This window comes from Nocardia brasiliensis IFM 10847, assembly GCF_000710915.1.
GTDB classification, from domain to species: Bacteria; Actinomycetota; Actinomycetes; order Mycobacteriales; family Mycobacteriaceae; genus Nocardia; species Nocardia brasiliensis_A.
Genome location: NZ_BAUA01000005.1, coordinates 1 through 57,671 on the forward strand (window position 1 = coordinate 1; position 57,671 = coordinate 57,671).

Below are 57,671 nucleotides of genomic sequence, written 5' to 3' on the forward strand. Positions count from 1 at the left end.
GCACCGCGGCCACCGCGTCGGCGAACTCGCCGCCGCTGGCGTAGCGCAGGTTCGGGTCCTTGCCCATGGTGATCTCGATCAGCTCGCGCACGTTGCCGGGCAGATCGCCGGGCATCGGCGGCGGCGCCTCGCGGACATGCTTCATCGCGACCGTGATCGCGCCGTCCCCGCTGAACGGCCGGGTCCCGGCCAGCGCCTCGTAGCCGACGACGCCGAGCGAATACACGTCGCTGGCGGCGGTGGCGTCCTCGCCGACCGCCTGCTCCGGCGCGATGTACTGGGCGGTGCCCATCACCATGCCGGTCTTGGTCACCGGCGAGGCGTCCACGGCCTTGGCGATGCCGAAGTCGGTGATCTTCACCTGACCGGTCGGCGTCACCAGGATGTTGCCCGGCTTCACGTCCCGGTGCACGACTCCGGCCCGGTGCGCCACGTCGAGCGCGCGCCCGGTCTGCTCGAGCATGTCGAGCCCCTGGCCGACGGAGAGCCGGCCGAGCCGGTTCAGCACCGTGTTCAACGGCTCGCCCTGCACCAGTTCCATGACCAGGTAGGCGGTTTCACTGCCCTGCGGGTCGGTGGTCTCGCCGTAGTCGTAGATGCCCGCGATCCCGGGGTGGTTCAGTTGGGCGGTGGTCTTGGCCTCGGTGCGGAACCGATGCCGGAACGTCGGGTCGGCGGAGAACTCCGACTTGAGCACCTTGACCGCCACCCGGCGATCCAGCCGGGTGTCCAGCGCCTCCCAGACCTGGCCCATGCCGCCGGTCGCGATCAGCCGTTGCAGCCGATAGCGGTTGGCGATCATCGCACCGTTGTTCAGCATCCCCGTACCTTCACTCGCACATCCATCTCGTTCAGCCCCCTCGCAGACCGGCGTCCAGCACCGCACGCGCGACCGGCGCGGCCACCGAACCGCCGGTCGCGGCCAGCGCCCGATCGCCGCCGTTCTCCACGACCACCGCGATGGCGATCTTCGGATTCTGGGCGGGCGCGAAGGCGATGTACCAGGCGTGCGGTGGGGTTTTGCGGGGATCGCTGCCGTGCTCGGCGGTGCCGGTCTTGGAAGCGATCTGATAGCGGGACTTGTTACCTCCGGCGGTGTTGCTTTCCGAGGCGATCATCAGATTCGTCAGCGAAGACGCTACCTGTGCGCTGACCGCTTGGCCGACCGAGACCGGCTTGGTTTTCGACAACTCACTGAGGTCGGGTCCCTGCAGTTGGTCGACCAGGTACGGCTGCATCCGGACCCCGCCGTTGGCCACGGTCGCGGCGATCACCGCGTTGTCCAGCGGCGTCAGTGCCACGTCGCGCTGTCCGATGCTGCTCTGGGCCAGCGCGGCGTTGTCCGAGATGGGGCCGACGGTGCCCTCGGCGACCGGGATCGGGATATCGCGGTGTGTACCGATACCGAAGGCGGCTGCCTCGTCCTTGAGGTTCGCGGCGCCCACCTTGACACCGAGTTCGGCGAACGCGGTGTTGCACGAGAGCCGGAACGCGTCGTACAGCGAGGCGGTCGGGCCGGGGCCGCAGTTGCTGCCGTTGTAGTTCTCCAGCGTGGTGCTGGTGCCCGGCAGCGTGATGTTCGGCGCCGCGGTGAACTGGTCCTCCGGCGTCGCGACGTTGTTCGCCAGCGCCGCGGCGGTGACCACCACCTTGAACGTGGAACCCGGCGGGTAGGTCTGCGAGACAGCGCGATTCAGCATCGGCTGGCGCTCGTCGGCGCTGAGCTCCTCCCACGCCTTGGTGCCGCTCGCGCCGTCGTGCCCGGACAACAGGTTGGGGTCGTAGCTCGGCGTGGACACCATGGTGAGGATCTTGCCGGTGCTCGGCTCGATCGCCACCACCGAACCGGTGTAACCCTTGCTGGTCAACTGGTCGTAGGCGACCTGCTGCATGGCCGGGTCGAGCGTGGTGATCACGTTGCCGCCGCGCGGATCCCGGCCGGACACCATGTCGACCAGCCGTTGCCCGAACAGATGACTGTCCGACCCGTTGAGCACCGAGTCCTCGGCCCGCTCGAGTCCCGTGGTCTTGTATTGGATCGAGTAGAACCCGGTGACCGGGGCGTAGGCCTCCGGCGAGGTCGGGTAGGTGCGCAGGTACTTGTAGCGGTCGTCGGTGGCGACCGAATTCGCCAGCACGGTGCCGCCCGCGGAGATCTGCCCGCGCTGGCGCGAGTATTCGTCGAGCAGCACGCGGTTGTTGCGCGGATCGGTGCGTAGATCGTCGGCCTTGATCACCTGGACGTAGGTGGCGTTGAGCAGCAGCGCGACGATCATCACCATCACGGCGATCGCGACCCGGCGTAGGGGAGTGTTCATGTCGCGGGCCCCGCTTCCGGTCGGCCGCCCTCGGGCTTGCGCAGCAACTCGGTCGTCGCGTCCGCGATCGGCGCGGCGGGCACGCTCTTGCGGGCGGGCGCGGGCGCGCGGGCCGCGTCGGAAACCTTGATCAGCAACGCGAGCAGCGCGTAGTTGGCCAGCAGCGAGGAACCGCCGTAGGACATGAACGGCGTGGTGAGGCCGGTGAGCGGGATCAGCTTGGTGACACCGCCGACCACCACGAACAACTGGATGGCGATGGTGAACGCCAGCCCGGCCGCCAGCAGCTTGCCGAAGCTGTCGCGCACGGCGAGCGCGGTGCGCAGGCCGCGCACGATGAACACCAGGAACAGCACCAGCACCGCGGTGAGCCCGATCAGCCCGAGTTCCTCACCGATCGTGGTGATGATGAAGTCGGTCTTGGCGAAGGGCACCTGGTTGGGGCGCCCGCTGCCCAGGCCGGTGCCCGCGAGACCGCCGGTGGCCAGGCCGAACAGCGACTGCGAGATCTGGTAGCCGGTGTTGTTGTAGTCGTCGAACGGGTGCAGCCAGGTCTGCGTGCGGACCTGGACGTGCCCGAAGGTCTGGTAGGCGAACACGAAGCCGAGGCCGAGCAGCGCGCCGCCGATGATCAGCCAGCCCACCCGCTCGGTGGCGATGTAGAGCATCACCAGCACCGTGCCGAAGATCAGCAGCGAGGTGCCGAGGTCCTTCTCGAAGACGAGCACCCCGACGCAGACGATCCAGACCACCACGATCGGACCGAGGTCGCGGCCGCGCGGGAACTCCATGCCGAGCAGGTGCCGGCCGGCCGCGGTGAACAGGTCGCGCTTGGCCACCAGCACCGAGGCGAAGAAGATGATCAGCAGGATCTTCGCGAACTCGGCGGGCTGAATGTTGAAGCCCGGCACCTTGATCCAGTTCTTGGAGCCGTTGATCTCGGAGAACCGGCTCGGCAGCAGCGCGGGCATGGCCAGCGCGACGAGCCCGACCAGCCCGAGGGTGTAGCTGTAGCGCGCCAGCGTGCGGTAGTCCCGCAGGGCGATCAGCAGCACGACGAACACCACCATGCCGAGACCGGTCCACAGGATCTGCTTGTTGGCGTCGGGGGAGGGCATCGACCACGAGTTGTAGACCGCGGTCTGCTGATCGGCCAGGTCGAGCCGGTGGATCAGCACCAGGCCGAGCCCGTTCAACAGCGCGACGATCGGCAGCAGCAGCGGGTCGGCGAACGGGGCGAACCGGCGCACCGCCAGATGCGCCACGCCGAACAAACCGAGATAGGCGGCACCGTATTTGGCGATATCCCAGGTCAGCGACTGCTCCTGACTGGCCTCGACCAGGAACAGCGCGGCCGTGGTGATCACTGCCGCGCCCGCCAGCAGCAACAGTTCGACATTGCGTCGAGTGCTCGGCGGGGGCGCGGGAGCGAAGCCGCCGGGAGGACTGGGAAAAGCCCCAGCGGACGGCGGTGCCGGTGCGGACATCAGTCCGTCACCCGGCAGTTCTCCCCCGCGATCTGGGGGTTCGACGACGTGGTCGACGGCGGAACCGGAGCCTCCGACTTGGTCGGTGTGGGGCGCGCATCACCGGGGCCCGGCGCGGGCTCGACGGTGGTGGTGGGGGCACTGCTGGTGGCCGGGGGCAACGGCGGCTGCGGATCGGCGGGCTGGGGCAGCACACCCGGCTGCGGCACCGACTCCTTCACCGGGCACGGCGGCAGCAGCTCGCCCTGCGCGATGGAGCGCATCTGCTCCTTGGCGCGATCCAGCGAGCCCGGCGGCAGACCACGGCCGACCTGCTCGCGGCCGGTCTGCTTGAGATCGGTGACCTTCAGCTGCTTGCACGCCGACGGCAGATCGGCGCCCGGATTCACCAGCGAGAGCTCACCGGTCTTGGTGACGCAGCCAACCTGATTCACGTCGTGGATCGAGTAGCCGAGCACCGAACCCGGTAACCCGCGCAGGATCACCACCGAGCCGTTGTCGGCCCCGACGTAGTAGTTGCTGCGAATCATCTTGTAGCCGACCAGCAATCCGACGCTGACCGCGACCACCAGCGCCACCGCGAGCATGATCCAGCGCAGCTTGTGCGACTTGCCCTTGGCCTCCGGCTCCGGTGCCGCCGCCGCCCGGCGCGGTGCCGCGCGCGGCGGACGCATCGCCGCCGCCCGGCCCGCCGCGGTATTCGGCGGTGGCGTGTCCTCGTCCACCCCGGACGCCGCACCGGCGACGATCGGATGGCTCTGGCCGTAATCGAGATCGATCACATCCGCGACGACCACCGTGACGTTGTCCGGGCCGCCGCTGCGCAGCGCGAGCTCGATGAGCCGGTCGGCGCACTCGTCGGTGGAACCCTCGCGCATGGTGTTCGCGATGGTCTCGTCGCTCACCACATCGGAGAGGCCGTCGGAGCACAGCAGGTAGCGATCACCCGCGCGCGCCTCCCGCATGATCAGCGTCGGCTCGATCTCGTTGCCGGTGAGCGCGCGCATGATCAGCGAACGCTGCGGATGGGTGTGCGCCTGCTCGGGCGTGATCCGGCCCTCGTCGACCAGCGACTGCACGAACGTGTCGTCCCTGGTGATCTGGGCGAGCTCGCCGCCGCGCAGCAGATAGGCGCGGGAGTCACCGATATGGACCAGGCCCAGCTTCTTGCCCGCGAACAGGATCGCGGTGAGCGTGGTGCCCATCCCGTCCAGCTCGGGCTCCTCCTCGACCTGATCGGCGATCGCGGCATTGCCCTCCCGCGTCGCCGTGTCGAGCTTGCCGAGCAGATCGTCGCCCGGCTCGTCGTCGTCCAGATGCGCCAGCGCGGCGATCATCAGCTGCGAGGCCACCTCGCCCGCGGCATGGCCGCCCATGCCGTCGGCGAGCGCGAGCAGCCGTGCGCCCGCGTAGACGGAGTCTTCGTTGTTGCCTCGGACGAGACCGCGGTCGCTGCGCGCTGCGTAGCGGAGAACGAGTGTCACGATCGCAACTCGATCACTGTTTTGCCGACACGGACCGGAGTGCCGAGCGGAACCCGCACGGCGGTGGTGACTTTCGCGCGATCGAGATAGGTGCCGTTCGTCGAACCGAGATCTTCGACGTACCAATCGTCGCCGCGGGGAGACAGTCGCGCGTGTCTGGTCGAGGCGTAGTCATCGGTGAGCACCAGCGTGGAATCGTCCGCACGCCCGATCAGCACCGGTTGGGTGCCTAGCGAGATGCGGGTGCCGGCGAGTGAACCTTGAGTCACCACAAGAAATTTGGCGCCCTTCTGGCCCCGGCTGAAGGAGGGCAGCACCGCGGAACCGCGTGCGGCCCTGGGCTGGATCCGAATGCCGGATGCCGCGTAGATGTCGCTGCGCAAGGTGCGCAGCACCGCCCACACGAACAACCACAACAGCAGAAGGAACCCCGCACGGGTCAGTTGCAGGATCAGTCCCTGCACGGCGCTCCACCTCCTGTTCGACCGTGTATGTCGGTGCCGTAGGTGCGGTTCGACCACCCCCACCAGCATGCTGGTCTTGCCGACCCCGGTATCCGGTGCCGTGCGTGTGTTGGCAGCATCATAGGGCCGAAGGTCGATTTCGATCACGATACGACCGACGAATCCCTGATGGCCAAGTCGTGACCGGCATCGCGAGCTTACGGGATCAGACGATACGGATCAGGATCTCGGAGTGCCCGGCGCGGATGACGTCCCCGTCGGCGAGCTGCCAGTCCTGCACGGGCGAACCGTTGACCAGCGTGCCGTTGGTGGAACCCAGATCCGACAGCATCGCGGTCGAACCGTCCCAGCGGACCTCGATATGCCTGCGCGAGACACCGGTGTCGGGCAGCCGGAAATGCGCGTCCTGGCCGCGGCCGATGATGTTGCTGCCCTCGCGCAACTGGTAGGTGCGGCCGCTGCCGTCGTCGAGCTGAAGAGTCGCGGAATAGCCCGAACCGGCCTGCGGGGCAGCGCCGTACGCCGGCGCGGCGCCATAGCCCGGCTGCTGGCCGTACCCCGGCTGCTGCGAATAGGCCTGGCCGTAACCGCCCTGGTCGTCCTGGCCGTACGCAGCCGGCTCGGCGTAGGCCTGATCGCCGTAACCCGGCTCGGCATAGCCCTGCTGGCCGTACCCCGGCTGGGCGTAGCCCTGACCTTGCTGGCCGTACGCCGGATCCGCGTACGCCTGATCGCCATAGCCTTGCTGGCCGTAACCCGGCTGGCCGTACCCCGGCTCCTGGTAACCCTGCTGGCCGTAGCCGGGCTCCTGATAGCCCTGCTGGCCGTAGCCGGGCTCCTGGTAACCCTGCTGACCGTAAGCGCGATCGGCATAGCCCGGCTGCTGGCCGTACCCCGGCTCCTGATAGCCCGGCTGACCGTAAGCCTGACCACCCTGCTGGTAGTCATAGCCGTTCTGGTACTCGCCATACCCCTGCTGCGCGTCCGGCGCCTGATAGTCGGCCGAACCATACGGTGCAGCGCCACGACCGTAGTCCTCGCGGTACGCGCCGTTCTGCGGACCGCCGCGACCAGCAGGCGGTGGGGCGTACCCGCGGTTGCGTGGATCGGACTCCGCGGGCTCACGGCTCGGGTCGTAGCCTGAGTTCTGCGTCATGGGGCCAGCTCCTGGTTGCGGGTTATCAGGTCGTTGTGGCGGGGGTTCGGGGCTGTGAGCTGGTGTAGCTCGGCGACCGATGTCCGGGTCGACCCGGCCGCTTGCCCTGAACTGTCCGGTGTGCAGCGTAGGTGATGCCTCGAAAGCCACGTGTACTTCGCCGTAGGTCTGCCACCCTTGCTCCCGGATGTAATCCTGCAGATGCTTGGCGAACGCGCGGGTCGTGAGGTCGTGATCGGCATCCAGTTGCTGGTGATCCGAAGAATTGATCGTGATCACATAGCTGTTGGGCGCCAACAGATGTCCGCCGCCGAGCTCCTGGACATGATCGGCGGCCTCCTGCTGCAGCGCCGCCTCCACCTCCTGCGGCACGACGTTCCCGCCGAACACCCGAGCGAACACGTCACCGACGGCGCCCTGCAGACGACGCTCGAACCGTGAAACGATGCCCATCTCGGCCTCCCTTCGGTGAGCGTCAGTTCTTCGGATCCGTAACAACGACACGCGGATATGGCGTGTCGCGTATTGAGCACGTTCATTGCATGATATCCACGATCGTCCACACCTGTAACTCTTGGCGCGATCAGCAGGTTCCCCGGCTTGTCCAGCCCCCGCGTCACCAGCCGACAAGCACGATTTCGTGTCCGCGCGTGGTGCGTGATACTGTCTCGGAGTCGCTCGGGCGAGTGGCGGAATGGCAGACGCGCTGGCTTCAGGTGCCAGTGTCCTTCGGGACGTGGGGGTTCAAGTCCCCCTTCGCCCACCCGTTGCACTCGTGCAAGGCCCATGCTCATGGAGAGCATGGGCCTTGCTCGTTTCACTCGTATTTTGTGGGGGCGCAGCCCCCACGCCCGCTCGGCGGGCTTTGCCCCGAACCCCCATTCCTGTGTTGTTTACGCGTCCGGGGTTTGCGGGGTGGGTGCGTTTCGTGTTGGGGGTGCGGCGTTGTTCGTGGTGGCGGCGTTGTCCGGGCGGCCCCGCTGGTGGTGCTGGGGCGCGTGTCGGGGGAGCCTTCAGTGTGGTTTGCGTTGGAGTCGTCACTCTTTGTGGTGTGGGGCTATCACTGGCCGTCCTGAGGGGGCTGTTGCTCTCGCGATGAAGTGGGTTGTCGGTCTCTGTCGCTGGGCAGTCGCTCTCGCGATGAAGCGCTGCGACTTTGGGGGACTGTCACTGTTCGTCTCTGGGGGCTATCACTCTGCGCCCGTGCAAGGCAATCACTCTCAGCTGTGTGGCGGTAGGGCCTCGTTGTGGAGGGGAATACTTCATGGCGGTCTGATGGGCGGGTGGACAAACGTTTTGGTGGTGTGGGGCGGCGTTTGCTTCCAAGGGATGTCGGGGAACGGGGAAAGTGGGAACTGATTTTCGGCGAAACGCAATAATTCTTCGATTCATTGCACGGGGTTTCGTGGTGGCGGCGCTATGCTCGCCCGCGAAACTATCCCGAATCGGGCGTTTCCCCAACGCTTACGCGTCACTCGTGTCTTCTGCGTGCGCGAAATGTGACGCCGTTCGTGGATCTTCCCAGAAATGTTCCACTCTCCTACTGCGAAGGATCGCGTATGAATGTGCTCGGAACAGGGTCGCGGCGCCGATTAATCGTGACGCTGGCGGCTACCGCGGCGGTGGCCGTGCAGGCGGCGGCCGCGGGGTTCGCGGCAGCCGAACCGGAACCCGTTGGGCAGCAAGGGCCTTACCCGGTGTATCCGCAGCTGCCGTTTCCGGTGCCGCCGGCGACGCCGTGGCACGATCACGGGATACTCGGCCGCTTCCAGGGGCATGATCCGTCGTTCTACTATCCGCCCGCCGAGCTGGTCGCCTCGAAGGAGCCGGGCGAGATCATCGCGGCCCGGGAAATGGTGCCGTCCTTCTTCTCCCTGGTGCCGCTCGACGTGGACGCCTGGCAGCTGTCCTACCGGTCGACCAACACGCGCAACGAGCCCATCGCCGCGATCACCACGGTGCTGAAACCGCGTGGCAGCAAGCCGGATCGGATGATCTCCTACCAGTTGCCGCAGGACTCGCTCGCACCGCACTGCGCGCCGTCGCAGACGGTGCAGCAGGCCACCGTGCCGTCGAACTATCGCGGCACGTTCGCCCCGGACAGCGAAATGCTGATTCCGCTGTACGCGATTTCACAGGGCTGGGCGGTTTCGCTGCCGGACCACGAAGGACCCGCGAATGCGTTCGGCGCCGGGCCGCTGGCCGGAATGGTGACCCTGGACGGCGTGCGCGCTGCGGAGAATTTCGCGCAGATGTCGCTGGATCGGGGCGCCGACACGATGGTCGGTTTGATCGGTAACTCGGGCGGCGCCATTGCCGCGGGCTGGGCCGCGGAAATGAAAGAACAGTACGCCCCCGAACTGAATATCGTCGGCGTCGCGGAAGGTGGCGTTCCCGCGGATATGACGGCGATGGTCGATCTGGCGAACAGCCAGCTGGCTGCCGGGCTCATCTACTCGGGCGTGCTCGGTGTCGCCCGCGAATATCCCGAACTGCAGGAGTATTTCGACCAGCACATGAATCCGCTGGGCAAAGCGATGGTCGGACCGCAGAGCAACATGTGCATGGGCTGGAACGTGAGCACGATGTTCCCGTTCCTCAATATCAAGGGACTGTTCGACTCCCCGGACGTCACGCGTGAGCCGGTGCCCGCCGCGGTGCTGGAGAAGGTGAAGATGGGCAAGAGCGTGCCCAAGATGCCGATGTTCATCTACCAGTCCAATCCGGACTGGGTGGCGCCGGTCGGCCCGGTCAACAAGCTGGTCGACACCTACTGCGCGGATCCGGACGCGCGCGTGGAGTACAACCGCACGCACGCCAACGAGGGCTACAGCCTCTTCGTCACCGCGCAGCCGCGCGTGATGTCCTGGATGAAGGACCGGTTCGACCGGGTCCCGGTGGCCAACGGCTGCATCCGCAACGACGTCGCCGGCATCGCGTTGGAAGGTGAAGCGCTGCAGGAATTCGCGGCCGCGGTCGGTCCGCGTGCCGCCGAGCTGTCCGAGCGGGCGATCCGCGAGATCAACTGAGCGACAGCACGAACGCCAGGGCCCCGGATCCGTGGATCCGGGGCCCTTTTCGTACAGCGACGTCAGGCCGGGGTGGTCAGGACACAGCGGGTGCCCCGGTAGATGGTCGGCATGCAGCGGTTGCAGTGGGTGCACTCTGAGACCTCGGCCGCCTCGGCGCTCATCCGCCCGACCAGGCCGGGATCGTGCAGCAGCGCCCGTGCCATCGCGACGAACTCGAATCCGTTGGCCATCGCGAGCTCGATCGACGAGCGCGAGGCGATGCCGCCGAGCAGGACCAGCGGCAGCGCGAGTTCGGCGCGGAAGCGGCGCGCCTCGTCGAGCAGGTAGGCCTCGTGGAAGGGATAGGTGCGCAGGAAGCGGCGACCGGCCAACCGGATCCCGGCCCGTTGCGGCTGCGGGAACTGGTCGGCGAATTCGCGCAGCGGCACGTCTCCCCGGAACAGATACATCGGATTGCGCAGCGAACTGCCGACCGTCAGCTCGAGCGCGTCGAGGTTGCCGTCCTGCGCGAGCCACCGTGCGACGGCCAGACTTTCGTCACCGCGGAAACCGCGGGGCACCCCGTCGTCCATGTTGAACTTCGCCAGCACCGCGATCTCGCCGCCGACCTCCTGCCGCACCGCGTCGGCGGTCTGGCGAGCCAGCCGCGCCCGGTTGACCAGGGTGCCGCCGTACTCGTCGGAGCGCTTGTTCAGCGCCGGGCTGAGGAACGAGCTGATCAGATAATTGTGGCCGAAGTGCAGTTCCACGGCATCGAATCCGGACTCGACCGCCAGGCGGGCGGCCCGGGCGTGCGCGGCGATGATCCGGCGGATGTCCGCGCCGGTCGCGGACTGGGTGAGGCGCAGGCTGATCGGGCTGAACTGCCGGCTCGGCGCGAGCGCGGGCACGCGATTGGACGCCGCGTTGGCGACCGGGCCCGCGTGGCCGAGTTGCGCCGATACCGCGCCGCCTGCCTCGTGCACCGTGTCGGTGAGCTTGCGCAGTCCGGGTACCGCCTCGGGACGCATCCAGATCTGGTGCCGGTCGGTGCGACCCTCCGGCGCGACCGCGCAGTACGCGACGGTGGTCAGCCCCGCGCCGCCCGCGGCGACCGCGCGATGGAAGGCGATGAGTTCGTCGGTGACCAAGGCGTCGGGCGTGCGTCCCTCGAACGTCGCGGCCTTGATGATCCGGTTGCGCAGCTGAACCGGCCCGAGCTCGGCCGGCTGGAACGCGTCGTGCGGCATGGGTCCACACTAGAACGTGTTTCAGTTTTGTGTTCGGGAAATGGGAGGACCGAAGTGTCTTGACTCACAATGAGAACCTGTTCTAATTCTTGACATGCGCAGATATGACGGCCGCCGCGTGGTGGTGACGGGAGCTGGATCCGGCATCGGACAGGGCATCGCCCTGCGGCTGCTGGATGAGGGGGCGCAGTTGGTCGCCGCCGATATCGATGAGCCGGGCCTGGCGGCCACGGCGGAGAAGGCGGGTGACGCGGCGCAGCGGCTGCGGACCGTCGCGGTGAACGTCGCGGACCCGGACTCGGTGCGTACCGCGACCGGCGCGGCGCTCGAATTCCTCGGCGGGCTCGACGTGCTGGTGAACGGCGCGGGCATCCTCCGCCCGGCGCGCACCCACGAGATGCCGCTGGAGGTGTGGAATCAGGTGCTCTCGGTGAATCTCACCGGAACCTTTCTGATGACCCAGTCCGCGCTGCCCGCCCTGCTCGAATCCGGGCACGGCGTGGTGGTGAACCTCTCCTCGACCGCGGCGTTCAGTGCGGCGCCCTACCTCGCGGCGTACGCGGCGTCGAAGGGCGGCGTCAACGCCTTCACCCACGCCATCGCACTGGAGTACGCCAAGCAGGGGCTGCGCGCGGTGAACATCGTGCCCGCCGGGATCACCAGCGGTATCACCACGAAGTCCATCCTCGACCAGCCGGAAGGGTTCGATCACAAGCTGTTCGCCCGGATGACCGGCTGGCTCAACGGCGGCGCGCTCGGCAGTCCCGAGGACATCGCGGGCGTGGTGGCGATGGTCGCGTCGGAGGACGGCCGCTATATGACCGGCACCGAGATCCGGATCGACGGCGGTGCGTTGATGTAGGTGCGGTCAGGGCGTGGCGATCAGCAGATGATAGGAAATCGGCTGTGTCGCGATCTGCTGATGGTCCACGGTACAGCCCGCCTGCTCCAGGGCGGCGATCACCTCGGCCACCGGGCGGAGCCGGAAACCGTAAGGCGTGAACGGTATCTTCGCCATGGTGTCCGGATCGCCGATATCGATGACGATCCGTCCGCCCGGTCGCACCACCCGGACGAGTTCGGCGCAGGCCGCGTCCAGGTCCGCCACGAAGTAGATGGTGTTGACCGTGATCGCGCCGTCGAGGCTGTGGTCCGCGAGCGGCAACGCGGTGAGCGAGCCCTCGGAAAGGCGCAGCCGGCCCGCGGTGATCTCGCGCGCGAACGCGGACCTGGCCCGGGTCAGCATGTCCGGTGAGATCTCCACGCCGTGCACGGTGCCGCTGTTGCCGATGCGCGCCAGCAGCAGGGAAAGCCCTGCGCCGCCGCCGAATCCGAGGTCGGCCGCGGTCTGGCCGGGCCGGATCGCGGCGGCCGCCACCGCGGCCTCGATGGCGCGCTTGTTCGCGCGGTTGAGCACCACCGCGACGCCGCGCCCGAGCAGGCCGTGGGGATTACCGAGCTGACCGGCCACCGTCGACAGGACGCGGGCCCGCACACCGTTCATAGGGCCATGGTATCCATCGCGGCGTGGCAGTTCGGATCATCGACGTTTCCAATACTGTGCCGAGAGCGCCCGTTTCGGTTCGATCGGACGCAGTGTCACCGACCCGAGAGACCGCGATGCGTACGCTGCTGATGTTTCTGGCCGGCTGTCTCCTCATGGCGTGGCCCGGTTCGGCCGCGGCCGCCGCGCCGTGGGGACCGCTCGCCCCGGCCAACCCGTTCCTCGGCCCACTCGGCACCTCGACCATGCACGGCGATGCGGGTTCCTCGGACGCCACGCCGCTGGCCGGACCCGGTACGGCAGCGGTGCCGCTCGCCGGATATCCGCTGCTCTCGGCCTGCCCCACGCTGCTGGAGGGATCCGACAACCTGGTGGTCGCGCTGTGCACGGCGATCGCCGGGCAGATCCCGACGGTGCATCTGCTCGATCCGGCGGCCACCGGACCGGTCGGGCATTCGCTCGCCGCGCTCCCGCTGACCAAGGGCAGTCTGCTCGGCGGCGTCTACGCCTACCTGGACAACGCGGATCGCCTCGTCGTCGTGGACGGCGGCAACCGGCTGCTCCGCATCGGGCATTCGCGCGACACGGCCGGGACGTGGCAGTTCACGAGCGCGGTCGCGGCGGATCTCAGTGCGGTGATCCCGTTGGGGGACAACGTGACCGGGCTGGTGCCGGACTGGTCGGGCAACGTCTGGTTCGCGACGGGTCGCGGCGTGGCAGGGCTGGTCACGCCCGCAGGCGCCATCGCGACGGTGGCGCTGCCCGCGGGGGAGCAGGTGGCCAACAGCATTTCGGCGGCGCCGAGCGGGCGGATCGCGGTGGCGACGACGCACGCGCTCTATGAGTTGTCGGCCGATAGCGCGGGCCGGCCCGAGATCCAGTGGCGCGCGGCCTATGACCGCGGCTCCGCGCGCAAGCCGGGGCAACTCAGCTGGGGCACCGGGTCGACGCCCACGTACTTCGGGCCGGATACCGGGGCCGACTATCTGACCATCGTCGACAACGCCGACGGACAGGTCAACGCGTTGGTATTCCGTTCGGGCACCGGTCAGTTGGTGTGCACGCAGCCGGTGCTGACGAAGGGCGGTGCGGGCAGCGAGAATTCGCCGATCGGGATCGGCCGCTCCGTCTTCGTCGCGAGCACCTACGGCTATCCCTATCCCAAGGTGCCGGAGGACGCGGGCCCTGCGGTGCCGTCCACCGCGCCGTTCGTCGGCGGCATGACCAGGGTCGATGTGGATGAAAACGGTTGTCACACGGTGTGGGAGAACGAGGTGCGCAGCGCGGCCGTGCCGCGCCTGTCCATTCCCGACGCGGCGGTGTACACCGTGGCCCGGGTGGGTCCGGATACGACGACACCACTGGACGGCTATGCGTTCACCGTGCTCGATCCGGCAACCGGAGCGGTGACCGCACGACATCCCTTGCCCGGCACGCTGATCGACGACCCGTTGCAGACTTCGCCGTTGCTCACCCGCGGCGGGCGGGTGTTGCAGGGCACGATCACCGGAATTCTGCGCATCGGCTGAGTCCCGCTCCCGGCGCTGCCATCTCGACCGAGGTGATCCGGATACCGGTGTCGCACAGATCGGTTCGGCGGTTATCCACAGGTGGTTGGGGGCGGCTCCGTCCTGTGGATAGAGCTGTGCGCTGCTCGAGGATGGCCAGGCGTGGTCCGCTGGGGATAAGCCGTCGACAGCGGGGGTCGGTAGGGTTCGCCAGCTTCGGTGGCCCGTACTGCGAGGCTGTGGATGATGCTGTCGGTTGTTTCTGGATGGCCGGACGCTGTTCATCTCCGCTTTGCCGCCGCGACCTCGAGAATCCGGCGGTGCCGCATCCCGAAACGCCTGGCTCGAGGCTGTGGATGAAAGCGTGGCCGGGTGCGGAAAGCGACCGGCAGAGCTGTTGACGCTCCGTCCCCATTGGGGATGGGCGGAGGGTGCCGGCGTGTGGACATCGATGCCATCGGGCCGCATGCACAGCGGTGGCGACAAGGTGTGCCGAACCTGTGCACAGTGGTGGAGTACGCGTCATGCCCAGCCTGTGCACGAGCCGGACGGGCGGTGTGGAAACGCCGGACGTCCTGAGCACGCGTCGCCGCCACCGTTCGTGGCGATAGGCCAGCGCAAGGGAGCGCTCGCGGCGTTCCGGTGTGTCGCCCCCGCGTGTCTGTGCCGCGGAACGCTTGCCCCCGTGTCGATTTCGCGCCTTTCGCCGGGTCTGCGCCGCAGGTGAGGCGAAGATCACACCGGATGCGAAAGTTGCGGCCGTGGTGCTGAACCCGCGCCTCCCGCGCCTGGTTGCGACGGCTCCGCAATGTCTGGTTATTCCTGATCTTGTCATGACACACGCATGTGCACGGGCCGTTCAACTAGGCACACGTCGTGTTAAATACGCCGTAAACAGACCTGAAGTCGCTTTCTGTTCATCCATTGTCCAGCTATCGCCAACTTCTGCGCTGAACATGCAGCTAGGGCCGCCTGCGGCGGAACATCGACTGATCTACGTCGGGAGGGCAGCTAATCGCCCGGGGAATGTTTGTACCGCCACGAAACGGATAAAGCGAGACCTGCGGATTCGTGGGAGGGCGCGAAAATCGATGCCCCGAATCCGGGGTTCCGGCGAGCGCTACGAGTTAGCTAGAACTCTGAAAAACCATGCTCTCACAAGGGTTAGCTGGCTCGCTGCTTTATACGCTTGACACGAGCGACGAGGGTTGCATCGGCATAACGATTGTGTAGAGTCAACGGCAACGCTGGCCGCAGCTGAGCACGACTCGCTGCGGCCAGCGGAACTCAAATGGGGGATACCGCAACCGAACCGTGACACGGCGTAGCTGTCGGTTGCCCGAACCCACTTCGCTCAGCGTGTGCTCGCGGTTGTCTGCGCGCCACCGATCACCCCGGCACCCGAGGTCTCCGCTTCGTGCTCGGCCTTGTCCAGGACCACGCGCCGGCCCACACCGAACACGTAGACCAGGAAAAACGCTTCCGCGGTGAACCCGATGGCGATGCGCACCGGGGCGGGCAGCGGGCTCGGCGTCACGAACCCTTCGATGCAGCCGCACACCAGCAGCACCCCGACCAACCCGAGCGCGATCGTCGCGGTGGCCCGGCCTTGGCGCGCCACCGCCTCCACGCGGCTCAGCCGGTCCGGGTCGATCAGCGTCCAACCCAATTTCAGACCCGCGCCTCCGGCGACGAAAATCGCGGTCAGCTCGAGCGTGCCGTGCGGCAGGATGAACCCGAAGAACGCGTCGAGGCGCCCGGCATCGGCCATCAGCCCGGCCGAGACACCCAGGTTGAGCGCGTTCATGAACAGCAGATACACCGCGGGCAGGATCAGCACGCCGGTGAACAGGGCGATGGCGGTCACCCACGCGTTGTTGGTCCACACCTGTGCGGCGAAGGCGCCCTGCGGATGCTCGGAGTAGTAGGTCTCGAACGCGCCGCCGCGCGCCGTCAGCCCGCTGGTGTCGTCGGGGATGCCGAGAACCGTACGCGCCGAATCGAATCGGTCCACCCAGATGGCCAGACCGGCGGAGACGAGCAGGAACACCGCCGCGACGCCGGCCCACCACGGCCAGGTCCGATACAGCGCGGCCGGAAAGCGATGGGTGAAGAACCGGCCGATCTCCGACCAGGTGTCGGCCCTGCTGCCGAGCACTCGTCCGCGCGCCCGCGTGAGGATCGCGCTCAAACCGGCGATCAGTTCGGGATCGGGACTGTGCGACTGCAACCTGGCCAGCTGCTGAGAGGTGCGCCGGTACAGCATGACGAGTTCGTCGGCCTCCGCGCCGGAGAGCTTGCCGCGCGCGGACAGCTGATCCAGCCGCTCCCACGCCCTGCGGTGCGCGAAACTGTATGCGTCTACGTCCATCGGTTGCCTCCCACTACCGCCGGTCGCAAGAATGCTATCGACATGGCTGAATTCACCACCGGCGAAGCGGTCGCGCTCGAGCTGCCGATCGCCCGGATCCCGACGCGGGCCGCCGCGTTCCTCATCGACGCGGTGGCACAGTTCGCGCTGGCTTCGGTGCTGTTCGTGCTGGCCGTCGCCCTGCTGCTGCCCAACGGGGCGGACACGGCCTGGCTGAGTGTCGCGGTGATCGTCACCCTCGTCACCGTGCTGGTGGGATATCCGGTGGCATGCGAAACCCTTTCGCGCGGAAGGACGCTCGGGAAACTGCTGCTGGGCCTGCGGGTGGTGCGCGCCGACGGCGGCCCGATCGACTTCCGGCACGCGCTCACCCGCGGACTGGCCAGCGCCATCGTCGACTTCTGGATGCTCGGTGCGCTCGGCGCGGTCGCCGTGCTCACCTCCGTGTGTTCTCCGAACGCGCGCCGGGTCGGCGATGTGCTGGCGGGCACCGTGGTGGTGCACGCGCAGCGCGCGCTGCCGGCGCCGTTGCTCGCGGTGCCGCCGCCGTGGCTGGTCGGCTGGACCGCGCAGTTGGAACTGGCCGGATTGCCGGACGATCTGGCGCTCGCGGTCCGGCAGTACCTGAGCCGGTTCAAGACCCTCACGCCGCAGGTACAGCATCAGCTGGGCAGCGCGCTCGTCGCCGCGGTCTGCGCACGGTTGCAGGTGCCCGCGCCGAGCGGCTACCCGCCGTTGCAGATCCTCGGTGCGATCATCGCCGAGCGGCAACGCCGCGTGCTGCCACCGCCGCTGTTCCCGGTGTTTCCGCGCGGCCCGATCGGGCCACCCGCGGTTCCCGGCGTCGCGGTGCAGTGAGGCGCGCGAACACCGCGGGCTAGGTGGCGGCGTAGTCGTCGACCTCCTGGAGGAAGCGATCCAGTCGGGCCGGGGTGATCCACGAGGCCCGGAAAGAGTTCTTCGCGAGCGTGATCAGCTGCGCCCGGTCGAGTCCCGCGTGTTCGGCCAGCGCCACGTAGTTGTCCGCGGCGTAGGCGCCGAAGTAAGCGGGGTCGTCGCTGTTGATCGTCACGGTGAGTCCGCGGCCGAGCAGGGCCACGATCTCGTCGGACTTCATCTGGGTGGTGACGAACGAATTCGACACCGGACAACAGGTGAGCCCGATCCCCTTGGACTTGGCCAGTTCGACCAGCCGTTCGTCCTCGACGATATTGGTGCCGTGGTCGAGGCGGTCGACGGCGATGTCCTCCAGCGCCTGCCGGATGTGCTCGATCGAATCCTGCTGGTCGATATCGCAGTGCATGGTCAGCAGGAAACCTTCGCGGCGGGCGCGCGCGAACACGGCCGCGAACTTGCTCGGTGGGTTGCCCCGCTCGTCGGAGTCGAGCCCGACCCCGATGATCCAGTCGCGGTACGGCAGCGCCTCCAGCAGTGTCGCCATCGCGTACTCGGCGGAGTAGTCGCGCAGGAAGCACAGGATCAGCTCGGCCGAGATGCCGAATTCGCGCCGGGCTTGCACGATGGCCGAGCGATATCCGTTGATCACGGTGGCGAACGGGACACCGCGCCCGGTGTGCGCCTGCGGGTCGAAGAACATCTCGACATGCCGCACGCCCTGCGCGTGCGCCCTGGTCAGGTAGTCGAAGGCCAGGTCATGGAAGTCCGCCGGTTCCTGCAGCACCGCCATGGCGGGGTAGTAGACCTGGAGGAACGACGTCAGGTCATGGAACTGGTAGGTCTGCTTGATCTCGTCGACCGTCCGCTGGGGCAGCTCCATTCCGTTGCGCTGCGCCAGCCGGAACTTCAACTCGGGTTCGAGCGTCCCCTCCAAGTGCAGATGCAACTCGGCCTTGGGCAACCCGCGGACGAACGAGGCAAGATCGGACATGGGTCCATCATGCGCCTCGCGGTGTCGGCGGCACGCCGAATTCCGGTGCCGCCGGACTACATGGTGCCGGACTGTTTGAGTTCGAGGTATTCGTCGGCGAGGGCCTCGGGGAGGCGGTCGGGGGAGGCGGCGACCACCGCGATACCGGTGCGACGCAGCGATTCCTGGACGAGGGCGCGCTCGGCGAGGATGGTTTCGGCGGCCGCGGCCGGGTAGAGATCGGCCCGGCCGGTGCGGCGGGCGGCGGCCGCGGCGATGTCGGGATCGGTGACCGAGACGATCAGCACGCGGTGGCGCTGGGCCAGGGTCGGCAGCACCGGCAGCAGGTTCTCCTCGACCGCGGCACCGTCGAGGCTGGTGAACCAGACGATCAGGCTGCGCCGCCGGGTGCGCTGGATGGCGGCGCGCACCAGGCCCGCGCTGTCGGTGTCGACGAGTTCCGGGGTGACCCCCGCCATCGCGTGCATCAGCTTCAGCTGCAACCCTTTTCCGCTGATGCCGCGCACCTCGGCGCGCGGTTCGCGGTCGAAGGCCAGCAGATCGACCGAGTCGCCTGCCGCCGCGGCGAGCCCGCCGAGCAGCAGCGCCGCCTCGACGGCCGCGTCCAGCCGGGTGCCGTCGCCGACCCGGCCCGCGCTGATCCGGCCGGTGTCCAGCAGCATCAGCATGTGCCGGTGGCGTTCGGGACGCCAGGTGCGCACCAGCACGTCGGTCGCGCGGGCGGTGGCGCGCCAGTCGATGGCGCGCACGTCGTCACCCGCGACGTACTCGCGGAACGAATCGAATTCGGTGCCCTGTCCGCGCAGGTTGGCCACGTTGCGGCCCTCGAGGTGTTGCAGCCGTTTGACTTTCGAACGCAGCAGCCGCTCGCTGCGGAACTGCGGCAGTGCGCGCACCCGGGCCGGAACCCGGCGCCGGGACTGCGTTCCGGCGAGCCCGAGCGGGCCGATCAGCCGCACCGTCACCGCGCCCGCCACCCGGTCACCGCGCTGGGCCGGGGTGAGCGTGGTGCGCCAGCGGACCAGCGTGGCGGGCGCGAGATCCAGCCGGTGCGTGCGGTTTTCGGCGCGGGCGCTGTCGGGCCAGTCGTCCCACACGATGCCGCGCAGCGGCTTGGCGCCGTTGTTCACCGCGACCAGTTCCACCTCGGTGGCGCGACCCAGCCGGACGGTGGTCAGCGGCGGCCGGGACAGGCCGAGATCACCGGCCCGGCCCACCGTGCCGAGGTCGAACAGCACGGCGGCGGCCAGTATCGCGGTCGCCACGACCACGCCGATCCAGGACGGCACGACGAACGTGACGAGCAGCGCCAGCACCCCCGCGAGTGCGGCGAGGCGGCCGGTGACCACCGGCTGGGGGCGGCCGACGGAATCGGCGGGGCGGGCGCGCACCGCTACACCGGAACCGGGACCGAGAGCAGCAGCGACGTCATGACACCCTCGGTGGTCACGCCGTCCAGCTCCGCCTCCGGCCGCAGCTGCAACCGGTGCCGGAGTACCGCGACGGCAACGGATTTCACGTCGTCGGGGGTGACGAACCCGCGCCCGTTCAACCAGGCGAACGCGCGCGCGGCCGCCATCAGCGCGGTCGCGCCACGGGTGGACGCGCCGTGCTGCACCGCCGGAGCCATCCGGGTGGCCCGGCAGATGTCGACCGTGTACGCGAGCACTTCGGGACTGATCGTCACCGTGCCGACGGCGGCGCGGCCCGCGGCGATATGGGCCGGGCCGGCCACCGGACGCAGGCCCGCCGCGACCAGATCGCGCGGATCGAAGCCGGCGGCGTGGCGCTGCAGGATGCGGAATTCGTCTTCCCGGCCGGGCAGTTGGACGTCGACCTTGAACAGGAACCGGTCCAGCTGGGCCTCCGGCAGCGGATAGGTGCCCTCCTGCTCGATCGGGTTCTGCGTGGCGACCACGACGAACGGGTCGGGCAGCGGCCGCGGCTTGCCGTCCACCGAAACCTGGCGCTCCTCCATCGATTCCAACAGCGCCGACTGGGTTTTCGGGGGCGTGCGGTTGATCTCGTCGGCCAGCAGCAGATTGGTGAACACCGGTCCGTGCCGGAAGGTGAACTCGGCCGAGTGCGGATCGTAGATCTGGGAGCCGGTGACATCGCCCGGCATCAGGTCCGGGGTGAACTGCACCCTGGTGTGCTGCAGGTCCAACGCCGTCGCCAACGCCCGCACCAGCAGCGTCTTCGCCACCCCGGGCACCCCCTCGAGCAGCACGTGCCCGCGGCAGAGCAGCGCGAGCACCAGGTACATGATCGCGTTGTCGTTGCCGACCACCGCCTTGCCGATCTCGGCGCGCAACGCGGTGAACGCCGCGCCCGCCTCCGCGGCGGTGGGGCCGTGGTTGGTGTCGGTGGGAATGGTCATTGGACCTCCAGTGTCAGGTGGGGGTTCCCGGCGGCCGGGCAAGCGTGCGGCGGCTGCGGTCTCATCCGAGCTCCGCCTCGAGCCATTCGAGTTGGGTGGCGACGAGTTCCAGCGTTTCCACGTCGGGCACCGGCCCGTACAGCGCGGTGCCGAGCTGGGCGGGGTCGGTGCCGGTGCGCGCGGCCAGCGCGCCGACGAGCCGTTCCGGCGGGGTATCGGCGGTCAGACCCAGGGTCGGGCGGATCCGGCGTAGGGTGGCCCCGCGCAGTTTCGCGGCGACGTGCTCGTAGTCCTTCGAGCGCCGGTACAGCGCGGCTTGCCCGGCCAGCAGTTCGTTCGCGGCGACCTCGACCGGGCGCGGTTCGCGCACCAGGGCGCCGCGCCTGCGCGCCCGCCACCAGACCACGACCGCGGCGGCGATCAGGAATTGCACCGCGCCGAAGAACACCGGTGCGGGTAACCGCTCCCAGATCGGGTCGTCGCCCGCTCCGAAACCCGACCCGGAGCCGGACCCGCTGGGCCGCGGCGGTGTCGGCGGCTTCGAAGGGTTCGGCGGCTCGGGCGCGGTCGGCGCACCGCACGATTGCAGCGCGGCATAGAGCAGCAGCAAGAGCGCGGCGAGTCCGGCGAGACCGGCCCAGAACCGCGGGTCGCGCAGCAGCGCGGGCAGCGGCGGCACTCGCCTGCGGGTGCGCGGCGCCTGCTCGCTGACCTCGACCTCGGTGGGCGGCACCACCGGCGGCGGGGCGGCTTCGGAGAACCGGTCGGCGTATTCGAGCCTGCGGTATTCGTCCTCGGTCGCCCGGCGGCCGCCGTAGACCACCTCGTCGAAACTGTGTGCGGCGGGGTGCAATTCGGTCGCGCCGTCGCTGGGCAGCGCGGTCGTGACGTCGTCGGCGGTCTCCCGGGCGGTGCGAGAGCGGCGGACCTCGAGTACGCCGCGCTGCTCCAAGCCCCGCAGCACGGCGCGAAAACGTTCCCGCAGCGCGGCATCGAAATCGCGGCGCTGCGCGGCCTGTTCGGCGGCCGCGCGATGTTCGGCGGCGGCGCCGAGGCGCGGTGGGCCGGGCGGCTGGTCCGAGCCTGCGTCGAACGGCGCTGCGTTGTCGCGGAAGTCGTTGGTGTCGTGGAAGTCGTTCATCGCGCCTCGGTGCCTGGCACGTGGATGTCCAAACCCTCACGGCGGCAGCGCCGGTCGACGTAGCCGACCACCCGGGTGGCCGACTCGACGATCTCGCCGAACGCGGCGATCAGCAGCGCACCCGAGGTGAGCAGCACAATGATCGCCCAGCGCCGGGTGCCGGAGAAATCCGACAGATAGAACGGAATACCCAGCAGCGGCACGCAGAGCAGCGCGAGCAGGCAGCGGTGCGCGACCCACAGCCAGGTGAACTGCCAGTCCGCCCCGGCGACAAGCAGTTTCGACCGAGCCACGGCGCCGCGATGTGGGGCCTGCTCGACGAACATCACCGGTACCGCGACGAACCGTTTGGCGCGCAACCAGCCCAGCCAGAGCACGCCGAACGGCAGCGTGATGATCAGTACGCCGCTCAGCGCGAGCACGCTCACCCCGACCAGGGTGTACAGCACCTGGAACACGAGCAGCGCCCCGGCCGTCGCGCTCAACCGCCCGAGCGCGGTGGCCGCGCCGATCGGAGCGCCCGCGATACTCCCCAGCCCGATCGCCACGGTCGTGCCGCGCAGCACGAAACGCAGCACCCACACGCAGGCCGCCGTGGACAGGATCGCCGCCCACGCGGTACCCGCGTCAGAGCCTTCGGTGAGGGACGAGAAAACCGCGGTGAGCGCGACGACCACGAGCTCGGCGACCACGATGCCGGGCAGGCTCACCCGCAGCAGCGCGGGCAGATTCGCCTGGATCAGCGCGAACGGCACATCCAGGAGTTCACGGAAGGTCATCGGACGGATCGGCACCGTCGTTCCAGGTGACCCTGGTGCCGGATCGTCTCCCGCCCCGACGGCACCGGCCGGGTCGGCAGCTGGTAGCACGGGCCGAGTGTAACCGGCGCGGCCGCGCGATCAGCGCTGCAGCAGCCGGTCCACCACGCGGCGGTAGCGGGCCGGATCGATCGGTGGCAGGCCGAGCAGGGCTCGCAGGTACACGCCGTCGCCGACCAGCCGGACGATATCGGCCTGCACCGGGTCCTCGATCTCCTGGTCCAGATCGTCGGACCAGGAATTCATCATCTCGATCAGGGCCTGCTGCACCTCGTCGGCCTCCGCGCTGTTCGCGGCGTCGATGGTGCGCATGGTCGCCAGCATCGAGCGGTAGACCTCGAGCTCCACGGCTTCGTCGGCGTTGTCCGGGTTCGGGGTCTGCAGGTACCACTCGACGACCGACTGTCCCCGGTCGGTGGCGCTGGTCAGCTGCTGGGTAGCGCGTTCGGTGAGCCGTCGTACGAGGCCGGCGAGCAGCGCGTCCTTGCTCTTGAAGTGATACAGCAGGCCGCCCTTGGAGACGCCTGCGGTCGCCGCGACGTTCTCCAGCGTCACGTGCGACATGCCCTTTTCCAGGAGCAGCGATTCGAGCGCGTCCAGAATCCGGTCGCGGGTATTGGCCGTCACAGCGCAGAACTATACCGGCTGGACGGTAAGGTCTGTTACTGTACCGTCTGGACGGTAAGAAAAAACACGCGACGGAAGTCGAGAAAGTCATGACCACCCAGACCAAGACCACCCGGCCGACCGGGTCCGAGACGCCACCCCGCGCCGGCGCGCGCGAATGGGCCGGGCTGTCCGTACTCGCGCTGGCCCTGCTGCTGCTCGCGGTCGACGCGACGGTGCTCGACCTGGCGGTGCCCGCGATCAGCGCCGACCTGGCGCCCACCACACCGCAGCTGCTGTGGATCATCGACGTGTACTCGTTCGTGCTGGCCGGCCTGCTGGTGATGATGGGCAACCTGGGCGACCGGATCGGCCGCCGCAGGCTGCTGCTGATCGGCGCCGCGGGATTCGGTGTCGCCTCGCTGCTCGCCGCCTGGGCGGTATCGCCCGAGATGCTGATCGGCGCCCGGGTCCTGCAGGGTGTCGCCGGCGCGACGCTCATGCCCGCGACCCTGGGCCTGATCCGGTCGATGTTCCTCGATCCGCGGCAGAGGACCGTGGCCATCGCGGTGTGGAGCGCGATGGCGGGCGGCGGCGCGGCGGCGGGTCCGCTGCTCGGCGGCTGGCTGCTCGAGCACTTCTGGTGGGGATCGGTGTTCCTGGTGAACCTGCCGGTGATGCTGGTGCTGATCGGCTTGGGCCCGTTCCTGATTCCGGAATCGCGGGACCCGAACCCCGGTCGCTTCGACCTGGCGAGCGCGGGGCTGTCCATGCTCGCGCTGGTGCCGATCGTCTACGCGGTGAAGGAGACGGCGGCGCACGGTTTCGCGGTGACCACGACCCTGGTCGCGGTCGTCGGCGCGATCGCCGGCGTGCTGTTCGTGCGCAGGCAGCGGACGCTGGCTCAGCCGATGCTGGACCTGAAGTTGTTCGCACTGCCCAGGTTCCGCACCGCGGTGCTCACCAATCTGCTCGCGGTGTTCGCGCTGGCCGGTGTGCTGTTCTTCGGCTCGCAGTACCTGCAACTGGTGCTCGGCCGGACGCCGTTGCAAGCCGGATTGCTGCTGCTGCCCGGGCTGGCGATGAGCGTGGTCGCCTCGCTCGCCGCGGCCTGGCTGGTGCGCCGGCTGGCGCCGGGCCGGGTGCTCGGCGGCGCGTTGACCGTGGCCGCGATCGGTTCGGCCCTGTTCCTGTGGCTCGGTCCGGACGCGGCGACCAGCACGACGCCGTTCATCCTCGGGTTCCTGTTCATCGGGGCGGGTGTCGGTGTCGCGCTGACGGTTTCGGCGGACCTGGTGGTCAGCTCGGCACCGGCCGAGCGGGCCGGCGCCGCGGCGGCGGTGTCGGAAACGGCGTACGAGACCGGTATCGCGCTGGGCGTGGCCGTCCTCGGCAGCGTGGTGATGGCGATCTTCCGCAACGGGCTCGACCTGAGCCACGTGCCGAGCGACCAGGTCGGTGTCGCGTCCGAATCACTGGGCGCTGCTACGGCTTTCGCTCAGCAGCTGCCGGAATCGGTGGCGGGGGCCTTCCTCGCCTCGGTGCACGAGGCGTTCGTCTCCGGCATCCACTTCGCCGCCGTCGGCACGGCGTCGATCCTGCTGGTCGCCGCCTGGGTGGCGTTCCGGTTGCGCACGGCTCGGTCGTGATCCCTGCGCACCCGCTCCGGTTTCCGGGGCGGGTGCGCTGGCGTGGTGGGTCACGCGGCTTTCGCCGTGCGAAAACGAGTGTGCGACGCCGGAACCGGTGCGGGAACTACTCGGCGGTCGGGCGGGCCAGTTGGGTCGGGGTCAGCCGACCGCGCAGCGTGACGGAGTCGCCGAGCTGCCAGTGCGCCGCTTCGCCCACACCCGCGGCCTTCACCGTGTTCGCGGAGGCGAGCAACAGGTCGTCCTGTTTGGCGAGTTCGCAGAGCCGGGCGGCCTCGTTTACCGCGTCGCCGATGACGGTGAACTCATAGCGCTGCCGGGCGCCGACATTGCCCGCGACGACGCGACCCGCCGCCACCCCGATCGCGGCGATGAAGTCGTCGGCGGTGGTGTCGAGGCGGCGCCGGATCGCGCGGGCGCAGGCCAGGGCGGCGCCGGGGGCGTCGGAAAGCACTGCGGGCGTGCCGAAGACGGCGAGCGCGGCGTCGCCCTCGAACTTGTTGAGCAGGCCGCCGTGCGCCTCGACCTCGTCCACCACGATGTCGAAGAAGCGATTGAGGATGGCGACCATCTCGGGTGCGGGTACGGTCGCGGCCATCGTGGTCGAGCCGACGATATCGACGAACAGCGCGGCCGCCTCGCATTCCACGCCGCCGAGGGTCGGGTTGCCCGCCAGCGCGGCGTCGGCCACCTCGCGCCCGACGTGCTTGCCGAACAGATCCCGGATCTGTTCGCGTTCGCGCAGACCCTCCACCATGTGGTTGAAACCGCTTTGCAGCTCGCCGAGTTCGGTGCCGTCGTACACGGTGATCGTCACCTGTAGGTCGCCGTCCTCCACCTGGCGCAGGGCGCGCCGCACCCCGCGGATCGGCGCGATGGTCGCCGCCACGGTCTGCATCATCAGCAGCAGGCCGAACACCAGCGTGGCCCCGCCGAGCGAGAGCACGCAGACCGCGAGCCGGGCCGTGCTCACCGAGGAGTCGGCCAGCGCCCACACCGCGACGATCATCGACAGGGTCACCGGCACGCCCGTGCCGAGCATCCACGCGATCAGCGAGCGCACGAACACGCCCATGCCGCGGCGCCGGCGCGACGGCGCCGCGTCCAGCACCCGCGCCGTCACCACGCGCAGCGCGAACTCGGCGATCAGGTAGCTGTTGGCGCACACCACCACGGCGCTGAACCCGATGCCCAGCAGGATCTTCGGAATGAGCGCGGGCTCGACCACACCGTAGAGCGGGGTGAGCACGGCGGCTCCGGTGAACCACAGCACGGCTTGCCGCACCACGAGGCGGCGCGGGACGGCCGACGCCGCGATCTGCTCGGCCTCGGTGGGTATCTGGTCGGGATCGGTGGCCCAGCGCAGGGCGCGCAGCCCGCCGACGGTGCCCCACCAGATCCCGATCAACAGCGCGAGCGCCGTGTACAGGGGTGTCGCGATGATGTTCAGCAGCAGCAGTTCCCGGGTGAACACCGTCGGTCCGGGCAGCACGAAGCCGATCAGCGCGAACGTGACCGCCATCCCGGCCAGATTCGCGGCCACCGTCGGCACGGTCAGCAGCAACTGCACCCGGATCCGGCGCATCCCCGAGGATTCGTCCACGGGCCCGAGCAGCCGCGACCCGAACGCGGCCGGGGAGACGTCAGTGCGGGTCATGGGAGAAAAGCCTATTCCGGGCCATCCGCGAAGCGCAGGACCCGAGGTCCACGACTGCCCGAGCGCATCGATGAGCGGTTGTGTTCGTTGCTCGAGGCGGGTGCAGCGGGTCGCAGGTCGGGGCCGGACGGCATTGGTCGGCACGGTGGACGGACGCGGCCGCGAGCCGACCATGTGCCGCCTGGTAGGGGTGCGATCGTGCGCGTGCCGCTGCCGGAGTTCCTGTCGGATGGGGCAGCGCTCGGCCGCGGCGCTGCCGCGCGCCGAGACCGTGCGGGCCAGGTTCGCTCGAACGCGTCGCATGGCCCCCACGGTAGGCACTCAGTGGCCGCGCGGCAGCTCGCGTCGGCCGCCAGCGGGCAGCTCGTGCGGATCGCGGCCGGTCAGCTCGTCGTGCCGGGCGTTCGGCAGACCATAGGGTTGCGCTCCCGGGTGAGCGGGCGAGTAGCGCGGGTCCTGCTGCCGGTAGTCCGCGTCCACCACGGTGGCGGCGATGCGCTGGGCGTGCGCCGCCTCGGGCGAACCCGGCGCGAGCTGGTAGCCGCTCGTCCCGTGCGAATCCTGGGTGTCCACGGTGACCTTGCGGGTGCGGCGCAGCGTGAAGGTGATCTCCTCGACCTCCTCGAAGGCCTGCTTGGCGGTGCGCAGCGGGTGCGTGGCGTTGTCGATCGCGTTGGCCACGAACGCGGGGACCAGCGGCCGGATCAGGCGGGCCGCGGTGTCGGTGAACGGCACCGTGCCGATCAACGGAAGTTCCAGGCCACCACCGGTTTTGGGCGCGAGCGTCCGGGCGTCCTGCGGTGCGAGGGCGCCCGAGGCGACGGGGGCGGGCAGGTTCGGTGTCACGAATCCTTCGGCAGACACGGAGCTGTCCTTTCGTTCGTCAGCCGGTGCGGCTGGGAGTTCGGGTCGGCGGGCCGGTTCGGTGATGCCGAACTCCACACCGCCGACGGCCGCGATGATCCTGGTGCGCTGGCGCTCCCGGTCGATGGCGGTGTCCGCCTCGACGGCGAGCCGGGCCGAGGTGAGGCGTTGTTCGGCGCGCAGGTGCTCGGCCGCGGCGCGGACCTCGGCCTGCTTCACCGCGATGGCGGCCTCGGCGTCCTGCTCGGCCTGGTCCCGCACGGCGAGCGCGGCGGTGGCCCGATCGAACGAGGTGTCCCCGCGCCACCAGCGCAGCAGCAGCGGCAACAGCGCGAGCGCGATCACCGCGATGATCGTCAGGATGCGCAGCGGCATGGCGCCCGCATGGTGGGTGGTGTAGTCGTTCATCGCCTGCCAGCGCGCGCCCAGACCGCGGTCGGCCGCGGTGAAGGCGGCGGATTCGGCTGCCGTGACGGCCTTTTCGGCCTCCGCGACACGCTGGTCGGCCGGCTCTACCCGGGCCTGCGCGACGGCGAGCTGCTTGCGAGCGTCGTCGAGCATGTCGTTGGCGACCTCTGCTTCCGGGCCGCGGCCGGGCACCCGGGTGATCAACTGTTGCGGGCACTCCGGGCCCGGGTTCAGTTCGCAGCGCGCGATCGTCATGGTGCGATCGATGTCGTCCTGCGCCTTGGCGATGGCTCGATCCAGCGCGGTCCGGTCCTCGCGCGCCCGGTCGAGCTGGGTGCGCGCGGTGACGACCTGTGGCGCGGAAGCGGTGTCGCGCTGGGCCCGTTCGTCCAACGTGCGGTCGACGCTGCCGCCGAAGACCACGATCGCCGCGAGTTCGGCGATCAGCCCACCGGTCAGCACCGCCAGCGCGACGCGCGCGAGCAGGCCGAGTTTGTCCGGCATCCGATCCGGCCGCGGCGTGGCCAGGGCCCGTGCGATCGCGCAGGCCAGTGCCCCGACGAGCAGCGCGACCGCGAGCACACCGAGCACCGGCCAGGTACCGACCGAGCCCAGGGCGAACGCCGTGACCAGCGTGGAAACGAGCGCGAAGAGCAGCACCACCGCGCCGGTGACGGCGTATCCGGTGCGCTCGTGGCGGTAGGCGACATCGTTGGGCTGACCCCCGCCGAGCCAGGTGAACAAGCCGGTGACGGTCATGGGAACTCACATCCTCTTCGTCCCAGTCGATTTCGCGGACACCGCTAGCGAGCGAAACCGTCACGGTTTCGTGGTCACAGCGTGACAGGACCGTCCCCGACACACCGAGTACGAGCGGGCGTATGTGGCCAGGCTCACAAACGGCCCGAGGCGGTGTCGGCGCCGATTCACCTGCGGGTTCTACTCTCGATCGATGATCCGTTGCCAGGCGTGCCATCTCGGGAGGTCAGCTCATGCGTATTCGTTTCGTCCGACGCGCGGCCACGACCACGCGACGCGCGACGCCGCGGCTGGCCGCACTGCTGGTGGTGTCGGCCGCGCTGGTCATGTCCCCGCTTAGGGCGGACGCCGACACGCCCGAGGCGCTGGACCGTCTGGTGGGCCTGGTGCTCGAGCGGTTGCAGACCGCCGACGCCGTGGCCGCGGCGAAATGGGCAGGCGCCGCCCGCACCGGCACCGAGCCCACCATCGACGATCCGGCCAGGGAGGCCGCGGTCTACGACGCGATGACCCAGCTCGGCGCCGGTCGTGACCTGCCGGAGAACTGGGTGCGACAGGTGTTCTCCGGGCAGATCGAGGCCAACAAGATCGTGCAGCGCGGTCTGATCACCGCTTGGCGCTTCGATGCCGGGTCCGCGCCCACCGCGCCGCCGGATCTGCTGTCGGTGCGGCCGGTGATCGATCGGGTGAACGTCGAGATCGTCGACCAGTTGGCCGCCGAACGCGCCGAGCTGACCGCGCCGGACTGTGCGGAACGGGTGGCGCGCAGCGTCTTCGGCGTGTTCACGGCGGGTCGCACGGACGCGCTGCATCAGGCGGCGCTGGTGCGTGCCGCGGTGGTGCTCTGCGCGCCGCGCTGAGCGAGGTTCGTCCGGACCCCTATTTGTGCTTGTTCCCGAACTCGGCGCGGTACAACTGTGCGCCCGGCGCACCCTTCCACCCGAAACTTTGTGGTCCCGCGCAACGCTGGTGCGCGCCGCCGGAACCGCGTCGAGCTGACGCCGTAAGACGTTCTCTCGAGTTGAACTCGACGATGAAAGCCGGATCGGCTGGCGAATATTCGGTAAAGGGCCGTCCATTCCGCAATAAGTCACGTCGATTACGGCGTAAGAGTGGATAGCTTTCGGCCATAGAAATGTGTCGAACACCACTGACCGGCGTTAGCTGAATATGTGCTGAAGCCCACAGCGGACAAAAGAGGCCGGACGGTCGGATCGCATGCGTGGCTCGTCAGGAGCCTGTCGGAAATATCTCATTCACCCGGCTTCCGAGTTAGCCGCCCTTCGGTGGTTTGCCGGATGCTTCGCCGGGGAAATCATCTGCGATGCAGGTGAGAGCGTTTTTCTGACCGTTTCGCGAGGTTTCGAGCCGCTCTCCCGCGCCGACCGTCAGTAGTCGGCACCGGACGCCGCGGGATCGATCATGCGGTGCCTGCTGCTTTACACTGGACGACGCGCACACGTGGAGGACCGAATGAAGAAGCCCAGCTAGACCTAGTTATTAGCACAGCCTAAGTTGGTTGGGCCTCGGACCTGACTTATCGTTTGCTCTTACGCCGAACACAGAATGCTCGGCCCACTCGCCCGCTCGGGGCAGCTCCTGACCGGTGCTCAGCGTAGCGGGCCGGAACCCGCGCGGAGGTAAGGATCTTGTTAGGGATCCGTTACCGACGAGCACCCACTACGTCACTGAAGCGGGTGAAACAACTGGAGACGTGACTGCACGCCGAAGACCATCAGCGCGGCTGGTTTCGGAACGTACGGGCGCAGTCTTGTACGGAGGCATTCCGACGAAATAGCCCATTTCGTTTTCGTCGAACGCCCTTCTTGAAGGCAGAGGCATGATGCAACTTCCTGGCCACAGGTCACCTGGCCCCGTCGGGCTCTACGACCCGGCGAACGAACACGACGCCTGCGGTGTCGCGTTCGTCGTCGACATGCACGGCCGCCGCAGCCGCGACATCGTCGACAAGGCTATTACGGCTCTGTTGAACCTGGAGCACCGTGGTGCCGCAGGCGCGGAACCCAACAGTGGTGACGGCGCAGGCATCCTGATCCAGCTTCCGGATCGCTTCTTCCGCGCGATCGTGGACTTCGAGTTGCCGCCGGAGGGCTCCTACGCCTCCGGTATCGCCTTCCTGCCGCAGGCCCGTCGCGAGGCCGCGCGCGCCGCGTACGGCGTGGAGAAGATCGTCAAGGAAGAGGGCCTCGAGGTTCTCGGCTGGCGTGCGGTGCCGATCGACGAGTCGTCGCTCGGTGCGCTCTCCCGCGACGCGATGCCCACCTTCCGGCAGATCTTCATCGGCTCGCCGCGTGGGGCGGCCGAGCAGCTGTCCGGCATGGACCTGGAGCGGCGCGCGTACGTCATCCGCAAGCGGGTCGAGCACGAACTCGGCAAGTCGGGTTCCGGCGAGGGCGCGGTCGGCAAGGAGTCGGTGTACTTCCCGAGCCTGTCCGGCCAGACCTTCGTCTACAAGGGCATGTTCACCACGCCGCAGCTGCGCGCCTTCTACCTGGATCTGCAGGACGGCAGGGTGGAATCGGCGCTCGGCATCGTGCACTCGCGCTTCTCCACCAACACTTTCCCCTCGTGGCCGCTGGCGCACCCGTTCCGCCGGGTCGCGCACAACGGTGAGATCAACACCGTCACCGGTAACGAGAACTGGATGCGGGCCCGCGAGGCGCTGCTGCGTTCGGACATCTTCGGCATCGACTCGGCGGGCAACAACCGCCTGGAGAAGATCTTCCCGGTCTGTACCCCGGGGGCGAGCGATACCGCGCGCTTCGACGAGGTGCTGGAACTGCTGAACCTCGGCGGCCGCAGCTTGCCCCACGCGGTGCTGATGATGATCCCCGAGGCGTGGGAACGCAACGAGAAGATGGATCAGCGCCGCCGCGCGTTCTACGAGTACCACTCGATGCTGATGGAGCCGTGGGACGGCCCGGCCTCGGTGTGCTTCTCCGACGGCACCGTGGTCGGCGCTGTGCTCGACCGAAACGGCCTGCGCCCCAGCCGCATCTGGGTCACCGACGACGGCCTGGTCGTGATGGCCTCCGAGGTCGGCGTGCTCGACATCGACCCGTCCAAGGTGGTTCGCAAGGTCCGACTACAACCCGGCCGCATGTTCCTGGTCGACACCTCGCAGGGCCGTATCGTCGGCGACGAGGAGCTCAAGGACCAGCTTGCGGCCGAGCACCCGTACCAGGAATGGCTGGACGCGGGTGTGACCAAGCTCGAGGACCTGCCCGACCGCCCGCACGTGCACATGTCGCACGATCGCGTGCTGATCCGTCAGCAGATCTTCGGATACAGCACCGAAGAGCTGAACCTGCTGATCTCGCCGATGGCCAAGACCGGCGGCGAGGCGCTCGGCTCGATGGGCACCGATACCCCGATCGCCGTGCTCTCGGCGCGGCCCCGGCTGCTGTTCGACTACTTCTCCCAGCTGTTCGCGCAGGTGACCAATCCGCCGCTGGACGCGATCCGGGAAGAGGTGGTGACCAGCCTGCGCCGCGCGATCGGCCCCGAGGCCGACCTGATGCACCCCGGCCCGGAATCCTGCAAGCAGATCGCGATCGAATCGCCGATCATCGACAACGACCAGCTGGCCAAGCTGGTGCACATCAACGACGACGGCTCCCAGCCTGAGCTGCGTTCGGTGATCGTGCGCGGTCTGTACCCGGTCGCCAAGGGCGGCAAGGGACTTCGTAAGGCGCTCAAGGCGATCAACACCCAGGTGTCGGCCGCGATCGACGGCGGCGCCCGCATCGTCGTGCTGTCCGACCGCGAGTCCAACGAGAAGCTGGCGCCGATCCCGTCGCTGCTGCTCACCTCGTCGGTGCACCACCACCTGGTCCGCGAGCGCACCCGCACCATGGTCGGCCTGGTCGTCGAGGCCGGTGACGCCCGCGAGGTGCACCACATGGCCATGCTGGTCGGCTTCGGCGCGGCCGCGATCAACCCGTACATGGCCTTCGAGACCATCGAGGACATGCTCGAGCGCGGCGCGCTCGACATGCCGGGCAGTACCGGCGATCTGGCCGCCGACTACGCCAAGGCGGTCGCCAACTACAACAAGGCCGCGAGCAAGGGCGTGCTGAAGGTGATGTCCAAGATGGGCATCTCCACGCTGGCGTCCTACACCGGCGCGCAGCTGTTCCAGGTGATCGGCCTGTCCCAGGACCTGGCCGACGAGTACTTCACCGGTCTGCGCTCGCACCTGGACGGCATCGGGCTCGAGGACATCGCGGCCGACGTCGCCCAGCGGCACCGGCTCGCGTTCCTGGAGAACCGCAACGAGCGCGCGCACCGCGAGCTCGAGGTCGGCGGCGAATACCAGTGGCGGCGCGAGGGTGAATACCACCTGTTCAACCCCGACACGGTGTTCAAGCTGCAGCACGCGACCCGCTCCGGGCAGTACTCGATCTTCAAGGAGTACACCAAGCTGGTCGACGACCAGTCCGAGCGGCTCGCCTCGCTGCGCGGCCTGTTCAAGTTCAAGAAGGAGCGCGCGTCGATCTCGATCGACGAGGTCGAGCCGGCCTCGGAGATCGTGAAGCGATTCTCCACCGGCGCGATGAGCTACGGCTCCATCTCGGCCGAGGCGCACGAGACCCTCGCGATCGCGATGAACCGCCTCGGCGGCCGGTCGAACTCGGGCGAGGGCGGCGAGTCGCCCGCGCGTTTCGAGCCGGAGGAGAACGGCGACTGGCGGCGCAGTGCGATCAAGCAGGTGGCCTCCGGCCGCTTCGGCGTGACCGCGCACTACCTGACCAACTGCACCGATATCCAGATCAAGATGGCGCAGGGCGCCAAGCCCGGTGAGGGCGGCCAGCTGCCCGCGCACAAGGTGTACCCGTGGGTCGCCGAGGTGCGGCACTCCACCCCGGGCGTCGGCCTGATTTCGCCGCCGCCGCATCACGACATCTACTCGATCGAGGATCTGGCGCAGCTGATCCACGACCTGAAGAACGCGAATCCGCAGGCGCGGATTCACGTGAAACTTGTTGCCGAGCCCGGTGTCGGCACGGTCGCGGCCGGTGTGTCCAAGGCGCACGCGGACGTCGTGCTGATCTCCGGGCACGACGGCGGCACCGGCGCCTCGCCGCTCACCTCGCTCAAGCACGCGGGCGGTCCCTGGGAGCTCGGCCTGGCCGAGACCCAGCAGACGTTGCTGCTCAACGGACTTCGCGACCGCATCGTCGTGCAGGTGGACGGGCAGATGAAGACCGGCCGCGACGTGATGATCGCGGCGTTGCTCGGTGCCGAGGAATACGGTTTCGCCACAGCGCCTCTGGTGGTGTCGGGCTGCATCATGATGCGGGTCTGCCACCTCGACACCTGCCCAGTGGGTGTCGCCACGCAGAACCCGGTGCTGCGCGAACGCTTCACCGGCAAGCCGGAATTCGTCGAGAACTTCATGCTGTTCATCGCCGAAGAGGTCCGGGAACTGCTGGCGCAGTTGGGCTTCCGCACGCTGGACGAGGCCATCGGCCGGGTCGACCTGCTCGACACCGCCAAGGCCAAGCAGCATTTCAAGGCCAACAAGCTGGACCTGTCGCCGATCCTGGACAACGTCGAGACCGCGTTCATGTACCAGGACCGGCGCTGCACCAAGACCCAGGACCACGGCCTGGACAAGGCGCTGGACCAGCAGCTGATCACGCAGAGCCGGGACGCGCTCGAGCGCGGCCAGGCGGTGAAGTTCGAAACCAAGATCACGAACGTGAACCGCACCGTCGGCACCATGCTCGGCCACGAGGTGACCAAGCTCTACGGTGGCGCGGGCCTGCCCGACGACACCATCGACATCACCTTCACCGGCTCGGCGGGCAACAGCTTCGGCGCCTTCGTGCCCGCCGGCATCACGCTGCGCGTGCAGGGTGACGCGAACGACTATGTCGGCAAGGGACTTTCCGGTGGCCACCTGGTGGTGCGCCCGTCGCTCGACGCGCCCGCCGGCTTCAAGCCGGAAGAGAACATCATCGCGGGCAACGTGATCCTGTTCGGCGCCACCAACGGGCACGCGTTCATCAGCGGTGTGGTCGGCGAGCGGTTTGCCGTGCGCAACTCCGGCGCCACCGCGGTGGTCGAGGGCGTCGGCGATCACGGCTGCGAGTACATGACCGGTGGCCGCGTGGTCATCCTCGGTGAGACCGGCCGCAACTTCGGTGCGGGCATGTCCGGTGGTGTCGCGTTCGTCTACAACCCGGACGGCACCTTCGAGGACAAGCTCAACCCCGAGCAGGCCGACGCCGTCGAGCAGCTCTCCGGTGACGACTTCACCTGGCTGCGCGACGTCATCACCGAGCACCGCGACCAGACCGGATCGGCTGTCGCCGAACGCATTCTGGGCGACTGGTCGCAGCAGGTGAACCACTTCGTGAAGGTCATGCCGCGCGAATACAAGAAGGTACTGCTCGCCATCTCCGAGGCCGAGAAAGCCGGCAAGGACGTGGACGAGGCGATCATGGAGGCGGCACGTGGCTGACGCACAAGGTTTTTTGAAGCACACCAAGCGGGAACTGCCGACGCGTCGTCCCGTGCCGCTGCGGCTGATGGACTGGAAAGAGGTCTACGAGCAGGGTTTCGCGCACGAGACCCTGCAGCGTCAGGCCAGCCGGTGCATGGACTGCGGTATCCCGTTCTGCCACAACGGTTGCCCGCTGGGCAACCTGATCCCCGAGTGGAACGACCTGGTCTACAAGGGGCAGTGGCGCGAGGGCATCGACCGGCTGCACGCCACCAACAACTTCCCGGAGTTCACCGGGCGGTTGTGCCCGGCGCCGTGCGAGGCGTCCTGCGTCCTCGGCATCAACCAGGACCCGGTGACGATCAAGCAGGTCGAGGTCGAGCTCATCGAGAACGCCTTCGACGAGGGCTGGGTGACCCCGGTCTACCCGACCCGGTTGACCGGTAAGCGGATCGCGGTCGTCGGCTCCGGTCCCGCGGGACTCGCCGCGGCACAGCAGCTCACCCGCGCCGGGCACACCGTGACCGTGTTCGAGCGCGCCGATCGCATCGGCGGTCTGCTGCGCTACGGCATCCCGGAATTCAAGATGGAGAAGCGCTTCATCGACCGCCGGATGGCGCAGATGGAGGCCGAGGGCACCATCTTCAAGACCGGCGTGAACGTCGGCGTCGACATCACCGCCGAGCAGCTGCGCGAGCAGTTCGACTCGATCGTGCTGGCCGGCGGCGCGACCATCGCGCGCGACCTGCCGATCCCCGGACGCGAGCTGGACGGCATCCACCAGGCCATGGAGTTCCTGCCGTGGGCCAACCGGGTGCAGCTGGGCGACGACGTCACCGACGCCGACGGCCTGCCGCCCATCCACGCGAAGGGCAAGAAGGTCGTCATCATCGGTGGCGGTGACACCGGCGCCGACTGCCTCGGCACCTCGCACCGGCAGGGCGCCGAGAGCGTCCACCAGTTCGAGATCATGCCGCGCCCGCCGCAGGAGCGAGCCTCCTCCACCCCGTGGCCGACCTACCCGCTCATGTACCGGGTGTCCTCGGCGCACGAGGAGGGCGGCGAGCGGGTGTTCTCCGTCAACACCGAGCGTTTCGTCGGCGAGGACGGCAAGGTCACCGGCCTGCAGGCGCACGAGGTGACGATGGTCAACGGCCGTTTCGAGAAGGTCGACGGCACCGACTTCACCCTCGAGGCCGATCTCGTGCTGCTCGCCATGGGCTTCACCGGTCCCGAAAAGCGGGGCCTGCTCGAAGAACTCGGCGTCGGCTACGACCAGCGCGGCAACGTCCAGCGCGACAAGGGCTGGGCGACCAACATCCCCGGCGTGTTCGTCGCGGGCGATATGGGCCGCGGCCAGTCCCTCATCGTCTGGGCCATCGCGGAGGGTCGCGCCGCGGCCGCCGCGGTGGACCGCTTCCTGGAGGGTGAGACGGCGCTTCCCGCTCCGATCACCCCCACCATGGTCGCCCAGCGATGATCTGAACCCCTCTCTTACCGGAGCGGAAAAGGCGTCTGTGGACTTCGGTCCGCAGACGCCTTTGTTCTTTGCGTGTCGCGGTAGTGTGACGCGACACGCGCGTTTGCGGAATTCGACGCTGAAGGTTCGGCGTTGCCGAGCGATGCGGGCAGGGCGCTCTAATTTTCTGAGAGGTTGCTCGCCTGTGTTCGATCGGCCCTGGATCGTGCCTCATCGGCACCGGTCTGGAGGTGCTCACATCGGTGTTCGACGCGGTTGACGTGCCGATTGCTGGCAGATTGCGGATGGCTGCGGGCGGGGGGATTATCGGCTGATCAGGGCGTTTTGGTGCCGGGATGTGGTGCGGAGCTGCGGGTTTGGGCATCGGACGGAAATCGGACATCGGACGCGGGTCGGGATGGCGCCGGGCGCTCGCGACCTTTATTGTGATCCCGGCACGTTGCTGATCTTGGGATGTGGGTTCGCCGGACAGCAGCGTTCGGATCGCCGGGTGGCTCCAGTTAACCCAGCGTGCACTGGAAAGTCACTCCTGCGGTCCAGCATTGGTGCGCAACTTGTCGGGATGCCCTGGGCGGGCATTGTTTTGGACTGGAGCGGTATGCAGTTGAAGAAGGTTGTCGCGGCTCTCGGTGCATCCGCGACGGTACTGTCCGGCTTGGTGTTCGGCGGCGGATCGGCCAGTGCCGACCCGGGTTGCCCCAGCCTGTACGTGGTGGCGATCCCCGGCACCTGGGAAACCGGCAAGGACAAGAAGCCGCAGCCCGGCATGCTCGCCGGTGTCACGCGGAACCTGCCGAGCTCCGCCGAGGTCGACTACGTCACCTACGCCGCCACCGCCTTCCCTTGGGAGGGTGAGGTTTACGGCAACTCGAAGAAGGAAGCCACCGACCGGGCGCGTGGCCTGATCACCGATATGGCGAAGTCCTGCGGCGCCACCAAGATCGCGCTCGTCGGCTACAGCCAGGGCGCGGACGCGGCGGGCGACCTCGCCGCCGAGATCGGCACCGGACTCGGCCCCATCCCGGCCGACCGGGTCGCGGGCGTCGGCCTGATCTCCGATCCGCGCCGCTCGCCCACCGACGTCCAGGTCGGCGCGCCCGCGCCCGGCGCAGGCGCCGGCGGTCCCCGGGTCGGCGGCTTCGGCTGGCTGAGCGACCGCACGCGCACCATCTGCGCGCTCGACGACCTGTACTGCGCGACCGCGCCGGACGACTTCGTCACCCGGTTCGCGGGCTTCATGGCGCAGGCCTCGGACATGAACCCGGCCAACATGTGGCGGTACCAGATCGAGGCGGGCAACATCATGACCGACCTGTTCGCGCACGGCGGGGTGCCCGCGCTGCAGGCCCAGCTCACCGAATCGGCGAACGAGCAGCGCGCCAAGGACCTGGAGCGGTTCTACAAGTCGCAGGCGCACACGCTGTACGGCAGCTACCCGGTCGGCGGCGGGCAGACCGCCACGTCCTGGATGCACAACTGGATCGCGGGCATGGCCTGATCCACCGCAACTGAACGAAGGCCCATCTCCGTCGCGGAGGTGGGCCTTCGTCGTCGCGGGACTACCCGAAGATCAGCTACTGCCCGCGGAACCGCTCGGCGGGCGGACGTGCAGGGTCCGTGGACCGGGCTCGTCCTTGTAGATGCGCGGACCGTCACCGGGACCGTGCCGTCCCGGACCGTCGCGATACTCCACCCGCGGTCCGCCCTGATCGCCGCCGGGCAGCCAATTCGGTCCGCCGCGCGGATGTGCGCTGATATCGGTGCCTTCCGGGTCGGGCTGGGTCAGCTGGACGGCCGCGGGCTCCGGTGTTTCGGCCGAAGCGGTCGCGCCGAGCGCGCCGAGCGGCAGGGCGATCAACGCCCCCGCCACCGCGACGCGGGTTACCCGGCGACGCAGCGGTGTCGATGTTCTGCTGAGCAACGGAATTCCTTTCTCTCGGACCATGAACCGCTGGTGTGGCGGCTCACCGGTCCCATACAAGGTTCCGTCGCTGGGGTGCGGGTGTGACGTCCCTGCCAATCGGCTGTGAACCCGACAATCAGGACTTGATGTTGCGCGGCAGCAGATCCCACACGTGCCCGTTCTCGTTGATCGTCGCTGCCGTGCGACGGCCGTTGCGGGAGAACAGGATTCGGGTGATCGAGCAGTAGTCGATCGGAAAGGTCAACGGCCGTTCCAGGCCGAGTATCTGCTGCAGCAGCACGTTGATCACGCCGCCGTGGGTGAAGGCGAGCACGGTGTCGGCCGGGTCGGCGGCGGCCGCGATCTCGGCGACCGTGTCCAGCACCCGGGACTTGAACGCGTGCCCGTCGATCTGCGGCGGAAAGTTGCCGGCCTTGATCTGCTCGTAGACCGCGCGGAACTCGACCTTGGCGTCCTCGATCGGAATGTAGGCGGGCAGATCCCGATCGTATTCGGCCAGATCGTCGATCACCTCGACGTCGAGCCCGAGCTTCGCCGCCGTCGGCGCCGCGGTGTCCCGCGCCCGCCGCTGCGGACTGCTCACCACCCGCACCACCCGATGCTGACTCAATGCCGCCGGCACCCGCTCCGCCTGCTCCACCCCGACCGCCGCCAGCGCAGGATCAGCCGCCCCCACCGCATTCACGACCCGCACCGGCTGCCCATGACGAACAAGAATCAACTGCACGGCCCCACTCTGCCCCATCGGGCCCTGCCCCTTCGACATCGACATTGATCTGTCGGATATCGAACGGCTCTAGGGACGGCGAACGGCCCGGTTTCGTGGAGCACGAACCGGGCCGTTCGGCGGTGGGGAACTATTGTTGCTTCTTGCGCTTCATCAGCAGGTAGATGCCGAGGACGATGAGGGCGACCACGAGCAGGCAGCAGATGCCGCCGAAGATCAGGGCGCCGCTGCTGCGCTTCTTCTTCCGGGCGGCGAGCTCGAACACCTCCGGGCTCGCCCAGACGCTGTGGTCCACCAGGGCCATATTGGTCAGCAGGTCAAGGTACATATCTGAACCCCATTTCGTGTCACGGTCCCCTCCCCGGGCCGACGTTTCCCGGCCGCTCCGGTTCGAAATCTCAAGGGTAGCTGTCCGATTCGCCCGCTGGGTTCCGTTCGTCGAATCAGCGCGGTTTCACCAGCGGGAACGGCAGTGTCTCGCGGATGCTGCGCCCCGTGATCAGCATGACCACCCGGTCGACGCCGAGCCCGAGCCCGCCGGTCGGCGGCATCGCGTGCTCGAGGGCCTGCAGGAAGTCCTCGTCGAGTTCCATCGCCTCCGGATCGCCGTTGGCGGCGAGCATGGATTGCTCGGTGAGCCTGCGCCGCTGCTCCACCGGATCGGTGAGTTCGCTGTAGGCGGTGCCGAGTTCGACGCCCCAGGCGACCAGGTCCCAGCGTTCGGTGACCCCGGCGATGCTGCGGTGCGCGCGGGTCAGCGGGGAGACCGAGGTGGGGAAGTCGATGTAGAAGGTCGGCGCCTCGGTGCGCGCCTCGACCAGGTGCTCGTACATTTCCAGCACCACCTGGCCCGCGTCCCAGCCGTGCTGATACGGCACCTCGGCCTTATCGCACAGTTCGCGCAGCAGTTCGACCTCGGTGGCCGGCGTGATCTCGGTGCCGAGCGCCTCGGACACCGCGCCGTGCACCGTCTTGACCGCCCATTCGCCGGAGATGTCGACCTGCTCGAACGAGCCGTCGTCCTGCGGCCGCAACGCCACCATCGCACCGTTGGCCGCGACGGCGGCGTTCTGGATGAGTTCTCGGGCGGCGTGCATCATCCGTTCGTAGTCGCTGTGCGCCTCGTAGGCCTCGAGGATGGTGAACTCGGGATTGTGGCTGAAGTCGACGCCCTCGTTGCGGAAGGTGCGCCCGATCTCGAAGACCTTCTCCATGCCGCCGACGCAGAGCCGCTTCAGGTACAGCTCGGGCGCGATCCGCAGGTACAGATCGAGGTCGTAGGCGTTGATGTGGGTGAGGAACGGGGTGGCGTTGGCGCCACCGTGCACCTGCTGCAGGATCGGCGTCTCCACCTCGAGGTAGCCCCAGCCGTTGAACGTGTCGCGCAGCGAACGGACCACCGCGCTGCGTTTGGCGAGCACCTCGCGGGTCTCGGCGTTGATCGCCATGTCGACGTAGCGCTGCCGCACCCGCGCCTCGGGATCGGACAGCCCTTTCCACTTGTCCGGCAACGGATGCAGACATTTGCCGAGCATCCGCCAGTCCGCGGCGAGCAGCGAGAGCTCGCCGCGGCGGCTGCGCCCGATCTGCCCGCTGACCTCGATCAGGTCACCGAGGTCGAAGAACTCGGTGAATTCGGCGCTGCGTTCGGCGCCGACCCGGTCCCGATCGATGACCAGCTGGATGTCGTCGGTCCAGTCGCGCAGTACCGCGAAGATCACGCCGCCGTAGTCGCGGATACGCAGCAGCCTGCCGCAGACCCGGACCGTGGTGCCGCGCGGCGACTGCCGGGCGCCCGCGACGCTGTGGGTCGGCGGGTAGGCGACCGGGTACGCCTCGACACCGGACGCGGTGAGCCGGTCGAGCTTGTCCATCCGCACCCGCACCTGTTCGGGCCGGCGCGGCAGCAGTTCCTGTCCCTCGACCTGGTCGAGGTCGGGCGGGCTGCCGTCGGCGTGCAGCCCGGTCATGCTCGCGGGCGCCGCGCTGTGCGAACCGGTGTGGGTGATCGTGTCCGGTTCTTTCCCGAACCGCGGCAGGAAGCCTTCGGCGAGCGCGCTGGCCACCGCGACCCGTGGCAGCTGCCTGCGCTCCTCGAACAGGAAAAACCTTGGCACCCAATGCGGTTGGTATTTCACGTTGGAGCGGTACAGCGCCTCCAACTGCCACCAGCGCGAAAAGAACAGCAGCACACCGCGCCACATGCGCAGCACCGGGCCGGCGCCGATCCGCCCGCCCTCCTCGAACACCGAGCGGAATACCGCGAAGTTCAACGAGATCTTGGTGACGCCGTGCTGTTCGGAGTTCAGTGCGAGCTGCGAGATCATCAGCTCCATCACGCCGTTCGGCCCGTTCGGGTCGCGGCGCATCAGCTCCAGCGAGACGCCGGTGCGGCCCCACGGCACCAGCGACAGCATGCCCAGCACGCGATCCTGTCCGTTCACGGCTTCGACCAGTAAGCAGTCGGCGTCCAGTGGATCGCCGAGTCGGCCGAGCGCCATCGAGAAACCGCGCTCGGTCTCGGTGTCGCGCCAGGCGTCCGCGCGCGCGATCACGGCGCGGAACTCCTCGGCCGGGATGTCGCGGTGCCGCCGGATCCGCACGGTGATGCCGTGCTTGCGCAATCGGTTCGCGGCCTGGCGCACCGGTTTCATCTCCGGGCCCGCCAGCGAGAACGTCCTGGTGTCCAGGATGGCTTCGTCACCGAGCCGAATGACCGAGAGGCCAGCGCGCTGGTAGGCCGTCGCGCCGAGTTCGCTCGCGCCCATCACCGCGGGCGCCCAGCCGAACTGGTCGGCCAGCCGCAGCCAGGCATCGATCGCCTGCGGCCAGGCCTCACGGATGCCGACCGGGTCGCCGCTGGCCAGGCAGACGCCCAGCTCGACCCGATAGGTGAGAGCCGCCTTGCCGCTGGGCGCGAACACCACCGCCTTGTCCCGGCGGGTCGCGAAGTAGCCGAGCGAATCCTCGACGTCGGAGCGTTCCAGCAGGCCGCGGATCGCGGATTCGTCGGTGCCGGTCATCGCGTTCGCCGCGCGCTGGGAGCGCAGCAGGATGATCACCGCGGCCAGCAGCGCGATCGCGCCGAACAGGCCGAGCAGGAAGTTCACGAACGGGCGCGGATGCCCGTCGAAGCGTTCGTTGTCCACCAGCACCGCGGCGGTCACCCGGTACAGCGCCCAGCCGGGCCGCTGCGCGCCCTGCGGCAGCGACCCCGGGAACAACTCGACCAGACCCCAGCCGAGCAGGAATCCGACCGTCAGGCCGCCGGTGAGCACCCCGAGCGCCTTCCAGCCCGCGCCGCGCCGGACCTTCGTGTAGAACTCGCGCCACGCCGCGACCAGCACGCCGATCACCGCGAGGTGCACGATCATCGCGACCAGCGCGTTGACGTCGCCGGTGTCCGCGAAATCCAGGCCCTCGGCCAAGGCGTAGAGCGAGACGTAACCGAGCAGCAACCACCACGCGATCCGCTTCCGGCTGGCCAGCGCCCCGGCGAGCAGGCCGACGATCAGCGCCCACATCAGGTTGGTGTCCGGCGCATCGAAGTAGTAGTCGTCGATGTAGTGCCGGGGCACCTGCGTGAGATAGCGCAGGGTGGGCGAGAGGCTCCAGAGGAAACACGCGACCGCGAACACCCCGAGTACTAGACCCGCGATATGCGGGACCTCGGCCAGCCTGCCGTGCCCTCGATGCGGCACGGGTGGGGTCGGTCTGTCGGCTGGCGGTTCGATCAGGTGTTGCCGGGCTTGCGTGGTGGTCACGGAACCAGTGTGTACGGTGCCGCCGTCCGGGTGCTCGAAGACCTACCGGGCATGTCGGTTATCGGCGAGTCGCACACGCGTGTCCGCGTCCGGCACGGGGGCTGGCGTTTACCGATTTCGGGTGCAAGGTAAGGATGTAACCCATGTCAGAACCAGTCGACGTACCGATCGATGACGAAGTTATTCGGCTAGGTCAGTTCCTCAAGCTGGCCAACCTGATCGAATCCGGCTCCGAGGCGAAGACGGTGATCGCCTCCGGTCTGGTCCGGGTCAACGACGAGGTGGAACTGCGCCGCGGTCGCCAGCTACAGATCGGCGACGTCGTCGCCCTGGCCGGGCACAAGGCGCGCGTATCGGTCTGAGCTGCTCGTTCAGTCTTCGGCGCGTACGACGACACCGTCGTGGTCGCTGTAGAGCATGTCGCCGGGAACGAAAGTGACACCGCCGAATTCGACGGGGACGTCACGATCGCCCGTGCCGGTCTGGGTGCTCTTGCGCGGGTTGGTGCCGAGCGCCTTCACCCCGATGTCGAGGGTGCGCAGGATCGCCGAGTCGCGCACCGCGCCGTTGACGATCACGCCTGCCCAGCCGTTGTCCACGCCGCGCCCGGCGATGATGTCGCCGACCAGCGCGGTGTGCACGCTCGCGCCGCCGTCGACCACCAGCACCTTGCCCTGCCCGGGTTCGCCGAGGGTCTGCTTGACCAACAGGTTGTCCTGGAAGCAGCGGATGGTGGTGATCCGGCCGGAGAAGGCCGCGCGGCCACCGAACTGGATGAACTGCGTGTCGCAGCTGCGGATCTCGGGGCCGATCTCGTCGGCCAGGTCGGCAGTGGCAACAAAGTCCTGGGATTCGGTCACGCGCTCAGCTTAAAGGCGGCCGGGGCGGGATTCGCTCCCGGTGTGCCGAGGGGCGCTACCGGTGCCCGTAGCGCAGTTCGTACCTCTCGCGATCGTGTTCGGAGAATTTGGCGTGGTCGGCCAGCTCGGGGTTCAGTCCGTGCTGGACGAGGCGGAAGCGGCGCCAGACGTAGCTGAGCGCGACGGTGAAGATGACCAGCGGCACGATCATCATCACGATCAACCCGACCTTCAGCGCCATCGGTCCCGGAAAGAGCAGGACCAGCGCGAAGAACGGGATAACGGGGCCGAGAAACCGGACGAGATAGCGCTCCATGGCCCCGTGTCCGACGAGGTCGTGGATAACCCACTCGTGCAGCTCCCCGGGGAGCTCGCGGCCGAGATCGTAGGCGATCCGTTGCCGCATCGTGGGGGTTTTCATACCTTCAGGCTATGCCTGTGGCATTGGTCACCGCTAGGTTGCTGAGCCGCCGGATTCGGGGCCGCCACGACCGTGTCTGCGTTCGTAGGCGAGCCGTTCGGGCTCGGTGCGCCGCCGCGCGTCCGCGTCGGCCAGCGCCGGATCGAGACCGTGCTTGATCAGCCGATGACGGCGGTACACGTACATCAGGGCCACCGTGAAGTAGATCAGCGGCAGATACAGCAGCGCCATCATCGCCAGCCCCATCCACAGCGGGCCGGGCAACAGCAGGAACAGCGCGAGCACCGGCAGCAGCGGTACCAGGATGCGCAGCAGATAACGCCGCGTCGCGCCCGGCCCGACCAGATCGTCGCGCACCCAGTCGGTCATCGGCGCGGGCAGCGTGCGGCCCGCGATATAACCGATGCGCTGCACCAGGTTCGGCTTCATCGCTCCAGCATCCCAGCTGGGCCTGCGCTCAACGCACCGGCTGATCCGATTCGCCGGCACGGGCGGCGTGGAAGGCGGCGATCTGGGTGATCAGGTTGTGCGTGGTGTGCTGCACCGCGATCTTCACGAACGGTTCGATGGTCTTGCCGAGCGCGCGTCCGGCCAGTCCGCCGGGCACCCGGTAGTCGACGATCGCGTCGACGGTGCACCGCGCGTCGCCCTTGGGATGGAACAGGAAGGTCGATTCGATCTCGAAGCCCTTGATCGACTTCACCGCGATGACCTTGTTCTCCTCCCAGCGCACCACCTCGATCCGCGATTTCAGCGACGCGGGGCCGAGCTTGATGTGCCCGTCGAAGGCCGCGCCGACGCCGGTCGTCTGCGTGCCGACCGGGGTGAAGGACTGGATGCCGTGCAGAAAGCGCGGCAGGTTCTGATAGTCGTCGATGTACGCGAACGCGGATTGCGCCGACGCGGCACAGTCCTCGACGATCTTCACTTCGGTCATGCCCGAACAGTAACCGGTTCTGCTCTCGGTCGTCCGGTCAGGACCTGGGTCACGCGGTGACCGCGAGAGTGGCCGCGAGCCCGAACGCGAGGGCCATCACGACGACCTCGAGGACCGCCCGGCGCAGCGAGGCGTCGGCGGTCACGCGATGGTCGGCGGCCCGGCCCACCCAGCTGCGCCGCCACCACCAGCCCAGGCCGAGCAGGCCGAGCAGCACGACGGTTTTCGCGAGCAGGATGCGGCCGTAGCCGGTGTCGAAGAACGGCGTGATCCCGCCGACCTTGATCAGTCCGTTCAGCAATCCGGTCACCGCGACGAGCACGACCAGCGGCAGTGCCATGGCCGAATATCGGGGCAGCGCAACGGCCCAGGTGCCGCGGGTACGGACCACCAGTGCGAGCGCGACCAGCAGCCCGAACCAGGCCGCCGCGGCCAGCGCGTGCACCGCGGCCAGCACCGAACCGAACGCGTGCTGGGACATGTGCCCGGTGATCGGCCGCAGCGCCAGCGTGACCGCCGCGAAGACGAGCACCAGGTCTGGCGCGGCGATATCGGTGCGCCGGAAGGCCAGCGCCGCGTAGCAGGCGATCGCGCCCGCGCCGAGCAGGATCGCGATGCCGACCTGACCGCCGCTCACGTCGAGCAGGTAGTCACCGAACGACCCCGCGCCGAGCCCGCTGACCGGCACGCCGAGCACCTCGGCCGCCTCGGCCACCAGCACCGCGAACTCGGTGCCACACCAGAATCCGGCGAGCACGGCGAGCAGGCGCCACGGCGGCGACAACTTCGCGTGCACCCGGGGCAGTGCGGCGAGGCCGAGCACCACCGCGCCCGCACCGTCGGCGAGCACCCGGGCCACCGATTGCGCGGCGAACCCGGCGGGCAGGCTCAGCGCCCAGGCGAGCAGCACGCCGAGCAGTCCGGCCGGGACGATCAACAGCACCGGCCACGGCGCGCCCGCGGTGTCCCGCCGCGCGCCGCCGCCGATCGTCTTGCCGGTCACTGTCGTGTTTTCCGGCTCCTGCCGCCGAACAGGGCGAACGCGAGCCCGCCGCCGAACAGCACGACGGCGCCGACGATGAAGACCCACAGCGGCACGCCGCCGGACTCCTCCTCATCCGAATTGCCGTTCTTGGCACCGGGTTTGGGCCCGGGGACACCGTTGCCCGCCTTGCTGAGCGTGAACTGCCGCTTGCCGCTGACCGGGTGGCCGTCGGCGGAGGTCACCCGGTAGGCGACGGTGTACACCCCGGCCGGGCCGAGTTCGCCCACCGGCACGCTGACGGTGTTGCCCTCGACCGTCGGCTCGCCCTTGGACCACAGGTTGCCGTCCGGCCCGACCACGGTGAGCGACGGATAGTTGGGCTGCAACGCCTCGTTGAAGGTGATGCTGACCCGGGCGGGGCCCGCCTCGACCGTCGCGCCGTCCTCCGGCACGCTGCCGGTCGGGGCGGAATGCGCGGCCGCGGTTCCCGTTGCGGCCAGGCCGAATCCGAGGAGGAACAGTCCCGCGACGAGCGCGGTGAGCAGTCGGCGGGTCACGACTGCCGGGCCCGGATCACGTTGCCGAGGCCGAGCGCGACGCCGAGCAGGCCCAGCGCCAGCCCGATGCCGCCGAGCCAGCGCGCGGTGTTGTCGGTGTCGTCGACGGGACGGTCCGCGCTCGCGGTGTCGACGCTGTGATCGTCGGTCGCCTTGCCCTTGGCCAGGGGGAGCGACGGTGCCGGATGTTCGGGCTCGGCACCGTTTTCGCCCGCCGGCTGGTCCCACGCGACGACCTTGCCGTCGCTGTAGGTCTGCTTGGTCGGGAAGCTGACGGTCTCCTGCTTCGGCAGCGGCCCGACCGAGACGGCGAAGCGCTGGAACTGGCCGGGGCCGACGCCCGGGTTGCCCGGCTCCGCGGTCCAGGTGATCGCGGTGATCTCGGCCTTCTCGTTCTTCTCGACCTTGGCCGACCAGCCCGGAATCGGTTCGGTGCGTGCGCTTTTCAGGTTGGGCACGGTGACGGTCAGCGCGGTGGTGCTCGCGGTCTCGGATTCGGTGGGCACCCGGAAGGTGGCCACCGCGTAGGAGCCCTGCTGGGCGCCCGGCGAGTCGACGGTGACGTGCGCGGCGGCGCTACCGCAGGCCAGCAGCGCGAACGTGGCGGCGGCAGCGGCGGTGCCGGTGGCGCGCGAAATCGAACGGTACATGGAAAGTCTTTCTGTCCGAGGGGGAGTGGTGCGGCGGGTCAGGCGGGCACCGGTGGCGCGCGCGGGCCGATCGCCCCGTTCGGAGTGCAGTGATAGTGCGGGAGACCAGGATTGGACCAGAGCGCCGGGCCCGCGACGCGCACCGGGCGCGGTGCGGCGAGGACCGCGCGTACCGCGCCGGAGACCGCGGCGTAGAGCCGCTCGGCGGTCGTGATCAGTGCGGCGCAACCGACGGTGGCCACCGCGTGCGCGACGAGCATCCACCCGGTGGGCAGGACGGGGACCGCGGTCGTCGCGGTGGTGTGTTCGTGGCCGATCAGGCCGGACAACACGACATGACTCACGAGCTGCCCGAGGCCGAGCAAGGTGAGCACCGCGGCGGGCCCGGCCGCGAGTCTCGCTGCCGCACATCCCGTTACCGCGGCTGCCAGCAGTACCAGCGCCGACTCCGCCGAACCCGGCAGGCCACCGCCGGCCACGCCGTGCGCGGCGATCGCGAGCACGGCGACCAGCACACCGACCAGGCCTGCGCGGAGGTGGCCGCTGGTCGGTGACTCGGACATCGCGAAAGGGGTCAGCGCACGCCGAGGCGGGCCAGTACGTCGGACTCGACCTGGGACAGCTCCTCGGAGATGGAGGCGTGCACCGTGCGGCGGCGCGGCGCGGGCATCTGCTCGGCGGTCTGCACCGCGGTGGCCAGGCTGTCCAGGCGGGCCTGGGTCGAGGCGACGAACTTCTGCGTGTCGCCCTTGTCCTTGCCGTCCTGCGCGCCGACCTTGCCAAGGGCCGCTTCGGTATTCGCGATCCGGGCCTGCAACCGGGCGCCGTGGCCGGCGAAGTCGCCGAGCTGCTCGATGCCGATGCCGAGCTGCTGGGCCTTACGGACGTCGAGCTGGCCGCGCACGAAGGTCGCGGCCCGGTAGGCCAGCGGCGCGAGCACCGGGATCAGCACCCGGGCCACGCCGAGGTACTTCTTGACCTGGCTCGCGCTGAACAGTTCGCGCTCGGCCCGGGCCGCCACCTTCAGCGCGGCTTTCTCCTCCGCCTGCAGCGCGGAGATCTGGGCCTTGGCCACCTTGCGCTGGGTACGGGCCTCCGCGCGGCGGGCCTTCCGGTCGTTCTTGGCGACCAGTTTGGCCTCCAGACCGGCCTTGTGCTTGAGGGCTTTCGCCTCGGCCCTGCGGCTCGGCCGCCGCTTGCGCTTCGTGAACAACCCCATCGAAGGCCCTCCGTCATGCTGGTTTGCCATGGCAGTACGACGCCGGGGAAAGCCCGTCCGCCCATGTCACACGGTTTGTCCATACCCTATCGGTTCCACTGCGACAGTTAAGAGCGTAGGGCCTCGCTCCCGGTACCGAAGGCAAGTGGGGAGCGGATCGAAACGTGCCCGTGCGCACGGGGTTCGTGGGTTTGTCGGGGGGAGGGACCATACTGCATTACGTGGATTCGGGCATCGGTGACCGGGAAGGTCGCAAGCACAACGGCATGGCCGTGGAACGGCCGGCCGGTGTCGCGGATGCGCCGACCCCCTTCATCGACGCGCGAGCGCTGATCGGTTGCCGCCACCGGCTGCATCTGGACGCGGCCCATCCTGGGGCGTTGACGAACGTCAGCGAAGACCCGGGCGTGCGGCAGCGCCGCGAGGCCGCCACCGCGCATCGACTCCGCGTGCGGGACGCGTTGATCGCGGCGGATCCGGACGGCTGGGTGGTCATCGATCCGACGCTGCGGGCGTCCGAACGGGCCGCGGCCACCATGCAGGCGTGTGCCGCCGGCGTGCGCCACATCTGGGGCGCCCTGCTACCGCAGGAACCGGAGACCGGCCGGCGCGGCGGCTCGGAGATCCTGCTGCACGACGCCGACCGCGGCGGGTACATCCCGGTGATCGTGGTGAACCACAAGGTGACCGACCCACGCCAGCCCGAGCCCGCCGATTTCCACCCGACCACCTCGGATCCGTATCACTGGGATCCGCAACCGGATCGGCACCGCAAACTACGCCAGCAGCCGCGCGATCAGCAGCGCCTCGCGCACCTCTACCGGATGTTGCAGCGGCACGGCCTGGCCAGCCCCGCCCTGGTCGGCGGCGTGATCGGCTACCACTTCGACCGCATCCTCGTGCACGACCTCGGGCCCATCCTGGCCGACTACGACCAGCGCTATGCCGACCGGGTCGCGGTGGTCCGCGGCGAGCTGCCGACGGTGCCGTCCAAGGTGCCCGAGTGCCGGCAGTGCCCGTGGTGGACGCGCAGTATCGAGGGGCCGAGCTGCGAGGGCTGGCTCATCGAACACCGCGACGTCAGCCTGGTCGCGCCCGGTTCCCGCGCCGAGGTGCTGCGCAGGCACGACGTGCAGACCATCGACGATCTGGCGAGCTGGACTGGCGAGGACCCGGACGACTGGCAGCACGGCCCGTTCGACGAGGCGGTGGTCACCGCCCGGGCCTGGATCGCGGGGGCACCGCTGGTGCGCCGGGTGCACTCGGTGCGGGTGCAGCGGGCCGACGTCGAGGTCGACGTGGATCTGGAGAGCTTCCAGGAGTACGGCGCGTACCTGTGGGGCACGCTGCTCGACGGGGTGTACCGCCCGTTCGTCACCTGGGACCCGCTGCCCACCGAGGACGAGGGCCGCTCCTTCGGCGAGTTCTGGACCTGGCTGATGACGGTGCGCGCGGAAACCAGGGCGCACGGGAAAACCTTTGCCGCCTATTGCTATTCGCGCACCGCCGAGGACAAGTGGCTGTACGAGTCGGCGCGCCGGTTCGCGGGCAGGCCCGGCGTGCCGACGGTGGACCAGGTGCGCGCGTTCGTGGACGGGCCGGAGTGGGTGGACATGTTCCAAGCCGTGTCCGACCAGTTCATCTGCCCGAACGGCAAGGGGCTCAAGAAGATCGCGCCGGTCGCGGGCTTCGCCTGGCGCGACGCCGAGGCGGGCGGCGAGGCGTCGATGAGCTGGTATCGGCTGGCCGTCGGCTACGAGGACGCGCCGGACCTGTCCCAGCGCACCCGTTTGCTGGAGTACAACGAGGACGACGTGCGCGCCACCCAGGTACTGCGCGAATGGATGTCGAATCGGGCCGACCTGGAGGTTCCTGGCCTAGAGGATTTCGGGAGACGTACTATCGCGACGTGACAGAGCACGTCGAACAACTCGAGTTCCAGGCAGAAACCCATCAGCTGCTCGAGCTGATGATCCATTCGGTCTACTCCAACAAGGACACCTTCCTGCGGGAGCTGATCTCGAATTCCTCCGACGCGCTGGACAAGCTGCGGCTGGAGTCCTTCCGGGACAAGGATCTGCACGTCGACACGTCCGACCTCCACATCGAGCTGGCGGTGGACAAGGACAACCGGATCCTGACCGTTCGAGACAACGGCATCGGCATGTCCCGCGCCGAGGTGGTCGACCTGATCGGCACCCTGGCCAAGTCCGGCACCGCCGAGCTGCGCAAGAAGCTCAACGAGGCGAAGTCCGAGGCCGCGGCCGAGGAGCTGATCGGCCAATTCGGCATCGGCTTCTACTCGACCTTCATGGTCGCCGACAAGGTCACGCTGACCACCCGGCGCGCAGGGGAGACCGAAGGCACCCGGTGGGAATCCGCCGCCGGCAGCTCGACCTACACCATCGAAACCCTCGACGAGGCCCCGCAGGGCACCGCGGTATCGCTGCACCTGAAGCCCGCCGACGAGGAAGACCACCTTTTCGACTACACCCAGGAGTGGAAGCTCCGGGAGATCGTCAAGAAGTACTCCGACTTCATCGCGTGGCCGATCCGCATGCAGGTGGAGCGGACCGTCACCGAGGGGGAGGGTGAGGAGAAGTCCGAGAAGACCATCCTCGAGGACCAGACCCTCAACTCCATGAAGGCGTTGTGGACCCGCCCGAAGAGCGAGGTCAGCGACGAGGAGTACAAGGAGTTCTACAAGCACGTCAGCCACGCCTGGGACGATCCACTGGAGATCATCCCGATGAAGGCGGAGGGCACCTTCGAATATCAGGCGCTGCTGTTCTTGCCCTCGCAGGCGCCGTTCGACCTGTTCACCCGCGAGCACAAGCGCGGCGTGCAGCTCTACGTCAAGCGGGTGTTCATCATGGACAACTGCGAAGAGCTGATGCCGGAGTACCTGCGCTTCGTCAAGGGTGTGGTGGACGCGCAGGACCTGTCGCTCAACGTGTCCCGCGAGATCCTGCAGCAGGACCGCCAGATCCAGATGATCCGCAAGCGGCTGGTCAAGAAGGTGCTGTCCACGGTCAAGGAGTTGCAGAGCGCCGAGGACCAGGGCAAGTACCAGACCTTCTGGCGTGAATTCGGCCGGGTGCTCAAGGAGGGTCTGCTCGGCGATTTCGACAACCGCGAGACCATCCTGCAGGTGTCGTCGTTCGCTTCGACGAACTCCGAGTCCGAGCTGACCACCCTCGCCCAGTACGTCGAGCGGATGCCCGAGGGCCAGGACGCGATCTACTACATGACCGGCGAATCCCGGCAGCAGATCGAAAGCTCGCCGCACATGGAGGCTTTCAAGGCCAAGGGCCGCGAGGTGCTGATCCTGACCGACCCGGTGGACGAGATGTGGGTCGGCTCGGTGCCGGACTTCGACGGCAAGCCGTTCACCTCGATCGCCAAGGGCGAGGTCGACTTGGAGTCCGAGGAGGAGAAGAAGGCCTCCGAGGCGCTGCGCGAACAGCAGGACAAGGATTTCGCCGAGGTGCTCACCTGGCTCGGCAAGACCCTGGACGAGAACATCAAGGAGGTGCGCCTCACCAACCGGCTCACCACCTCGCCCGCCTGCCTCGTCGGCGATGTCTTCGACTTCACCCCGATGCTGGAGCGGATGTACCGGGCGTCCGGGCAGGCGCTGCCGGAGTCCAAGCGGATTCTGGAACTCAACCCGACGCATCCGCTGGTCACCGGCCTGCGGGACGCGTACGACACGCGCAAGGAGGACGCGGACGCGGGCAAGGTGCCCGAGCTGACCGAGACCGCCGAATTGCTGTACGGCACCGCCGTGCTGGCCGAAGGCGGCGAGCTGAAGGATCCGGCGCGGTTCGCGCACATCCTCACCGATCGGCTCACCCGCACCCTCTGAGTTCACTTCGCGCACACCCGAAGGCCACCCGATCCGCGGATCCGGTGGCCTTCGGTCTTTGCTTCGCGCACAGCGATTTTCGTTCGAGTTGGTGGTCCGGCGCGGTCCGAGGCGGTTAAATTTGGACATTCGAAAGGATCGCCAGCTCATGTCCGCAAACCCCCTCGCCGTCGCCGAGCCGTGGGATCTCGTCGCCGACGGCTACGCGGAATTCGCGCCCGCGCTGATGCAGCCGTTCTCCGATCGCGCCCTCGAATTCGCCTCACTGACAACGGCTTCGCAGGTGATCGATGTCGCGGCGGGTACGGGACTGCTGAGCCTGCTGGCCGCGCCGCAGGTGGCGCGGGTACACGCGATCGACTTCTCCGAGCCGATGCTGGCGCGGTTGAACGCCGCCGCGCGGGCCGCCGGACTGACCAACATCGAGACGCGGGTGGGCGACGGACAGGACCTGCCGTACGAGAGCGACCGGTTCGACGCGGGGTTCTCCATGTTCGGGCTGATGTTCTTCCCGGAGCGGGCCAAAGGTTTCGGCGAACTGTTCCGGGTGCTGCGCCCTGGCGGGACCGCGGTGGTGTCCAGTTGGGCACCGGTGGTCGAATCCCCGTTGATGCGCTTGATGTTCGGTGCGATCGCGGCCGCCGACCCGAGCATCCAGGAGCCGCAGCCCGATTACCTCGGCCTCGAGAATCCGGAGATCTTCGAGACCGAGATGCGCCGGGCCGGCTTCGAAGCCGTGTCCATCCAACGGCATTCGACCGCACTGGCCTACGCCGACGCCGAGCAGCTGTGGGACACCATGGTGCGCAGCAGCGCGCCGCTGATGCTCATGCGGCGCAACGTCGGCGAGCAGGGGTGGGCCGAGCGGGTGTCGCTGATGAAGTCCTACCTGGCCGCCAACTACCGGCCGAACCAGCCGCTGTCGACCACCGCGTTCCTCGGAATCGGGCACAAGCCCGCGCCCTGAAAACCGAAAGCCGCCGCCGACCGGGTCGGTCGACAGCGGCTTTCACGCAGGGGAGGCCTAGCGCGGGGCCATGCGCAGCGCGCCGTCCATGCGGATGGTTTCACCGTTGAGGTAGTCGTGCTCGACGATGTACTGCGAGAGCTGCGCGTACTCGTCCGGGCGGCCCAGGCGCGACGGGAACGGCACGCCGGCCTCGAGGCCCTTGCGGTACTCCTCGGTGACGCCGGCCAGCATCGGGGTGTCGATGATGCCGGGGGCGATGGTGTTCACCCGGATGCCGAACTGGGCCAGGTCGCGCGCGGCCGGCACGGTCATGCCGTGCACGCCGCCCTTGGAGGCGGAGTAGGCGATCTGGCCGATCTGGCCCTCGAACGCGGCCACGGACGCGGTATTGATGATGACGCCACGCTGACCGTATTCGTCGACGGTGTCGGTCTTGGAGATCGCATCGGCGGCCAGGCGCATGACGTTGAAGGTGCCGAGCAGGTTCACGGTGATGACCGTGCGGAACAGCTCGAGATCGTGCGGGCCGTTCTTGGACAGGATGCGCCCCGCCCAGCCGACGCCCGCGCAGTTCACCACGATGCGCAGCGGCGCACCGGACTCGACGACCTTCGCGACCGCGGCGCCGACCTCGTCATTGCTGGTGACGTCGGCCGGAATGAGGGTGACCCCGGCGGGCACGTTATCGCCCGCGCGCTCGATGGACTGCGGCACATCCAGGCCGAAAACGGTGGCCCCCAGCTCGGCGAAACGCTTGGCAGTAGCGGCGCCGAGGCCGGATGCGCCTCCGGTGACAATGGCGGCGGAACCCGAAATCTCCACGATGGTCCTCTCGTTCGTGACAGCCAGTTGGCCCTTCGTCAATTGCACCCTAACGGGTGCGCCCACCGGACCCGATGAGGCCTCCCTCTCATTGCGGCACCGGCGAACGGCCCGGCTGCCGCAGGGTTACGCGCAGGCGAACGGGCGGTGAGCCGCCCGCTCGGGTCGGACAGCGCGCCCGGTAGGCGTGGATTATTTGCGAACAGATGTGTTCTTGGGTGGTACCGTCGCTGGCATGAAGCTGTTCTCCGCGGCGTCCGTGGCCGGTCGCAAGGTATTGATCACCGGGGCGGCGCGGGGGATCGGGGCCGCGCTGGCTCGGCAACTGCACGCGCACGGGGCCCGCGTCGCACTGCTGGGGTTGGAGCCGGAATTGCTCGCCGAAGTGGCGGCCGACTGCGGGGACGCGCCGTGGCGCTACTGCGATGTCGGCGACGCCGAACAAGTCGACCGGGTGGTGCAGACGCTGGTCGGTGAGCTCGGTGGGTTGGACGTGGTGGTCGCCAACGCGGGTATCGCGCGGCAGCTGCCGTTGCTCGGCGGCGACGCCGCGGTGATGGAGCAAACGCTCGCGGTCAACGTCCTCGGCGTCTACTACACGTTGCGCGCGGCCGGGCCGCACATCAGTCACGCGAACGGCTATGCGCTGCTGGTGTCCTCGCTGGCCGCGGCGGTCAACCTGCCGCTGGTCGGCGCGTACAGCGCGGCGAAGGCCGCGGTGGAGGTCCTGGGCAACACGTTGCGGATCGAAGTCAAGCACACCGGTGCGAAGGTGGGCGTCGCGTATTTCGCCGAACTGGACACCGACATGACCTCGCGCGGATTCGGCACCGACGCGGCACGCGCGATCATCGGGCGCGCCACGGTCTCGGGTGTCGCGCCGCTCGGCCCTGCCATCGACGCGGTGGAAAAAGCCATTGCGCGCCGGAGTCGGCAAGTCGTGTCACCGTGGTGGGTGGCCTACGTGCTGCCCGCCCGCCCCATCGCTCAGCGGGTCATCGACCTCGCCCTGCGGCGCGGCGTACCACGCGCGCTGGAGATCGCCCGGAAGGAAGCGGCACCCTTCACCACAGACCAACCAGACAGACCACGCAAAATGGAGCGGCCCGTCTAGACCGACAACACCGGAGTTCCTGAATGACCGAATCGGCAACCAGCGCACGGCAACTCCCGCGGGGCAGGCACGGCCTGCCGCGGGAGCAGGTGGTCGCCTCGCAACGCGAGCGCATCCTGATCGCGATGGCCGAGGCGATGGTCGAGAACGGTTATGTCGGCACCTCGGTCGCCGCGATCCTGAAGCGGGCCGGGGTCTCCCGGGAAACCTTCTACGAGCAATTCCGCTCCAAGGAGGCCTGTTTCGAGGCCGCCTACGAGCGGGCCGCGCAGCATCTGCTCGAGCGCATCGCCAGCGCGTCACTGGAAGCCGACGGAGCACAGGCCGCGGCCACCGAGCTGGACCCGGTGACCCGGATGGACAAGATCTTCGCCGCCTACCTCCAGCACCTGGTCGACGACCCGGCCAGCGCCCGCCTGTTCCTCGTCGAGGTCTACGCGGTCGGCTCGGCCGCGATCGCGCGCCGCGCCCAACTGCAGGAACTGTTCGTCGGCCTGATCGCCGACGTCCTCGACGCCCGCACCGACGAACAACGCTTCGCCTGCATCACCCTGGCCGCCGCGATCAGCGCCATGGTCACCGGCCGAATCGCCGCCGAAGACCTGGACGGCCTCCTAGCCCTGCGCGCCCCCCTCCTGGACCTCGTCCGCCGCGGCGGCCAACTGTACGGCGAAGCCCTCGCCCACCCCTGACCCCGCAGGTGTGCAACGGCTGCCGCGCAGGTTTCAGCATCCCGCGCGCGTGTCGTTCGAAGGACACTTGCGCGGCACAACAAATAGTGCGCAGGGCATGCAACGGCCGGTCCTCGACTGCGGTCCATGCCGAACCACGCTCGGGATACGGCGGACGTTCAGGACCGCGCGCCCGTAGTGACTCGACGGCTGCCGCGCAGGTTTCAGCATCCCGCGCGGCGGTCTCGGCCTGCCTAGCGGTGGGCGGGCGGGTCTGCGGGGATCGCGGGTTGGTCCGCGGTCTTGTCGGGTACCGCGCGGCGCAGTCGGCGGCCCAGCAGCAGGGCCGCACCACCGAGGGCGGGGGCGGTCGTGGCGAGCAGGGCGACGACGAGGCCGCCGAGGTCCGGCGCGGCGGTCGAGACCAGTGTCATGGCACCGAAATAGAGGAACAGGAGGCCGGAGCCGATGCCGATGGCGCGCTCGGGCAGGTGCTTGCCGACCAGGATGCCGATGGCGATGGCCAGTGCGTCGGCGGCGACCATGCCGATGGTCGAGCCGACCCACACGCCGATCCAGTCGTAGTCGGTGGCCAGGGCGGCGGTCGCGAACATGGTGCGGTCGCCGAGTTCGGCGAGCAGGAACGCGGACAGCACCACGAAGAACGGGGCGGTGCTCGCGCGCAACGATTTCGGGGCCGGGTCGTCTTCGTCGGCGATGCCGAAATGCTCGCGCAGCGTCCACACGCCGACGGCCAGGAAGGTGAGCGCGGCGACCAAGGCGATGGCGCGGGTGGGCAGTGCCGAACCGAGGAAGTAGCCGACGCCGACCGAGAGCAGATGCACCGCGGCGGAGGCGGTCGCGATCCCGCCGAGCACCACCCACCAGCGGTAGCGCAGGGCGAACGTCAACGCCATCAGCTGGGATTTGTCGCCCAGCTCGGCGAGGAAGACGATGCCGATACTCAGCAAAACGGTGGCGATCATGGTGTGTGCGGCTCCCGGGTCTCCGGCCTGCCGACCGGAGTCTGGGTACGCCTCCGGCCGACAACGAATGTTGTCCTGGCCGAAGGTCTCGCCCACCGGAGCGAACCGGTTCACACAGCCGGACCCGTTCCCTTGTGGGGTGGCGGGTCAGTATGTCGACTATGTGATTGGGGGCTACTCCCCTTCGCTGCCGCCGACTCTACCCGCCGAACGCCGGGCGTGCCAACCGGCTGTAATCGAAATCGCAATGCGCACAATAAGTTTGGTGATCCGTGCCGCGAGTTTCGGGTACCCTTACGCGGCCAGCAGCATAGCCAGAACCGCAGTGTCGGGATCGCTGATCGGGTCCAGGCCGACCCGGCTGACCAGCGAGGTCACCGTGCCGTCGGACTCCGCCTCGGCCCACGCCGCGCGGTGTTCCAGGCCCAGATGCGGCACACCAGGCAGCAGCACGCACCCGGACGCCGCACCCGCGCATTCCGGCAGTGTCGGCTTGGTCTCCGAGGGCGGATGCAGCATGA

At 68.7% G+C, this 57,671-nt stretch carries 48 protein-coding genes and 1 tRNA gene (1 of these 49 running past the window's edge); 16 read left to right on the plus strand and 33 right to left on the minus strand.

Going from position 1 to position 57,671, the window contains the following annotated elements; translation table 11 throughout:
- From NBRGI_RS00635 to NBRGI_RS00660, 6 genes are all read right to left on the minus strand, one after another.
- A partial coding sequence (locus tag NBRGI_RS00635; RefSeq protein ID WP_036556863.1) for a serine/threonine-protein kinase occupies positions 1-820 on the minus strand: 820 nt, incomplete at its 3' end.
- Between the two features lie 31 nt (positions 821-851).
- A complete protein-coding gene (locus NBRGI_RS00640; protein ID WP_029892276.1) occupies positions 852-2,318 on the minus strand; it encodes a peptidoglycan D,D-transpeptidase FtsI family protein in 1,467 nt (488 codons plus the stop codon).
- A complete protein-coding gene (locus tag NBRGI_RS00645; RefSeq protein WP_036556868.1) occupies positions 2,315-3,805 on the minus strand; it encodes an FtsW/RodA/SpoVE family cell cycle protein in 1,491 nt (496 codons plus the stop codon). The genes NBRGI_RS00640 and NBRGI_RS00645 overlap by 4 nt, the downstream gene beginning before the upstream one ends.
- The gene (locus tag NBRGI_RS00650; RefSeq protein WP_029892278.1) at positions 3,805-5,289 is read right to left on the minus strand and encodes a PP2C family protein-serine/threonine phosphatase; all 1,485 of its coding nucleotides are present in this window, start codon (positions 5,287-5,289) and stop codon (positions 3,805-3,807) included. Before NBRGI_RS00650 ends, NBRGI_RS00645 begins: the two co-directional genes overlap by 1 nt.
- Positions 5,286-5,753, minus strand: coding sequence for an FHA domain-containing protein FhaB/FipA (locus NBRGI_RS00655; protein WP_014980860.1), 468 nt, complete (start codon positions 5,751-5,753; stop codon positions 5,286-5,288). The genes NBRGI_RS00650 and NBRGI_RS00655 overlap by 4 nt, the downstream gene beginning before the upstream one ends.
- A gap of 205 nt (positions 5,754-5,958) precedes the next feature.
- A complete protein-coding gene (locus tag NBRGI_RS00660; RefSeq protein WP_029892279.1) occupies positions 5,959-7,362 on the minus strand; it encodes a DUF3662 and FHA domain-containing protein in 1,404 nt (467 codons plus the stop codon).
- A 227-nt stretch (positions 7,363-7,589) separates the two neighbouring features.
- Here NBRGI_RS00660 and NBRGI_RS00665 point away from each other — a divergent pair.
- Together NBRGI_RS00665 and NBRGI_RS00670 are read left to right on the plus strand one after the other, a co-directional pair.
- Positions 7,590-7,672: transfer RNA gene (locus NBRGI_RS00665), tRNA-Leu, on the plus strand.
- 796 nt (positions 7,673-8,468) lie between these two features.
- Positions 8,469-9,938, plus strand: coding sequence for a lipase family protein (locus NBRGI_RS00670; protein ID WP_228836711.1), 1,470 nt, complete (start codon positions 8,469-8,471; stop codon positions 9,936-9,938).
- A gap of 62 nt (positions 9,939-10,000) precedes the next feature.
- On the opposite strand, the gene NBRGI_RS00675 is transcribed toward NBRGI_RS00670, so the two are convergent.
- On the minus strand, positions 10,001-11,170 hold the full coding sequence (locus NBRGI_RS00675) for an NADH:flavin oxidoreductase (RefSeq protein ID WP_029892281.1): 1,170 nt from the start codon (positions 11,168-11,170) through the stop codon (positions 10,001-10,003).
- Positions 11,171-11,264: 94 nt separating this feature from the next.
- Here NBRGI_RS00675 and NBRGI_RS00680 point away from each other — a divergent pair, with 94 nt between their 5' ends.
- Positions 11,265-12,032, plus strand: coding sequence for an SDR family NAD(P)-dependent oxidoreductase (locus tag NBRGI_RS00680; protein ID WP_029892282.1), 768 nt, complete (start codon positions 11,265-11,267; stop codon positions 12,030-12,032).
- A 6-nt stretch (positions 12,033-12,038) separates the two neighbouring features.
- On the opposite strand, the gene NBRGI_RS00685 is transcribed toward NBRGI_RS00680, so the two are convergent.
- On the minus strand, positions 12,039-12,674 hold the full coding sequence (locus tag NBRGI_RS00685; protein WP_029892283.1) for a class I SAM-dependent methyltransferase: 636 nt from the start codon (positions 12,672-12,674) through the stop codon (positions 12,039-12,041).
- 116 nt (positions 12,675-12,790) lie between these two features.
- Here NBRGI_RS00685 and NBRGI_RS00690 point away from each other — a divergent pair, with 116 nt between their 5' ends.
- Positions 12,791-14,203 (plus strand): hypothetical protein, encoded by a 1,413-nt coding sequence (locus NBRGI_RS00690; RefSeq protein WP_029892284.1) that lies wholly within the window; start codon positions 12,791-12,793, stop codon positions 14,201-14,203.
- A 1,333-nt stretch (positions 14,204-15,536) separates the two neighbouring features.
- Here NBRGI_RS00690 and NBRGI_RS00695 read toward each other — a convergent pair.
- A complete protein-coding gene (locus NBRGI_RS00695) occupies positions 15,537-16,553 on the minus strand; it encodes a stage II sporulation protein M (RefSeq protein WP_029892285.1) in 1,017 nt (338 codons plus the stop codon).
- Between the two features lie 42 nt (positions 16,554-16,595).
- On the opposite strand from NBRGI_RS00695, the gene NBRGI_RS00700 reads away from it, so the two are divergent.
- Positions 16,596-17,411, plus strand: coding sequence for an RDD family protein (locus tag NBRGI_RS00700; RefSeq protein ID WP_036556877.1), 816 nt, complete (start codon positions 16,596-16,598; stop codon positions 17,409-17,411).
- Between the two features lie 19 nt (positions 17,412-17,430).
- On the opposite strand, the gene add is transcribed toward NBRGI_RS00700, so the two are convergent.
- The 6 genes from add to NBRGI_RS00730 all read right to left on the minus strand — a co-directional run bounded on the left by add (position 17,431) and on the right by NBRGI_RS00730 (position 23,407).
- Positions 17,431-18,441: an adenosine deaminase gene (add, locus tag NBRGI_RS00705; RefSeq protein ID WP_029892287.1), complete on the minus strand. Its 1,011-nt coding sequence runs from the start codon at positions 18,439-18,441 to the stop codon at positions 17,431-17,433.
- A 56-nt stretch (positions 18,442-18,497) separates the two neighbouring features.
- Positions 18,498-19,832 carry a DUF58 domain-containing protein gene (locus tag NBRGI_RS00710; RefSeq protein WP_148310638.1) on the minus strand — a complete coding sequence of 445 codons (1,335 nt, stop codon included), beginning with the start codon at positions 19,830-19,832 and terminating at the stop codon, positions 18,498-18,500.
- A gap of 2 nt (positions 19,833-19,834) precedes the next feature.
- The gene (locus tag NBRGI_RS00715) at positions 19,835-20,821 is read right to left on the minus strand and encodes an AAA family ATPase (protein WP_029892289.1); all 987 of its coding nucleotides are present in this window, start codon (positions 20,819-20,821) and stop codon (positions 19,835-19,837) included.
- Between the two features lie 61 nt (positions 20,822-20,882).
- A complete protein-coding gene (locus NBRGI_RS00720) occupies positions 20,883-21,962 on the minus strand; it encodes a DUF4129 domain-containing protein (protein ID WP_029892290.1) in 1,080 nt (359 codons plus the stop codon).
- On the minus strand, positions 21,959-22,756 hold the full coding sequence (locus NBRGI_RS00725; protein WP_235210803.1) for a hypothetical protein: 798 nt from the start codon (positions 22,754-22,756) through the stop codon (positions 21,959-21,961). The genes NBRGI_RS00720 and NBRGI_RS00725 overlap by 4 nt, the downstream gene beginning before the upstream one ends.
- Positions 22,757-22,861: 105 nt before the next feature.
- The gene (locus NBRGI_RS00730; protein ID WP_029892292.1) at positions 22,862-23,407 is read right to left on the minus strand and encodes a TetR/AcrR family transcriptional regulator; all 546 of its coding nucleotides are present in this window, start codon (positions 23,405-23,407) and stop codon (positions 22,862-22,864) included.
- Between the two features lie 89 nt (positions 23,408-23,496).
- On the opposite strand from NBRGI_RS00730, the gene NBRGI_RS00735 reads away from it, so the two are divergent.
- Entirely contained in the window at positions 23,497-25,035 is a 1,539-nt protein-coding gene (locus NBRGI_RS00735) for an MFS transporter (protein ID WP_029892293.1), read from the plus strand.
- Positions 25,036-25,141: 106 nt separating this feature from the next.
- Here NBRGI_RS00735 and NBRGI_RS00740 read toward each other — a convergent pair whose 3' ends face one another.
- The gene (locus NBRGI_RS00740) at positions 25,142-26,692 is read right to left on the minus strand and encodes an adenylate/guanylate cyclase domain-containing protein (protein ID WP_029892294.1); all 1,551 of its coding nucleotides are present in this window, start codon (positions 26,690-26,692) and stop codon (positions 25,142-25,144) included.
- 321 nt (positions 26,693-27,013) lie between these two features.
- Positions 27,014-28,723, minus strand: a complete 1,710-nt coding sequence (locus tag NBRGI_RS00745) for a DUF4407 domain-containing protein (RefSeq protein WP_029892295.1) — start codon at positions 28,721-28,723, stop codon at positions 27,014-27,016.
- 233 nt (positions 28,724-28,956) lie between these two features.
- Here NBRGI_RS00745 and aroQ point away from each other — a divergent pair, with 233 nt between their 5' ends.
- The 4 genes from aroQ to NBRGI_RS00765 all read left to right on the plus strand — a co-directional run bounded on the left by aroQ (position 28,957) and on the right by NBRGI_RS00765 (position 38,173).
- Positions 28,957-29,583 (plus strand): gamma subclass chorismate mutase AroQ, encoded by a 627-nt coding sequence (gene aroQ, locus NBRGI_RS00750; protein WP_051727385.1) that lies wholly within the window; start codon positions 28,957-28,959, stop codon positions 29,581-29,583.
- A gap of 980 nt (positions 29,584-30,563) precedes the next feature.
- On the plus strand, positions 30,564-35,213 hold the full coding sequence (gene gltB, locus NBRGI_RS00755; protein WP_029892297.1) for a glutamate synthase large subunit: 4,650 nt from the start codon (positions 30,564-30,566) through the stop codon (positions 35,211-35,213).
- Positions 35,206-36,675 carry a glutamate synthase subunit beta gene (locus NBRGI_RS00760; protein ID WP_029892298.1) on the plus strand — a complete coding sequence of 490 codons (1,470 nt, stop codon included), beginning with the start codon at positions 35,206-35,208 and terminating at the stop codon, positions 36,673-36,675. Before gltB ends, NBRGI_RS00760 begins: the two co-directional genes overlap by 8 nt.
- A gap of 598 nt (positions 36,676-37,273) precedes the next feature.
- On the plus strand, positions 37,274-38,173 hold the full coding sequence (locus tag NBRGI_RS00765; protein ID WP_029892299.1) for a cutinase family protein: 900 nt from the start codon (positions 37,274-37,276) through the stop codon (positions 38,171-38,173).
- A gap of 72 nt (positions 38,174-38,245) precedes the next feature.
- Here the strand turns inward: NBRGI_RS00765 and NBRGI_RS00770 are convergent, their stop codons facing one another.
- The 4 genes from NBRGI_RS00770 to lysX form a co-directional block, all read right to left on the minus strand.
- Entirely contained in the window at positions 38,246-38,596 is a 351-nt protein-coding gene (locus NBRGI_RS00770) for a hypothetical protein (RefSeq protein WP_148310639.1), read from the minus strand.
- Positions 38,597-38,714: 118 nt separating this feature from the next.
- The gene (locus NBRGI_RS00775; RefSeq protein ID WP_029892301.1) at positions 38,715-39,326 is read right to left on the minus strand and encodes a histidine phosphatase family protein; all 612 of its coding nucleotides are present in this window, start codon (positions 39,324-39,326) and stop codon (positions 38,715-38,717) included.
- Positions 39,327-39,456: 130 nt separating this feature from the next.
- Positions 39,457-39,654: a hypothetical protein gene (locus NBRGI_RS00780; protein WP_029892302.1), complete on the minus strand. Its 198-nt coding sequence runs from the start codon at positions 39,652-39,654 to the stop codon at positions 39,457-39,459.
- A gap of 115 nt (positions 39,655-39,769) precedes the next feature.
- Positions 39,770-43,090 carry a bifunctional lysylphosphatidylglycerol synthetase/lysine--tRNA ligase LysX gene (lysX, locus tag NBRGI_RS00785; protein ID WP_029892303.1) on the minus strand — a complete coding sequence of 1,107 codons (3,321 nt, stop codon included), beginning with the start codon at positions 43,088-43,090 and terminating at the stop codon, positions 39,770-39,772.
- A gap of 143 nt (positions 43,091-43,233) precedes the next feature.
- On the opposite strand from lysX, the gene NBRGI_RS00790 reads away from it, so the two are divergent.
- Entirely contained in the window at positions 43,234-43,452 is a 219-nt protein-coding gene (locus NBRGI_RS00790; RefSeq protein WP_014980887.1) for an RNA-binding S4 domain-containing protein, read from the plus strand.
- Positions 43,453-43,461: 9 nt separating this feature from the next.
- On the opposite strand, the gene rraA is transcribed toward NBRGI_RS00790, so the two are convergent.
- From rraA to NBRGI_RS00835, 9 genes are read right to left on the minus strand one after another with little or no spacing between them, the layout of a single operon-like run.
- Complete coding sequence (rraA, locus tag NBRGI_RS00795) at positions 43,462-43,950, minus strand: ribonuclease E activity regulator RraA (protein WP_029892304.1); 489 nt, start codon at positions 43,948-43,950, stop codon at positions 43,462-43,464.
- A gap of 55 nt (positions 43,951-44,005) precedes the next feature.
- Complete coding sequence (locus tag NBRGI_RS00800; RefSeq protein ID WP_029892305.1) at positions 44,006-44,371, minus strand: DUF5313 family protein; 366 nt, start codon at positions 44,369-44,371, stop codon at positions 44,006-44,008.
- Positions 44,372-44,404: 33 nt separating this feature from the next.
- Entirely contained in the window at positions 44,405-44,800 is a 396-nt protein-coding gene (locus NBRGI_RS00805; RefSeq protein WP_029892306.1) for a DUF5313 family protein, read from the minus strand.
- 28 nt (positions 44,801-44,828) lie between these two features.
- A complete protein-coding gene (locus NBRGI_RS00810) occupies positions 44,829-45,308 on the minus strand; it encodes an SRPBCC family protein (protein WP_029892307.1) in 480 nt (159 codons plus the stop codon).
- 49 nt (positions 45,309-45,357) lie between these two features.
- Positions 45,358-46,311 carry a CopD family protein gene (locus NBRGI_RS00815; protein WP_051727387.1) on the minus strand — a complete coding sequence of 318 codons (954 nt, stop codon included), beginning with the start codon at positions 46,309-46,311 and terminating at the stop codon, positions 45,358-45,360.
- On the minus strand, positions 46,308-46,850 hold the full coding sequence (locus NBRGI_RS00820) for a copper resistance CopC family protein (protein ID WP_029892309.1): 543 nt from the start codon (positions 46,848-46,850) through the stop codon (positions 46,308-46,310). The genes NBRGI_RS00815 and NBRGI_RS00820 overlap by 4 nt, the downstream gene beginning before the upstream one ends.
- Positions 46,847-47,500 (minus strand): YcnI family copper-binding membrane protein, encoded by a 654-nt coding sequence (locus NBRGI_RS00825; RefSeq protein ID WP_029892310.1) that lies wholly within the window; start codon positions 47,498-47,500, stop codon positions 46,847-46,849. The genes NBRGI_RS00820 and NBRGI_RS00825 overlap by 4 nt, the downstream gene beginning before the upstream one ends.
- 38 nt (positions 47,501-47,538) lie before the next feature.
- Positions 47,539-48,063: a hypothetical protein gene (locus NBRGI_RS00830; RefSeq protein WP_051727388.1), complete on the minus strand. Its 525-nt coding sequence runs from the start codon at positions 48,061-48,063 to the stop codon at positions 47,539-47,541.
- An 11-nt stretch (positions 48,064-48,074) separates the two neighbouring features.
- Positions 48,075-48,719: a DUF6474 family protein gene (locus NBRGI_RS00835; RefSeq protein WP_029892312.1), complete on the minus strand. Its 645-nt coding sequence runs from the start codon at positions 48,717-48,719 to the stop codon at positions 48,075-48,077.
- 266 nt (positions 48,720-48,985) lie between these two features.
- Here NBRGI_RS00835 and NBRGI_RS00840 point away from each other — a divergent pair, with 266 nt between their 5' ends.
- From NBRGI_RS00840 to NBRGI_RS00850, 3 genes are all read left to right on the plus strand, one after another.
- Entirely contained in the window at positions 48,986-50,632 is a 1,647-nt protein-coding gene (locus NBRGI_RS00840; RefSeq protein WP_051727389.1) for a TM0106 family RecB-like putative nuclease, read from the plus strand.
- Positions 50,629-52,587 carry a molecular chaperone HtpG gene (gene htpG / locus NBRGI_RS00845; protein ID WP_029892314.1) on the plus strand — a complete coding sequence of 653 codons (1,959 nt, stop codon included), beginning with the start codon at positions 50,629-50,631 and terminating at the stop codon, positions 52,585-52,587. Before NBRGI_RS00840 ends, htpG begins: the two co-directional genes overlap by 4 nt.
- A 148-nt stretch (positions 52,588-52,735) precedes the next feature.
- Positions 52,736-53,554 (plus strand): class I SAM-dependent methyltransferase, encoded by an 819-nt coding sequence (locus NBRGI_RS00850; protein ID WP_029892315.1) that lies wholly within the window; start codon positions 52,736-52,738, stop codon positions 53,552-53,554.
- 57 nt (positions 53,555-53,611) lie between these two features.
- Here NBRGI_RS00850 and NBRGI_RS00855 read toward each other — a convergent pair whose 3' ends face one another.
- Entirely contained in the window at positions 53,612-54,379 is a 768-nt protein-coding gene (locus tag NBRGI_RS00855; protein ID WP_014980899.1) for an SDR family NAD(P)-dependent oxidoreductase, read from the minus strand.
- 235 nt (positions 54,380-54,614) lie between these two features.
- Between NBRGI_RS00855 and NBRGI_RS00860 the strand changes: the two genes are divergently transcribed.
- On the plus strand, positions 54,615-55,493 hold the full coding sequence (locus tag NBRGI_RS00860; protein ID WP_029892316.1) for an SDR family NAD(P)-dependent oxidoreductase: 879 nt from the start codon (positions 54,615-54,617) through the stop codon (positions 55,491-55,493).
- Positions 55,494-55,516: 23 nt separating this feature from the next.
- Positions 55,517-56,185, plus strand: a complete 669-nt coding sequence (locus NBRGI_RS00865) for a TetR/AcrR family transcriptional regulator (RefSeq protein ID WP_029892317.1) — start codon at positions 55,517-55,519, stop codon at positions 56,183-56,185.
- 233 nt (positions 56,186-56,418) lie between these two features.
- Here NBRGI_RS00865 and NBRGI_RS00870 read toward each other — a convergent pair whose 3' ends face one another.
- Together NBRGI_RS00870 and NBRGI_RS00875 are read right to left on the minus strand one after the other, a co-directional pair.
- Complete coding sequence (locus tag NBRGI_RS00870) at positions 56,419-57,150, minus strand: TMEM165/GDT1 family protein (RefSeq protein WP_029892318.1); 732 nt, start codon at positions 57,148-57,150, stop codon at positions 56,419-56,421.
- A gap of 294 nt (positions 57,151-57,444) precedes the next feature.
- On the minus strand, positions 57,445-57,671 hold the final stretch of the coding sequence (locus NBRGI_RS00875; RefSeq protein ID WP_029892319.1) for a hypothetical protein. 301 nt of this gene lie beyond the right edge of the window; only the last 227 of its 528 coding nucleotides appear in the window; its start codon lies beyond the right edge, outside the window; it ends in the stop codon at positions 57,445-57,447.

What these genes read in the sequence shown, in the direction of transcription:
- NBRGI_RS00835 (WP_029892312.1), bottom strand. Translation starts at nt 48,719, where the DNA reads ATGGGGTTGTTCACGAAGCGCAAGCGGCGGCCGAGCCGCAGGGCCGAG.
- NBRGI_RS00695 (WP_029892285.1), bottom strand. Translation starts at nt 16,553, where the DNA reads ATGGACGTAGACGCATACAGTTTCGCGCACCGCAGGGCGTGGGAGCGG.
- NBRGI_RS00825 (WP_029892310.1), bottom strand. Translation starts at nt 47,500, where the DNA reads ATGTACCGTTCGATTTCGCGCGCCACCGGCACCGCCGCTGCCGCCGCC.
- NBRGI_RS00865 (WP_029892317.1), top strand. Translation starts at nt 55,517, where the DNA reads ATGACCGAATCGGCAACCAGCGCACGGCAACTCCCGCGGGGCAGGCAC.
- add (WP_029892287.1), bottom strand. Translation starts at nt 18,441, where the DNA reads ATGTCCGATCTTGCCTCGTTCGTCCGCGGGTTGCCCAAGGCCGAGTTG.
- NBRGI_RS00745 (WP_029892295.1), bottom strand. Translation starts at nt 28,723, where the DNA reads ATGACCGTCACCGGCTTGTTCACCTGGCTCGGCGGGGGTCAGCCCAAC.
- aroQ (WP_051727385.1), top strand. Translation starts at nt 28,957, where the DNA reads ATGCGTATTCGTTTCGTCCGACGCGCGGCCACGACCACGCGACGCGCG.
- NBRGI_RS00840 (WP_051727389.1), top strand. Translation starts at nt 48,986, where the DNA reads ATGGCCGTGGAACGGCCGGCCGGTGTCGCGGATGCGCCGACCCCCTTC.
- NBRGI_RS00715 (WP_029892289.1), bottom strand. Translation starts at nt 20,821, where the DNA reads ATGACCATTCCCACCGACACCAACCACGGCCCCACCGCCGCGGAGGCG.
- NBRGI_RS00685 (WP_029892283.1), bottom strand. Translation starts at nt 12,674, where the DNA reads ATGAACGGTGTGCGGGCCCGCGTCCTGTCGACGGTGGCCGGTCAGCTC.
- NBRGI_RS00850 (WP_029892315.1), top strand. Translation starts at nt 52,736, where the DNA reads ATGTCCGCAAACCCCCTCGCCGTCGCCGAGCCGTGGGATCTCGTCGCC.
- NBRGI_RS00780 (WP_029892302.1), bottom strand. Translation starts at nt 39,654, where the DNA reads ATGTACCTTGACCTGCTGACCAATATGGCCCTGGTGGACCACAGCGTC.
- NBRGI_RS00740 (WP_029892294.1), bottom strand. Translation starts at nt 26,692, where the DNA reads ATGACCCGCACTGACGTCTCCCCGGCCGCGTTCGGGTCGCGGCTGCTC.
- NBRGI_RS00800 (WP_029892305.1), bottom strand. Translation starts at nt 44,371, where the DNA reads ATGAAAACCCCCACGATGCGGCAACGGATCGCCTACGATCTCGGCCGC.
- gltB (WP_029892297.1), top strand. Translation starts at nt 30,564, where the DNA reads ATGATGCAACTTCCTGGCCACAGGTCACCTGGCCCCGTCGGGCTCTAC.
- NBRGI_RS00660 (WP_029892279.1), bottom strand. Translation starts at nt 7,362, where the DNA reads ATGGGCATCGTTTCACGGTTCGAGCGTCGTCTGCAGGGCGCCGTCGGT.
- NBRGI_RS00790 (WP_014980887.1), top strand. Translation starts at nt 43,234, where the DNA reads ATGTCAGAACCAGTCGACGTACCGATCGATGACGAAGTTATTCGGCTA.
- NBRGI_RS00645 (WP_036556868.1), bottom strand. Translation starts at nt 3,805, where the DNA reads ATGTCCGCACCGGCACCGCCGTCCGCTGGGGCTTTTCCCAGTCCTCCC.
- NBRGI_RS00870 (WP_029892318.1), bottom strand. Translation starts at nt 57,150, where the DNA reads ATGATCGCCACCGTTTTGCTGAGTATCGGCATCGTCTTCCTCGCCGAG.
- NBRGI_RS00670 (WP_228836711.1), top strand. Translation starts at nt 8,469, where the DNA reads ATGAATGTGCTCGGAACAGGGTCGCGGCGCCGATTAATCGTGACGCTG.
- NBRGI_RS00805 (WP_029892306.1), bottom strand. Translation starts at nt 44,800, where the DNA reads ATGAAGCCGAACCTGGTGCAGCGCATCGGTTATATCGCGGGCCGCACG.
- NBRGI_RS00830 (WP_051727388.1), bottom strand. Translation starts at nt 48,063, where the DNA reads ATGTCCGAGTCACCGACCAGCGGCCACCTCCGCGCAGGCCTGGTCGGT.
- NBRGI_RS00675 (WP_029892281.1), bottom strand. Translation starts at nt 11,170, where the DNA reads ATGCCGCACGACGCGTTCCAGCCGGCCGAGCTCGGGCCGGTTCAGCTG.
- NBRGI_RS00765 (WP_029892299.1), top strand. Translation starts at nt 37,274, where the DNA reads ATGCAGTTGAAGAAGGTTGTCGCGGCTCTCGGTGCATCCGCGACGGTA.
- NBRGI_RS00700 (WP_036556877.1), top strand. Translation starts at nt 16,596, where the DNA reads ATGGCTGAATTCACCACCGGCGAAGCGGTCGCGCTCGAGCTGCCGATC.
- NBRGI_RS00810 (WP_029892307.1), bottom strand. Translation starts at nt 45,308, where the DNA reads ATGACCGAAGTGAAGATCGTCGAGGACTGTGCCGCGTCGGCGCAATCC.
- NBRGI_RS00720 (WP_029892290.1), bottom strand. Translation starts at nt 21,962, where the DNA reads ATGAACGACTTCCACGACACCAACGACTTCCGCGACAACGCAGCGCCG.
- NBRGI_RS00680 (WP_029892282.1), top strand. Translation starts at nt 11,265, where the DNA reads ATGCGCAGATATGACGGCCGCCGCGTGGTGGTGACGGGAGCTGGATCC.
- NBRGI_RS00735 (WP_029892293.1), top strand. Translation starts at nt 23,497, where the DNA reads ATGACCACCCAGACCAAGACCACCCGGCCGACCGGGTCCGAGACGCCA.
- NBRGI_RS00640 (WP_029892276.1), bottom strand. Translation starts at nt 2,318, where the DNA reads ATGAACACTCCCCTACGCCGGGTCGCGATCGCCGTGATGGTGATGATC.
- NBRGI_RS00690 (WP_029892284.1), top strand. Translation starts at nt 12,791, where the DNA reads ATGCGTACGCTGCTGATGTTTCTGGCCGGCTGTCTCCTCATGGCGTGG.
- NBRGI_RS00860 (WP_029892316.1), top strand. Translation starts at nt 54,615, where the DNA reads ATGAAGCTGTTCTCCGCGGCGTCCGTGGCCGGTCGCAAGGTATTGATC.